General features: G+C 66.7%; 40 protein-coding genes. 13 read left to right on the forward strand and 27 right to left on the reverse strand.

The annotated features are described in order from the left end of the window. Positions 1-932: UDP-glucose 4-epimerase GalE (galE, locus tag AR323_RS14035; protein ID WP_057884621.1), on the reverse strand; the 932-nt coding region annotated here is incomplete at its 3' end. A gap of 126 nt (positions 933-1058) precedes the next feature. Here galE and AR323_RS14040 point away from each other — a divergent pair. From AR323_RS14040 to AR323_RS14050, 3 genes are all read left to right on the forward strand, one after another. Continuing rightward, positions 1059-1661 (forward strand): hypothetical protein, encoded by a 603-nt coding sequence (locus tag AR323_RS14040; RefSeq protein WP_057884622.1) that lies wholly within the window; start codon positions 1059-1061, stop codon positions 1659-1661. After that, positions 1658-2818: a M14 family metallopeptidase gene (locus AR323_RS14045; protein ID WP_057884623.1), complete on the forward strand. Its 1161-nt coding sequence runs from the start codon at positions 1658-1660 to the stop codon at positions 2816-2818. The genes AR323_RS14040 and AR323_RS14045 overlap by 4 nt, the downstream gene beginning before the upstream one ends. Before the next feature lie 108 nt (positions 2819-2926). Next, the gene (locus tag AR323_RS14050) at positions 2927-3862 is read left to right on the forward strand and encodes a HupA family protein (protein WP_152980374.1); all 936 of its coding nucleotides are present in this window, start codon (positions 2927-2929) and stop codon (positions 3860-3862) included. 4 nt (positions 3863-3866) lie between these two features. On the opposite strand, the gene AR323_RS14055 is transcribed toward AR323_RS14050, so the two are convergent. The 4 genes from AR323_RS14055 to AR323_RS14070 form a co-directional block, all read right to left on the reverse strand. Beyond that, positions 3867-4883: a S66 peptidase family protein gene (locus AR323_RS14055; protein WP_057884625.1), complete on the reverse strand. Its 1017-nt coding sequence runs from the start codon at positions 4881-4883 to the stop codon at positions 3867-3869. Then, positions 4880-5296 (reverse strand): cytidine deaminase, encoded by a 417-nt coding sequence (locus tag AR323_RS14060; RefSeq protein ID WP_057884656.1) that lies wholly within the window; start codon positions 5294-5296, stop codon positions 4880-4882. Before AR323_RS14060 ends, AR323_RS14055 begins: the two co-directional genes overlap by 4 nt. An 89-nt stretch (positions 5297-5385) precedes the next feature. Further along, complete coding sequence (locus tag AR323_RS14065) at positions 5386-6084, reverse strand: glycoside hydrolase family 25 protein (protein WP_235510657.1); 699 nt, start codon at positions 6082-6084, stop codon at positions 5386-5388. Positions 6085-6115: 31 nt separating this feature from the next. Continuing rightward, a complete protein-coding gene (locus AR323_RS14070) occupies positions 6116-6610 on the reverse strand; it encodes a UPF0262 family protein (RefSeq protein ID WP_057884627.1) in 495 nt (164 codons plus the stop codon). A 117-nt stretch (positions 6611-6727) separates the two neighbouring features. On the opposite strand from AR323_RS14070, the gene AR323_RS14075 reads away from it, so the two are divergent. After that, positions 6728-8248 carry a replicative DNA helicase gene (locus tag AR323_RS14075; protein WP_057884628.1) on the forward strand — a complete coding sequence of 507 codons (1521 nt, stop codon included), beginning with the start codon at positions 6728-6730 and terminating at the stop codon, positions 8246-8248. Position 8249: 1 nt separating this feature from the next. On the opposite strand, the gene AR323_RS14080 is transcribed toward AR323_RS14075, so the two are convergent. Beyond that, entirely contained in the window at positions 8250-9401 is a 1152-nt protein-coding gene (locus tag AR323_RS14080; RefSeq protein ID WP_057884629.1) for a phospholipase D-like domain-containing protein, read from the reverse strand. Between the two features lie 92 nt (positions 9402-9493). On the opposite strand from AR323_RS14080, the gene rpoZ reads away from it, so the two are divergent. From rpoZ to AR323_RS14100, 4 genes are all read left to right on the forward strand, one after another. Continuing rightward, complete coding sequence (gene rpoZ, locus AR323_RS14085) at positions 9494-9838, forward strand: DNA-directed RNA polymerase subunit omega (RefSeq protein ID WP_057884630.1); 345 nt, start codon at positions 9494-9496, stop codon at positions 9836-9838. Positions 9839-9991: 153 nt separating this feature from the next. Then, positions 9992-10723, forward strand: a complete 732-nt coding sequence (locus tag AR323_RS14090) for a ParA family protein (protein WP_057884631.1) — start codon at positions 9992-9994, stop codon at positions 10721-10723. Continuing rightward, positions 10687-11826, forward strand: a complete 1140-nt coding sequence (locus AR323_RS14095; RefSeq protein WP_123321923.1) for a DUF3667 domain-containing protein — start codon at positions 10687-10689, stop codon at positions 11824-11826. The genes AR323_RS14090 and AR323_RS14095 overlap by 37 nt, the downstream gene beginning before the upstream one ends. Positions 11827-11952: 126 nt before the next feature. Further along, entirely contained in the window at positions 11953-12837 is an 885-nt protein-coding gene (locus tag AR323_RS14100) for a tetratricopeptide repeat protein (RefSeq protein WP_083495473.1), read from the forward strand. A 15-nt stretch (positions 12838-12852) separates the two neighbouring features. On the opposite strand, the gene ftsH is transcribed toward AR323_RS14100, so the two are convergent. The 10 genes from ftsH to AR323_RS14150 all read right to left on the reverse strand — a co-directional run bounded on the left by ftsH (position 12853) and on the right by AR323_RS14150 (position 27377). After that, positions 12853-14802, reverse strand: coding sequence for an ATP-dependent zinc metalloprotease FtsH (gene ftsH, locus AR323_RS14105; protein WP_057884632.1), 1950 nt, complete (start codon positions 14800-14802; stop codon positions 12853-12855). Positions 14803-14872: 70 nt separating this feature from the next. Further along, complete coding sequence (locus AR323_RS14110; protein ID WP_057884633.1) at positions 14873-15856, reverse strand: HupE/UreJ family protein; 984 nt, start codon at positions 15854-15856, stop codon at positions 14873-14875. Continuing rightward, complete coding sequence (locus AR323_RS14115) at positions 15853-16668, reverse strand: peptidyl-prolyl cis-trans isomerase (RefSeq protein WP_057884634.1); 816 nt, start codon at positions 16666-16668, stop codon at positions 15853-15855. The genes AR323_RS14110 and AR323_RS14115 overlap by 4 nt, the downstream gene beginning before the upstream one ends. Beyond that, positions 16665-18587 (reverse strand): DUF3604 domain-containing protein, encoded by a 1923-nt coding sequence (locus AR323_RS14120; RefSeq protein ID WP_057884635.1) that lies wholly within the window; start codon positions 18585-18587, stop codon positions 16665-16667. The genes AR323_RS14115 and AR323_RS14120 overlap by 4 nt, the downstream gene beginning before the upstream one ends. Before the next feature lie 92 nt (positions 18588-18679). Beyond that, entirely contained in the window at positions 18680-19486 is an 807-nt protein-coding gene (locus AR323_RS14125; RefSeq protein WP_057884636.1) for a class I mannose-6-phosphate isomerase, read from the reverse strand. Then, on the reverse strand, positions 19483-20514 hold the full coding sequence (locus tag AR323_RS14130) for a mannose-1-phosphate guanylyltransferase (RefSeq protein ID WP_057884637.1): 1032 nt from the start codon (positions 20512-20514) through the stop codon (positions 19483-19485). Before AR323_RS14130 ends, AR323_RS14125 begins: the two co-directional genes overlap by 4 nt. A 46-nt stretch (positions 20515-20560) precedes the next feature. Then, the gene (locus tag AR323_RS14135) at positions 20561-21295 is read right to left on the reverse strand and encodes an energy transducer TonB (RefSeq protein WP_057884638.1); all 735 of its coding nucleotides are present in this window, start codon (positions 21293-21295) and stop codon (positions 20561-20563) included. 107 nt (positions 21296-21402) lie between these two features. Further along, positions 21403-24870, reverse strand: coding sequence for a TonB-dependent receptor (locus AR323_RS14140; RefSeq protein ID WP_057884639.1), 3468 nt, complete (start codon positions 24868-24870; stop codon positions 21403-21405). A 246-nt stretch (positions 24871-25116) separates the two neighbouring features. Continuing rightward, entirely contained in the window at positions 25117-26046 is a 930-nt protein-coding gene (locus tag AR323_RS14145) for an isopenicillin N synthase family dioxygenase (protein ID WP_057884640.1), read from the reverse strand. Between the two features lie 11 nt (positions 26047-26057). Further along, a complete protein-coding gene (locus AR323_RS14150; RefSeq protein ID WP_057884641.1) occupies positions 26058-27377 on the reverse strand; it encodes a NupC/NupG family nucleoside CNT transporter in 1320 nt (439 codons plus the stop codon). A gap of 149 nt (positions 27378-27526) precedes the next feature. On the opposite strand from AR323_RS14150, the gene AR323_RS14155 reads away from it, so the two are divergent. Beyond that, positions 27527-28219 carry a queuosine precursor transporter gene (locus tag AR323_RS14155; RefSeq protein ID WP_057884642.1) on the forward strand — a complete coding sequence of 231 codons (693 nt, stop codon included), beginning with the start codon at positions 27527-27529 and terminating at the stop codon, positions 28217-28219. Here AR323_RS14155 and AR323_RS14160 read toward each other — a convergent pair. Genes AR323_RS14160 through AR323_RS14190 form a run of 7 tightly spaced genes read right to left on the reverse strand, consistent with a single transcriptional unit; the run spans position 28216 to position 35930 of the window. Then, positions 28216-28806, reverse strand: coding sequence for a 3,4-dihydroxy-2-butanone-4-phosphate synthase (locus AR323_RS14160; RefSeq protein WP_057884643.1), 591 nt, complete (start codon positions 28804-28806; stop codon positions 28216-28218). The two genes, AR323_RS14155 and AR323_RS14160, sit on opposite strands and share 4 nt — an antisense overlap. Further along, on the reverse strand, positions 28803-29378 hold the full coding sequence (locus AR323_RS14165) for an NADPH-dependent FMN reductase (RefSeq protein WP_057884644.1): 576 nt from the start codon (positions 29376-29378) through the stop codon (positions 28803-28805). Before AR323_RS14165 ends, AR323_RS14160 begins: the two co-directional genes overlap by 4 nt. Beyond that, positions 29375-30859 (reverse strand): glycerol-3-phosphate dehydrogenase, encoded by a 1485-nt coding sequence (locus AR323_RS14170; protein WP_235510658.1) that lies wholly within the window; start codon positions 30857-30859, stop codon positions 29375-29377. The genes AR323_RS14165 and AR323_RS14170 overlap by 4 nt, the downstream gene beginning before the upstream one ends. 4 nt (positions 30860-30863) lie before the next feature. Then, positions 30864-31958, reverse strand: coding sequence for an LLM class flavin-dependent oxidoreductase (locus AR323_RS14175; protein ID WP_057884646.1), 1095 nt, complete (start codon positions 31956-31958; stop codon positions 30864-30866). Then, positions 31955-32869: an aldo/keto reductase gene (locus AR323_RS14180; protein ID WP_057884647.1), complete on the reverse strand. Its 915-nt coding sequence runs from the start codon at positions 32867-32869 to the stop codon at positions 31955-31957. The genes AR323_RS14175 and AR323_RS14180 overlap by 4 nt, the downstream gene beginning before the upstream one ends. Next, the gene (locus AR323_RS14185; protein ID WP_057884648.1) at positions 32866-33876 is read right to left on the reverse strand and encodes a LacI family DNA-binding transcriptional regulator; all 1011 of its coding nucleotides are present in this window, start codon (positions 33874-33876) and stop codon (positions 32866-32868) included. Before AR323_RS14185 ends, AR323_RS14180 begins: the two co-directional genes overlap by 4 nt. Beyond that, positions 33873-35930 carry an alpha-glucosidase gene (locus AR323_RS14190; protein WP_200956721.1) on the reverse strand — a complete coding sequence of 686 codons (2058 nt, stop codon included), beginning with the start codon at positions 35928-35930 and terminating at the stop codon, positions 33873-33875. Before AR323_RS14190 ends, AR323_RS14185 begins: the two co-directional genes overlap by 4 nt. Before the next feature lie 75 nt (positions 35931-36005). On the opposite strand from AR323_RS14190, the gene AR323_RS14195 reads away from it, so the two are divergent. Continuing rightward, complete coding sequence (locus tag AR323_RS14195) at positions 36006-38342, forward strand: TonB-dependent receptor (RefSeq protein ID WP_057884649.1); 2337 nt, start codon at positions 36006-36008, stop codon at positions 38340-38342. Between the two features lie 65 nt (positions 38343-38407). Here the strand turns inward: AR323_RS14195 and AR323_RS14200 are convergent, their stop codons facing one another. Together AR323_RS14200 and AR323_RS14205 are read right to left on the reverse strand one after the other, a co-directional pair. Further along, complete coding sequence (locus tag AR323_RS14200; protein ID WP_057884650.1) at positions 38408-38779, reverse strand: tRNA-binding protein; 372 nt, start codon at positions 38777-38779, stop codon at positions 38408-38410. A gap of 51 nt (positions 38780-38830) precedes the next feature. Then, positions 38831-40123, reverse strand: coding sequence for an MFS transporter (locus AR323_RS14205; protein ID WP_083495474.1), 1293 nt, complete (start codon positions 40121-40123; stop codon positions 38831-38833). Positions 40124-40199: 76 nt separating this feature from the next. On the opposite strand from AR323_RS14205, the gene AR323_RS14210 reads away from it, so the two are divergent. From AR323_RS14210 to AR323_RS14220, 3 genes are all read left to right on the forward strand, one after another. Then, the gene (locus AR323_RS14210) at positions 40200-41312 is read left to right on the forward strand and encodes a YeiH family protein (protein WP_057884651.1); all 1113 of its coding nucleotides are present in this window, start codon (positions 40200-40202) and stop codon (positions 41310-41312) included. Positions 41313-41407: 95 nt separating this feature from the next. Next, positions 41408-43267, forward strand: a complete 1860-nt coding sequence (locus tag AR323_RS14215) for an ABC-F family ATP-binding cassette domain-containing protein (protein WP_057884652.1) — start codon at positions 41408-41410, stop codon at positions 43265-43267. Between the two features lie 189 nt (positions 43268-43456). Then, entirely contained in the window at positions 43457-44020 is a 564-nt protein-coding gene (locus AR323_RS14220) for a pseudouridine synthase (RefSeq protein WP_057884653.1), read from the forward strand. A gap of 7 nt (positions 44021-44027) precedes the next feature. Here the strand turns inward: AR323_RS14220 and AR323_RS14225 are convergent, their stop codons facing one another. Both AR323_RS14225 and AR323_RS14230 read right to left on the reverse strand, forming a co-directional pair. Next, on the reverse strand, positions 44028-45182 hold the full coding sequence (locus tag AR323_RS14225) for a cupin domain-containing protein (RefSeq protein WP_057884654.1): 1155 nt from the start codon (positions 45180-45182) through the stop codon (positions 44028-44030). Further along, positions 45182-45451 (reverse strand): hypothetical protein, encoded by a 270-nt coding sequence (locus AR323_RS14230; RefSeq protein WP_057884655.1) that lies wholly within the window; start codon positions 45449-45451, stop codon positions 45182-45184. Before AR323_RS14230 ends, AR323_RS14225 begins: the two co-directional genes overlap by 1 nt. Between the last annotated feature and the right edge of the window lie 244 nt (positions 45452-45695).

The raw sequence follows: 45695 nt of genomic DNA on the forward strand, positions 1-45695 counted from the left end.
GGCAGGGCATTCAATATCCTGGCGTTGTCCGCGACGAGGCAACCGGGATCGCCGGCGCGGCGCGGCTCGATCACGCGCGAGATATTGCCGCCGCTCACCCGGTCGACCGCATCGAGAACCTCCAGCACCGAGAAGCCCCGCCCGTATCCGCAATTCATCTGTAGAGAATGGGACGGCTGCGCGACCAGCGCCTCGAGCGCGTGAACGTGGGCTGCGGCAAGGTCCGACACATGGATGTAGTCGCGCACGCCCGTGCCGTCGGGTGTTTCGTAATCGGTGCCGAACACCGCCACGCCGTCTCGCTTGCCGAGCGCGGCCTCGACCGCGACCTTGATCAGATGCGTCGCCCCAGCGGTCGACTGTCCGCTGCGACCCAGCGGATCGGCTCCGGCGACGTTGAAATAGCGCAGCGCGCAATAGTTCATCGCGTGCGCCGCTGCCGTATCGGCGAGCATCCGCTCGGTCATCAGCTTGGACCAGCCATAGGGGTTGATCGGCACCTGAGGACAGTCTTCCGGAACGCGTTCGATACCGGGCACGCCATAGGTTGCGGCCGTGCTCGAGAAGATGAAGTGGGGCACGCCTGCCTCCACCGTCGCCTCGATCAGGGCGCGGCTCTTTGAGGTGTTGTTGTGATAATAGCTCAGCGGCTTCGCCACCGATTCCGGCACGACGACCGAACCGGCGAAGTGCATGACCGCGCGCGTGCCTTGCGACTTGAATATCCGCGCAAGCAGTTCCGCGTCCTCGATGTCGCCGTGAAAGAAAGGAACGTCGTCAGGCACGGCGAAACGGAATCCCGTCGCCAGGTTGTCGATCACCGCGACCGGATATCCTGCATCCCGCAGGGCCAGCACCGCGTGACTGCCGATGTAACCGGCGCCCCCGGTCACGAGCACGGGATAGGCGAGCTTGCTTTGGGTCGGGACCATCCGCCCGGACTAGGCGCGGCATGGTAAACAAAGCGTAAGCTCTCCGCCTCCGCTCCATTCATCGACCGGCCATGCGCCCTGCGCTATGGCTTGGAAATTATTGGGGCAATTTCGAAGAGACACGCGATGATGAAGGCAATTCTACCGCTGGCCGTGCTCGCGCTGGCCGTTCCGGCTGCCGCGACCAACGTGGCCGTTACGCGCTTCCACACGGCTGAATCCCTCGGTTCCGCAGCGCCCGGACCGATCGCGGTGCGCGCCGGCGCGGGGCTGGAAGCGGGCACGTTGCAATCGCAGATCTGGCTCGATGCGGTCGCCGCGGCGCTGGTGCGCCAGGGCTTCACGATCGTGCCCGATGCCGCGCGCGTCGCCGAAGTCACCCTGGACCAGGAAGTCATCCGCAGCGAAGCCGCGCGCTCGCGCAGCGGCGTCAACATCGGCGTCGGTGCGGGCTCGGGCGGCGGGTGGTACGGCAGGAGCAGCGGGATCGGCCTGGGGGTCGGCGTTGGCTTCAACCTGGGCGGCAAGCGCTCGGGCGAGGTCCTCGACAGTCGCCTCGCCGTGACGATCGTCGGTCCCGACGGCAAGCACGCATGGGAAGGCCGCGCCGATGCGAGCCCCCGCGCCACCTCCAAGGACGCGGAAAGCCGGCCACTCGCGACGGAAATGGCCGACAAGCTTTTCTCCGGCTTCCCAGGCGAATCGGGAGCGACTATCGGGGCGCGATGATTGCACCCGAAACCGGTTCCGCCTCCATCCGCATCGACGCGCAGTTCGACAGCGGGAACATCGAAGTCCTGGAGATAGACAGCGCCTCCGCGTGCCTTGCCATCCCGGCGGACCACAAGTCCGAATTCCGACAGTGGTTTCACTTCCGCGTGACCGGTGCGGCGGGCCGCGAACTCGTACTGCGGATCGTGGGCCTGGAAACCTCGGCTTATCCGCAGGGCTGGCCGGGCTACAACGCCTGCGTCAGCGAGGACCGCGATTTTTGGGGCCGCGCTGATTCGTTCTACGACAGGAATGCCGACGGCGGCACGCTGACCATTCGCTACACGCCGATGAGCGACATCGCGTGGTTCGCCTATTTCGCACCCTATTCGATGGAGCGGCATCACGACCTCGTGAGCGAGGCTGCGGCGAGCGAGGGCGTGACCTATCGGCACCTCGGTCACACGCTTGACGGGCAGCCGATCGACTGCCTGGAAATGGGTGAAGGCGAAACGCAGGTATGGCTCTACGCGCGCCAGCATCCCGGCGAATCGATGGCCGAATGGTGGGCCGAAGGCGCGCTCGAATGCCTGACCGATCCCGCCGATCCGGTCGCCCGCGCGCTGCGACAGAAGTGCCGGTTCCACGTCGTGCCCAACATGAACCCCGACGGCAGCCGCCGGGGCCACCTGCGCACCAACGCCGCCGGCGTGAACCTCAACCGCGAATGGCACGAACCCAGCCCCGACAAATCGCCCGAAGTCCTCGCGGTCCGCAATGCGATGGACGAAACCGGCGTCGATTTCGCGATGGACGTGCACGGCGACGAGGCGATCGCCGCGGTGTTCCTGGCCGGGTTCGAAGGCATCCCGTCGTGGACCGACACGCTGGGCGACAAGTACTATCGCTTCCAGCGCATCCTCGCGCGGCGCACGCCCGATTTCCAGACGGCGAAGGGCTATGCCGTGTCGAAGCCCGGCACCGCCAACCTGTCGATGAGCACCAACCAGCTCGCCGAGCGGTTCGGCGCCTGCGCGATGACGCTGGAAATGCCGTTCAAGGACAACGACGACCTGCCCGATGCCGCGCAGGGCTGGAGTCCGGAACGCTGCAAGCTGCTCGCCCGCGATTGCCTGGCGAGCCTGCTCGAATGGCTGGATGAGGAAGCCGAATAGCTTCGACGATTCGTCGTCCATGAATGATCGGCAAACCATCAGGTCGTCATCATGGTCAAGCATCGCCACAGATGAGATCGCACCCTCTGTTGACTGACGGAGGGTGCGATGAAATCTGCGCGGATGATCACATGGAAGGCCGGTGCTGCGGCCGCCGGACTTGCGCTGTTGCTGGCATCCTGCGGCGGCGAGGATTCGACCGGCTCGCCCCCTGCGGCAAGTGCCCCGACCCCCGCCCCCAGTCCCACGCCGTCTCCAACACCAAGCGCGCCGGCCACACCGGTGCCCCCGCCCGCCACCTCCGAACTGCCGCCCGGACCCTTCGGGATAACGGGCGACACCACCTTCGCTCTTCTGGGTTGGCAGAATCGCTCGAACGGAGCGGACGCCCCGCCGACTTTCAACCTGGCTGAAGAGAAAGGCTCGCTAGCCTGGTCGGCGAGCCTCAAGACCTATCGGATCGACCTGGCGGATCTCGCCAGCGGCAGGCTGGTCTATACGTTCGGATCGTCGCGCAACAACCTTGCCTTCTCGATCGTGCGTCCTGACGGATCGGTGGCGCTGGCCTATGTCAGCCTCATCGTAAGATCGGCCAATATGGGCGAGATATACTGGCAGACCGCCGACCTGGTGCAGCCGTTCATCTCCGCCCGGGCACTGTTCGGCATACCCGTACCCGCGGGCACTCTGCCGACCTCCGGCACAAGAAACTTCGTCACCGACCCCGTCGTCAAAAGCGAGATCGAGGTCGATTTCGCAGCCCGCAAGATCGGCGGCACCCTCACCACGTTTTTTCAGGACGCCTGGAGCGAAGGGCCGGTGGAGACCGCGACCCTGACGCCCGCGGACATCCAGCCCGACGGCACGTTCGTTGCCGAGATCGCCATCGCCGGCTCGGATCGGAAAGGCGAATTGCGCGGACGATTGTTCGGGGCTTCAGCCAGCGAGCTTGGGCTGTTCTTCAGCGCATCCCTGCGCGACGGCTATGGCGGTCGAACCGAATACCAGACCGTGTTGCGCTACGATGCCTGCACCACCTGCTGAGCGGTCAGCCGACGATCGGCGCCAGCAGCCTGATCGTCCGCGCGTCGGCGTCGATTTCCACCTCGGCGCCCGAGGGCAGGCTGAGCTGGTTCGCCACATGGCCCACGTTCGCCCCGGTGAATGCGGGCACGCCGAGCGGCGCGAGATACTGGTCGACGACCTGGTCCACCGTGAACCCGCCATAGTCGGGTTCGGTCGATGCGCAGCGGGTACACTGGCCGAATATCACGCCCGAAAGCCGGTCGAGCACGCCGGCGAGCCGTAGCTGCTGGAACATGCGGTCGACGCGGTATTCCGCCTCGTTCACGTCTTCGAGGAACAGCACCGCGCCGTTCATGTCGGGCACCCACGGCGTCCCCATCAGGGTCGAGAGGATCGTGAAGTTTCCGCCGAGCAGCCGCCCGCGCGCCCTGCCGCCGGTGATCGTCCGCCCCGCGCGGCCCGATTGCGCCTCCGCCTCGCCGCCGCCCAGCACCGCGGCCTCGCCCCCGAAGGCCAGCCGCCACAGGCTTTCCCAGCTCTGCCGGTACCACCCGCTAGTGGCATTCCCGCCGTGGATCGTCGCGTATCCCGCGCGCACCGCGAACGCGAGGTGGAGCGCGGTGACGTCGCTGTAACCGATCAGCAGCTTGGGGTTCGCGCGGATCACGTCCCAGTCGAGCAGGGGAAGGATGCGCGCCGCGCCCCAGCCGCCGCGGGTCGCGAAGACCGCCTTGACCTGCGGATCGGCATAAGCGGCGTTGAGGTCGGCTGCGCGGGCCTCGTCGGTCCCCGCCAGATAGCCGTGCCGGTCGCCGGCGTGCGGGCCGAACTTCGGCACCAGGCCCATTCCCTTGAGCCACCATTCGGCCCGGTCGAGGCCGTCGTCCGATCCCACCGCGCTGGCGGGTGAGACGACCGCGACGGTATCGCCCGGATTGAGGAAGGGCGGCTTGCCGGCGGGGCGCTCAGCGGCGCCCGCCGCATATGGGGCGGCGGCGAGCGCGCCGATCCCGCCGATCGCTCCCCTGCGATCGATCACGAAAGGCTGGCCGGACCGAACGCGTCGGGCAGCAGCGCGGACATGGTGGTTCGGCGCACCTCATTGGGTCCGACGCAGAGTATTTCGGGGTCCGTCCCGCCGAGCTGGGCCAGTTCGTTGAGCACCTGGCGGCACCGCCCGCACGGCGTGATCGGGTCGCCGCCCCCTCGATCGTCGGGGCCGGTCACGGCGACCTTGACGAGGCCGCCGCGCACCCCGTCGGCCATCGCCTTCGATACCGCGACAGTCTCCGCACAGAGCGCCAGGCCATAGCTTGCGTTCTCGATATTGGTGCCGGTCACCACCGATCCGTCGGCGAACAGCAGCGCGGCGCCGACCGGAAACTGCGAATAGGGCGAATAGGACTGCGCTGCGGCGGAACGGGCAGCGGCGATCAGGTCGTCGTCGGTCATCATTCCGGCCCTCTATCCCGCCCCGCCCCGTCTTGTCGAACGGCCATCGTTGCCCGCGTCATGCCTCGGGCGAATGGGCCATGGGCAGCCTACTTGCGGACGACCACCCAGCGCAGCGGTTCCTCGGCCGCGTCGGTCCACAAGGCTTCGTTCGCGGTCCACATGAGCCATGGCCGCGCGGCGTATGTCGGCTGGCGCCAGGTCCCAACCACCCACAAGTGCCGTTCGAGGCGCGAGGCGAGGCCGTAACGGTCCTCGAACGCCTGCGACACCTGCAGGATCGCGGGCTTGCCGGAGTGCGCCTCGATCTGGTTGATCAGCGTCATCAGTTCGCTCTCGACCTCGGCCTCGCCGACCGGTGCGGGGCATTCGTCGGCAATCCTGTCGAGCGCGATCGTGGGCGGCAGCAGGTCGCCGCCCCGCGGAACGATGACCACGAACCGCGCGCTCTGCCCGTCGGCCATGATGCACGGATCGAAGCGGTGGACCGCCCCCACCTTCAAGCCCGCCTCGCGCGCCGCCGAGAGATTGGCTGCGAACGCAGGGTCCCGGCGGTCGCCTTGGCTTGCCTCGAGGTACACGAACTGCGCGCCGAGCGCCTTCAGGGTCTTGAAATGGACTGCGCCGTCGCCGGTCGAAACCTCGGCCCCCTGGTCCGGATAGGACGCGAGATCGGGCGTCCAGTGGCGCAATTGCCACCAGCCCCACGCGCCGCCGAGCATCGCAGCGAGCGCCAGCACGCCGAGCGCACGCGCGCGCCAGCCGATGGTTTTCCGCTTCCTGCCCACGAATCGCGACCCCCGAAAATTCCAGCCCTGCCTAGCCCTTGATATGGAGCACGCAGATCAGGGTGAACAAGCGCCGTGCGGTGGGATGATCGGTTTCGACCTTTCCCTCGAGCCGTTCGAGCAAGAGGTCGGCCGCATCGTTGTGGATGGCCCGCCGGGCCATGTCGATTGTCTCGATCTCCGCCGGGGTCGCCTTGCGGATGGCCTGGTAATAGCTGTCGCAGATCGCGAAATAGTCGCGGATCGGGCGGCGGAAGCGGGCGAGGCCCAACACCAGCGTTTCCAGTTCGGTCCCATCGAGCGTGGCGATCGCCAGCGCCAGCCGCCCGTCCTGCACCGCAAGCCGCAGGTCGTACGGCCCGTCGTGCCCGGCCGCGACCGCGCGGACCGGCTTGAACACGTTCTCCTCGATCAGGTCGTAGATCGCGACCCGGCGTTCCTGTTCGACATCGGCGTTGCGCCAGAGGATCGTATCCTCGTCGAGCGCGATCTTCGCGATCCGCCAACTGTCTTTGTACGCGGTCATGGCCCGGCTGCCTTCGCAGATGCGGCAGGGGCGCGGCAAGGGGTATCCACAGCCTGTCCGCGTGACTTTTGCGCCAAGCTGCTTTCACCGCATCGCCGCTTCGCCCATGAGTGCGCCATGGCCGACACCAACCTTCTCCTCCGCCCGGAGGCCGCTTCCGATTCGCCCGTCATCCGCACGCTGCCCGCCAATATCGAGGCCGAGGCCGCGTTCCTCGGCGCCGTGCTGATCGACAATCGCGTGCTGGAGGACATGGCGACGCCGCTGCGCGCCCAGCACTTCTTCGAGCCGGTGCACCAGCGCGTGTTCGACCGGATCGTGACGCTGCTGGATCGCAACGCGCACGTCTCGCCCGTCACGCTGAAGCCCTATTTCGAGGCGGACGAGGCGCTGAAGGAGCTGGGGGGCATCACCTACCTTGCGCGGCTGACCGCCGACGGACAGGGCCTGCTCGCCCCGCGCGAGCTGGCCGAGCAGATCTACGATCTTGCCCTGCTGCGCGAACTCGTCAGCGTGGGCCGCACCCTGGTCGAGAACGCGCTCGACACCTCCGAATCGGTCGCCCCGATGGAGCAGATCGAAGCGGCCGAGGCCGCGTTGTTCGAAGTGGCCGAGGGCGCCGCGAGCAATTCGGAAGCCTCCACGTTCGGGATGGCGACCACCAAGGCGCTGCGGCAGATCGAAAAGGCGATCGGATCGGGCGGCCACATCGCGGGCACCACGACCGGGTTCGTATCGATCAACGACAAGATCGGCGGCCTGCACGATTCCGACCTCGTGATCCTTGCCGGGCGTCCCGGCATGGGCAAGACTTCGCTCGCCACCAACATCGCGTTCAACTGCGCCGAGCGGTTGCTGCGCGACACCCGCGACGGGATCGCTGACAAGGATTCGGTCGGCGCAGGCGTCGCGTTCTTCAGCCTGGAAATGAGCGCCGACCAGCTCGCCACACGCATCCTAGCGGAAACGGCAGGCATCTCGTCTTCCGCGCTGCGCATGGGCAAACTCTCGCGCGAGGAGTTCCAGCAGCTCTCGTTTGCCAGCCAGAAGCTCGCCGAACTGCCGCTCTACATCGACGACACCCCGGCGCTCACGATCGCGGCGCTGCGCACCCGCGCACGGCGCCTCAAGCGCAAGCACGACATCGGGCTGATCGTAGTCGATTACCTCCAGCTGCTTCAGGGGTCGGGGCGCGCGAACGACAACCGGGTGAACGAGATTTCCGAGATCAGCCGCGGTCTCAAGACCCTCGCCAAGGAACTCGAGCTTCCGGTTATCGCGCTGTCCCAGCTCAGCCGTGCGGTCGAACAGCGCGAGGACAAGCGACCGATGCTGTCCGACCTGCGCGAATCGGGATCGATCGAGCAGGACGCCGACATGGTCTGGTTCGTCTATCGCGAGGATTATTACGTCGCCGCGCGCGAACCCAAGGTGCCGCAGGCGGACGACGACCCCAAGACGCACGATGCGCACAGCGCCTGGGCGGCCGAGATGGAGCGGGTCCACGGCCTGGCCGAACTGATCATCGCCAAGCAGCGCCACGGCTCGACCGGCAAGGTGCGGCTGAAGTTCGAGCCCAAGATCACCCGCTTCTCCGACCTGGCCGACGACGGGCGCGGGTACGGCGGGTACGACTGAGTCAGAGCCCGAGGTTGAGCCTGCGGCTGACCGTGTAATCGACCACCGCGACGAGGAACCACGAGGCGTTCCAGCGGATGCGGTTGAGCAGTCCGGCGCGTTTCTTGTGCAGCGCCGGGGTGATGTGGGTCGATCCGGCCAGATGATCGTCGATGTGGCGGGACAGCCGCTCGGCGAGCGCGGCGTCCTCGATCCGGAGCATGACTTCGAGATTGAGGAACAGGCTCCGCATGTCGAAGTTGGCGCTGCCGATGTAGCTTTTGTCGTCTATGACGATCAGCTTGGTATGCAGCTTGGTCGCGGCGAATTCCCAGATCTTCGCACGCCGCTTGAGCAGGTAGTCATAGAGCGATCGGGTCGCGCCGATCGTCGCCCCGTTGTCGCTTTTGCCCGCGAGCACGAGCCGCACCCCGCCGCGCCGCGCCACGGTGCCGATCGCGCGCAGCGAGCGATTAGCTGGCGAGAAATAGGCCATGATCATGTCGAGCTTCTTCGCACCCGTCAGGTCGGTCCGGACGCATCGTGCCCAGCTTGACAGGCCGCGCGTCGGCCCGCCGATCAGCACCCGCACCGGGCCGCTGCCCGGGTCCCACTCGCGCACCATCCGGCGAACTTCGCGCCAGCTGTGCCGCTTGCCGTGTACCCAGGCGTCCAGCCGGTCGTACCAGCGCGACAGATCGCTCACCGCAGATCCTTCGAGCACCACGCCAAGGTCGACCCAGCCGTTCTCCTTCGGCGAGGCGAAATAGCTGTCCTCGACATTGAAACCGCCGATCATCGCCACGCGGTCGTCGACCACCACGATTTTCTGGTGGTTGCGGATGAGGTAGCGCTGGCTCCACTTGGCCGAAAAGCACGAGTAGCGGCCCCCGGCCTCGCACATCGGGGCGAAGAAATCCTCGCCCGCATCGGCGCCGAACCCGTCGAGCAGCAAGTCCACTGCCACGCCGCGCCGGGCCGCATCCGAAAGGGCATCGCGCACGGCGGCCCCGCTGACGTCCTTGGCGAAAATATAGAAGCACATCCGGATCGAGGTCTTCGCCGAGGCGATCAGGCCGAGCAGGGCCGCCAGCCGGTCGCGACCGGCCGGGTAGAACGTCAACGTATGGCCCTGTGCCTCGACGGTGAACGGCGGCGGTTCGGTGAATTCCATCGTGTCGGGCCTAGTGGCATTTTCTTGACTTGGCGACAGCCTGCCCCTAGTTGCCACGCTTTCCCGACACCCACGAATTACCGGAGTGCCACATGGCGCGCGTTACCGTCGAAGATTGCGTCGACAAGGTTCCCAACCGTTTCGACCTCGTCCTGCTTGCCGCGCAGCGCGCGCGCGAGATCTCGGGCGGCGCCGAGCTGACCATCGATCGCGACCGCGACAAGAACCCGGTCGTCGCCCTGCGCGAGATCGCCGAGCAGACCGTGGTTCCCAAGGAACTGCACGAATCGGTCGTGGTCGGCCTCCAGAAGATCCTGCCCGACGACGAGGACGAGGCGGACGAAATCGGCAGCCTCAGCCAGTCGGCCGAAGCGCTGCGGATCACCGCTGCGGCGCCCGCCCGCCAGACCTCCGTCGGCGGCGACTACGAAGGCTGATCGCTTTCCTCTTCAGCGCAAGCAATCGAGGCCGCCCCACGGGGCGGCCTTTTTTGTTCGTGACGTGACCGGAACGCGACCCTGCGGCGACACCCCTTCCCGCTTCGGCATCGAGATGCGACATACCGTCCTGCGGAATGTCGCGGGAGCGAAATGGCGGTCATTGCAATCTACAGCGTGAAAGGCGGTGTCGGGAAGACGACGCTGGCGGCCAACCTTGCGTGGTGTTCGGCGACGATCAGTTGCCGCCGCACCCTGCTGTGGGACCTCGACGCCGCGGGGGGAGCCGGCTTCCTCCTCGGCATCGAGCCGCACGCCAGGCGCTCTGCCGGCGCTGTGATCGCCAAGGCGACCGATCCGGCCCGACTCATCCGCAAGACCGGCTTCGCCAATCTCGACCTCCTGCCGACCGACGAATCCATCCGGGCGATCGAGGCCCAGCTCACCACGCTGGGCAAGCGCAAGCGAATCGCCAAGCTCGCCGCGCAGCTCGGCAAGGATTACGAGCGAATCGTCATCGATTGCCCGCCGGTGCTCGGCGAGACGAGTGCGCAGGTCATGCGCGCGGCCGATGTCGTCATTGTGCCGCTGCCGCCCTCGCCGCTGTCGGCACGCGCTTTCGACCTGGTGGCCAGGGAGGTGAAGGCAAACGCCGATCCACACCCTCCGATCCTGCCGGTGCTTTCGATGCTCGACCTGCGCCGATCACTGCACAAGGCCGCGCGCGATGCCAATCCCGACTGGCCGGTGATCCCCTACAGTAGCGCGGCAGAGCAGTGCGCGGTGCAACGTCAGCCGGTGGGGGCGTTCGCTCCCGGAACCCCGGCCGCCCAGGCCTTTGCCCGGCTGTGGACGGCGATCGAGCGCAAGCTCGCGAAGCGGTAGTCCGCGCCGCGCGGTGGCGCTATGATCCGGCGATGGCAGGGGAACTGACGGACTTCGCAGAGGGCGCGGGCGACGCCGGCACCGGCGCGGTCGTTGCGGGGGCGATCGAGCACGAGCGCGCAGGCACCGACGCCGGCGGGCATACGGCCGAAGGCGCTTGCCTCAACTGCTCGACCACACTGGTCGGCCCGCATTGCCACGTATGCGGACAGCGCGCGCACGTGCACCGGACGCTGGGTGCGTTCTTTCACGACCTGCTCCACGGCGTGCTGCATTTCGAGGGCAAGACCTGGCGCACGGTCCCGCTGCTCGTCTGGCAGCCGGGCAAGCTCACCCGCGAATACATCGACGGCAGGCGCGCACGCTACGTCAGTCCGATCGCGCTGTTCCTGTTCGTCGTTTTCCTCAGCTTTGCGCTGTTCAACGCCCTGGGCGGATCGCTCGGTCGCAACGTGCGGGGCCTCGATGAAGCGAAGGCCGCTTATGCCGAGAACGAGGCGCGCATCGGGGATCTGAAGGAAGAGCAGGCGAACGCGCCGCCGGGTCGCAAAGAAGGTATCGAGGCGGAGATCGCCGCGCTCGAGGACGATCAGGAGAAGCTGAGTGCGGTGATCGGCGTCGTCCAGGCCGATGTCGAGGATGGCCTGGAGCAAGGCTTCAGCGAAAACCCGATCCCCAGGGAAAGCGCGCTGGGAAGGGTCGTCGAGCAAGTGCGGGACAACCCCCAACTGGCGATCTACAAGGCGCAGACCAGCGCCTACAAGTACAGCTGGATGCTGATCCCGCTCAGCGTGCCGTTCGTGTGGCTGCTGTTTCCGTTCAGCCGACGGTTTCGCGGATATGACCACACCGTGTTCGTCACTTACTCGATCGCGTTCATGATCGCGCTGGCGGCAGTGGCCAGCGTCCTGTTCTGGGCCAACGCGCCGTCGGCGGGCGGACTGGTGCTGCTTTACGCACCGTTTCATATGTATCGACAGCTTCGCGGGACCTATTCCCTCACCCGGTTCGGAGCGATCTGGCGGACGCTGATCCTCGGCACGCTCGCGTGGGTCGCGATAGGCCTGTTCGCCGCGATCATCAGCTGGATGGCGGGCTCATGATCCGCCGCCACGGTATGCCCGATTGTTAGCCGATCGCGCGCCTGCGACCTTCCCGAACCGCCCGAGCGCAATTGCGGGATCGCTGCGGGACTGTAAGGTAGCGCGAGAGGACGGGAGGACTGGCAATTGGCGATCGGCAAGGGCGGGATCATCGCGGCGGGCGCACTTGTGCTCGCCAGCGGGGCAATTGGCTATCGCCTGACGACCGGAGACGGAGCACCTGCGGAAAGTGCGGTTGCCGCCGATCCGTTTGCGATACTCGAGCAGGCGACCCGGGACAGCCCCTACGATGCCGGCGCATGGCAGCGCCTGGGCGTCGCCTACTACGATGCCGGCCGCTTCGCCGATGCCGCGCATGCCTATGGCCGAGCAAGCGAGGCGGACCCGAAAAACGCCGCCTTGTGGTCGAGCCTGGGTGAAGCGCTGGTCATGGGCAGCGAGCGCGAATCGATGCCGGACCCCGCGCGCGCGGCCTTTGCCAAGGCGATCGCGCTCGACCCCCTGGATCCGCGCGCGCGATATTTCTCGGCCATGGGCAAGGACCTCGATGGCGATCACGAGGGCGCGCTCGACGACTGGATCGCCTTGCTGGCCGACACGCCCCAAGGCGCGCCGTGGGAAACCGACCTTGTCCGAACGATCGACCAGGTCGGCAAGATCAACGGCATCGAAGTCGCATCGCGTATGGCCGCGACAATGGGCAAACGTCCCGCCCCGGCATCCGCCGGGTCGGTGGCCATACCCGGCCCTTCCAACGAGCAACTCGCTGCGGCTGGCAGCATCCCGCCGGGCGAGCAGCGCGCGATGGCCGAAGGAATGGTCGCCAAACTCGAAGCGCGGCTGGAAACCGATCCCTCCAACATCGACGGCTGGATGATGCTGATCCGCAGCCGCAAGACGCTGGGCCAAGATGCGGCCGCGGCCAGCGCGCTGACCGCCGCGATCGCCGCCAATCCTTCCCGCAAGTCCGAGCTGGAGGCCGCGGGCCGCCAGCTCGGGATCAGTCGCTAGCCAAGCACAAGTCGCTCAGGAAGCGGCGGGCGCTTCTCCGCCGAAACGACGTCCGGCCTTGGGAATGGCCGATCCGCGCACGGGCTTGGTCGTAGGCGCGCTCGGCGCATTCGGGCGGTCGATCTTGCCGCTGTCGAGGAGCTCGCGGATTTCGTCGCCGGTCAGCGTCTCGTATTCCAGGAGAGCCTGGGCGAGCAGGTGAAGCTTGTCCTCTTCACCCTTGAGCACCTCGGTCGCACGGTTGTGGGCGCTCTCGACGAGAGTCTTGATTTCCGCATCGATCAGCTTGTTGGTCTCGTCCGAGCCCATCGTGCGCTGGCTGCCGCCGTAGCCAAGATAGCCTTCCTGCGTCGCTTCGTACTGAAGCGGACCGAGCTTGTCGCTCATGCCCCAGCGGGTCACCATGTTGCGGGCCAGCGAGGTGGCGTACTGGATGTCGCTCGACGCACCGCTCGATACCTTGTCGTGGCCGAAGATGATTTCCTCGGCGACGCGACCGCCCATGCTGACCGCAAGGTCGGCGTGCATCTTGTCGCGGTGGTACGAGTAGTTGTCGCGCTCCGGCAGGCGCATGACCATGCCCAGCGCGCGGCCGCGCGGAATGATCGTCGCCTTGTGGATCGGATCCGAAGCCTTCTCGCGCATCGAAACGAGCGCGTGGCCCGCCTCGTGATATGCGGTCATCTTCTTCTCGTCGTCGGTCATGACCATGCTGCGGCGCTCGGCGCCCATCATGACCTTGTCCTTGGCGTCCTCGAACTCCTGCATCGCGACCAGCCGCTTGTTGCGGCGCGCGGCGAGCAGGGCGGCTTCGTTGACGAGATTGGCGAGGTCGGCGCCCGAGAACCCGGGCGTGCCGCGCGCGATCGTGCGGGCGTTGACGTCGGGCGCCAGCGGCACCTTCTTCATGTGCACCGACAGGATCTTCTCGCGGCCTTCGATGTCGGGGATCGGCACTACGACCTGGCGGTCGAACCGGCCCGGACGCAGAAGCGCGGGGTCGAGCACGTCGGGGCGGTTGGTCGCCGCGATGATGATGATACCCTCGTTCGCCTCGAACCCGTCCATCTCGACGAGGAGCTGGTTCAGCGTCTGCTCGCGCTCGTCGTTGGAGTTGCCGAGGCCGTGACCGCGATGGCGGCCCACCGCGTCGATTTCGTCGATGAACACGATGCACGGCGCGTTCTTCTTGGCCTGTTCGAACATGTCGCGCACGCGGCTGGCGCCGACGCCGACGAACATCTCGACGAAGTCGGAGCCCGAGATGGTGAAGAAAGGCACGCCGGCCTCACCCGCGATCGCGCGGGCGAGCAGCGTCTTGCCGGTGCCGGGCGAGCCGACCAGCAGCGCGCCCTTGGGAATCTGGCCGCCGAGCTTCGAGAAGCGGCTGGGATCGCGGAGGAATTCGACGATCTCCTCAAGCTCCTCGCGCGCTTCGTCGATGCCGGCGACGTCCGCGAACGTCACCCGTCCCTGCTTTTCGGTAAGCAGCTTGGCCTTCGACTTGCCGAAGCCCATCGCGCCGCCCGCGCCGCCGCCCTTCTGCACCTGGCGCAGCGCGAAGAACGCGATGCCGAGGATCAGGATGAACGGGAGCGACTGGATCAGGAGATAGAGGAATACGTTGGGCTGCTCGGCTTCCTTGCCCGAATAGGACACGCCCGCGTCGTCGAGCATCTTGGGCAGGCTGGTGTCGCCCGCAACCGGCGTGGTGGAGAACGTGTCGCCGTTCGTCATCGTGCCGGTAATCTGGTTCGGCGCGATCTGGACGTCCTTGACGCTGCCGGCCACGACTCGCTCGCGGAATTCGGAATAGCCGATCGCCGAGCCGGGGGCTTGCCCCGCCTGGCCGAACATCGAGACGACGAGCAGAAGGGCGAGGAATATCCCGCCCCAGACCATCAGGCTCTTGACCCACGGATTGCCCCCGGGGCCGGGTCCTTGCGGATTGTTGTCGTCGTTCATGTCGATGAACCGTCCTTTCCTCCATGCAAATGTAGGCGCACGGGGGTGAATGGCAAGATAACCGACCGCGCTAAACGACGATCCGGTCGATCAGCCAGTACGATGCGGTTATCCCGATGGCATAGGCGGCGACCCGGACGGCCGGTTCGACCATCCGCGCGGCAATGCGGGATGCCAGCGCGAGAACCGCGATCACGACTGCCACGACGAAGAGCTGGCCCGCCTCCACCCCAAGGTTGAAGGCGAGCAGCGCGGCAGGCACTTCGCCGTCCGGCAGGCCGATCTCGGCCAGCGCACCGGCAAAGCCGAACCCGTGGAACAGGCCGAACGCGAAGGCGATCGCCCACGGAAATCGCAGCGTCAGGCTTGGCCGATCGCGACCGCGGACGAGTTCGACCGCGAGGAAGACGATCGAAAGTGCGATCACCGCTTCGACAGGGCGCGGCGGCAGGCCCACGAGACCCAGCGTCACCCCGGCGAGCGTCAGCGAATGCGCCACGGTGAACGCGGTCACCGCTCCCGCGACGGCCCAGCCCCTTCGCACGAGCAGGACGAGCGCGATCACGAACAGCAGGTGGTCCCAGCCCATCAGGATGTGTTCGACCCCGATCAGGCCGTAAGTCCGCCACACCTGACCCGGCGCGGCCTCGGCCTCAAGCTCCACGATGGATGCGGAAGGTGTGAGCCGGTAGCTTTGGACTCCGCCCGTAATGGGCGCCACGCGCAGCAGCACGTCGCCGCCGCCCACGATGTCCTCGAAGCCGGCGGTGCCGCCGGCAATCGGACCGTTACAGGCAAGCTCCGCATTGCCGACCAGCGCCAGCGCCGCGACCCGCCGGTGCGGCCCGTCGACGATGCGGCAGTTGTCCGGCACCTTCGGCATCACCAGCTGCGGTTCGCCCGCGCGGACTAGCGGCTGCTTCCATCCGAGAGTCCAGGTTACCGCGTCGCGCTGGCGCAGTTCGACGTATCCCGGGCGCAGTTCGTCGGCCGATGCTCGTCCGCCGCCCGCCGCCGCAAGCACCAGCACGAGCAGACAGACGAGCCACCTCACCTGGCGACCTTCACCGTGTAGGCATCACGCAGGACCTTGTAGGCCGCATCGGTGCGCGAGCGGGCGGTTTCGGCGCGCCAGTCGCCTTCTACGCGATTCCGGATGGCCGCGAGCGGCGGCAGCGTTCCGGCCTCGCGCGCGGTCAGCCGGACCAGGTGCCAGCCGAGCGCGCTTTCCACCGGCCCCTGCCACTGCGGCCCGACGGGCACCCGCCCGATCGCGCGTGCGAAATCGTCGCCAAACTCCCCTGCTACCACCGCTTGCGAGGCGGTGCGAAAATTCGCCGGAAGCGAAACGGGATCGCCCACGCGCGTCCAGTCCGCGCCTCCGCCCAGCAGCGTCTTGCCGACCACGGCGCGGCTGCGATCGGTGAAGTAGATATGCTCGAACGTCAGCGTCATGTCCTGCGCGAAGCGTTCGGGATGGTCCTGCAGCCATTTCTGCAGCGCCGCGTCATCGGGGCTTTCCGCGTCGGCGGCGCTCGCGGCCAGCGTATCCATCTTCTGCGCGAGCCGCTTGCGGATCACCGCATCGCCGTCGTCGAGCCCGAGTTTCAGCGCCTCGCGGTATAACACTTCTTCCCGCACCCAGTTGGCGATTACCCCGTCGAGTTCGGCATCGGTCGGCGGGCGCCCCATCACGTCGGCGAAACCCGAAGCGAGGCGCGCTTGGTCCTCGCGGGTGAGCGATATCGTCCGGCTCGACGGATCGTCGGCCGCCCCTTGCCAGCCGAGCACCACGAAGATCGCCGCGCCGGCCAGCAGGAAATGGACGAGCGGCTCTCGCGCCCAGCGCTTCCAGTCGAATTTCAAGTTCGGTTCTTCCCCACCAGCCAGATGGGCGAGCTGTAAGCGCGTTCCTGCGAAACCGAGTTGTTCATAATTTCCTTGGGGAGGGTGAGCTTATAGCGCAGCGCATCGAACAGCACCCAGCGCGGCGTGGGAATTTCGATCACGCGCACATAATAGAACGCGTTCTGCCCGGCCCGGTACTCCGGGTCGGTCCACCGCACGCGCAATTGCCGGACGCCGATCGTGTTGGTGTAGGTCGCCTTCGCCCGGTCGACGGTATCGCCGACCGGCGGCACACGACCGCCCGCAAGGCGCCGGGTGGCCGGATCGGACCAGGCCACCTCGAACACCTTTTCCTGCGTGGTGCCGCTGGCATCGATCCAGCCCTTGACCACCTGCACCCGGTCGAGGTTGGCGCCCTTGGGGTCCTTGAGCGCCTCGATCATGAACACCGGCGGTTTGCCCTCGTCGACCAACTCGCCGCCCATCGGCACGCCGCGACGATAACCGTTCGCGACCCAGCCGCGCGCATCGAAGTCCTCCTCGCTGAAGTCGAAGCCGCCGAACATCCGTACCGTCATCCGCGGGCCGGTCGTGGCATAGACCTCGCGCCGCATCATCGCGTCGAAAATTTCGGCACGGGTGTTTGCCCGCGCCCAGACGCCGGCATATCCGCTCGCAAGGTATTGCCATCCGAACCGGCCTTCGCGCGTGCCCAGGTTCTGCGCCTCCGCCGCCCGGCCCGCGCGCGGTTCGTTGCCGGTATGCTTGCCGTAGAAGTTGTCCTCGTCCCCGGTGGCGAGCGCGGTATGGCTGTCGGTCGATCCGATCAGGCCGAAGCGATAGGGGTTGGCGCCGGTCTGCGCCTCGATCGTCAGTCCGCGCTTCAGCGCCTCGCGCACATAATTGCCGCCGAACATGTCGGGGGTCGCCCGGCGCGTGAGGGGGAGGTTGCCCAGCTCCCAGCCCGCCACGCCGTAGCTGGCGAACTCGTCGTTGGGAGACAGCAATCGGTGCGCTTCGCTGTCGCCCTTGATCTGGGTCACCTCGACCACCGGCTCCCACCGCGCGCGCTTGCGGGCGTACTCCGCGGTCATCGGACCGCCGCCCGGCATCGTCAGTTCGAACATCAGTCCGTTCGACACGTTCGAGTTGTGGGGGATCGCCAGCGCCCGCCCCCCGGTCTTCTTCTCGTATGCCGCCATGTAGTCCCACAGACCGTCTACCCCGCCGCTCAGGCCGGGATAGGGGCGGACCTGCTTGGTCCGGGCGCTGCCGTCGCGAAACATGACGACGCGGTGCAGGTTGTTGCCGTCGGGCATCAGCGTGTATTCGAACCCTGCGAGCGCGGTGAACTTGCCCGGCTCGTTGAAGCGATCGATCGTATCGAGGTGGCGGGTCCAGATTTCCTCGGTCGCCTTCGCCTGGTTCTCCGGATCGCGCATCGCCTCGGGGAGCTCACCGTTAGAGGCGGCGGTGATCAGTTCGGCGATCGCCCGCTGCGACTGGCGCGGCCCCTCGTGCATCATGTCGTGCCAGCGGCGCAGCGTCGCGTCGCGGATCAGCAGCCGCGGTGCGTCGTAGAGGCGCCTGGTCGAGCCGAGCCCGTCGGAGTGATCGGCGATCAGCAGGAAATCGAGTGGCCGGTCGAGCTGGGCCGGCACCCCCGTCGTCGCGGTGATCTTTTCCCCGCGCGCGAAACGCAGCGCCTGCTCGGGCCCGAGGCGAACGCCGAAGCCGAACGCGTCGATCGAATTGTCCGTGTGCAGGTGGGTGTCGCCCCAGAACACGCGCTCGGGATATTCGGCGAGCGGCACCGTTCCCGTCCCGTCACCCCTCGCCGCTTCGCTCGCGCTCCCGGCACCGGTCACGGTCATGTCGCAGGCCGACAGCGACAGAAGCAGTCCTGCCGCCGACAGCGTCCGTATCGATCCCCCCATGACTATCCCCCAATTCCCGCACCCGGTTGCAAGGTGCCACGGAATGGTTGGGGGTCAAGTGTTGGCCGGCACAGGCACCGAATAGCCCGAGGTCAGACCGGCTGCGCGATCAAGGCCTTGGCGCCCGGGGCCAGCCGCACGTCGCCGAGAGAGGGTAGAATCGCGCACGTCCCTGCGGCGAAAGTGTGACCCTCGGCGATCACCGCACCGTCCAATGGAACGACCAGCAACGGCCCTCCGGAATAGCGTTCGGCGATGTCGGAATCCGGTTGTCCATCCAGTCGGTCGAGCCTGAAATGCGGACCTTCGACCAATCGAACGTGCCCGGTCGCGGGCAGCGACCGGCGCAGAGCGGGTTCATGTGGAGCACCGCAGGCCACGGCAATCGCCGCGCCCAGGTGCAGCTCCCTTGGGCGCCCATAATCGTACAACCGGTAAGTCACATCCGAATTTTGCTGGATTTCGACCAGGGACACACCCGCGCCGATCGCGTGCACCGTACCGGCGGGCAGATAGACGAAATCACCCGGTGAGACGGTCCGCCACGCAAGCAGGCTCTCGATCGTACCGTCCGAGGCGGCCGAACGGATCGCTTCGGGCGAGACATCGCGCGCAAACCCGACCGCCAGTTGCGCATTCGGCTCTGCCGCCATCACCAGCCAGCATTCGTCCTTGCCGCGGCATCCTTCGGGCGCATCGCTGTCGGAAGGGTGCACCTGCACCGAAAGCTTTTCGTTCGTGAAAAGGTATTTCACCAGCAGTTCGGGCAGTTCGGGCGGCGGCTCGAACCAGACTTCGCCTATGCGCTTGCCTGCGGGAGCCACGAACGGCGGCGGTAGGGTGTCGCGCCCCCAGACTTTTTCGACGACGCGCGTTTCAAGCGTCCTGACCACCGTCATTGGTTCGCCGCTCCGGGAAGCTTGCCCACGAGCTGCGCTCCGTGCGCGCTGGTCACCAGTATTTCATCCCCGTCGACCACGACGATCACGTCGTCGAGGCCCACGACCGAGACGCGCGGGCCGTCCGTATCGATGAGCACGTTGCGGCAATCGAGCACATCGGCACGCCCGCGCACCCGGTTGCCATTCGAATCACCCGTCCGCGCATCGCGCAGCGCTTCCCAGTTGCCGACATCGGACCATCCCATGTCCACCGGCACCACAGCTGCGCGCGCGGCATTCTCCATGACCGCGTAATCGACCGATTCGCCTGCGATCGCACCGAATGCGTCGGCACCGGGGTGGAAGTGCGCTCCGTCGCGCATGCCCTCGTCGACGGCGCGGAGGATCAGGGCCGCCATTTCGGGCCGGTGCGTGCGCAGTTCGTCGAGAAACGCCCCAGCTCGAAACGCGAAGATGCCCCCGTTCCAGGCATATCCGCCTTCCGTCAGGAATCGTTCGGCGAGCGACCGATCGGGCTTCTCGACGAAACGATCGATCCGGTATCCCTCCGCAAGAGGTTCTCCGATGCGGATGTACCCGAAACCGGTTTCCGGACGGTTGGGCGCGATTCCGAAGGCGACCATCCAGTCGTCCACCGCAAGTCCCGCGGCGGCCACGGCAGCTGCAGCGAAAGCGGCACTATCGGCGATGTGGTGATCGCTGGGACAGACCAGCATGATCGCATCTGCCGGCAAGAGCCCCGCAGCGAGTGCGATCGCTGGTGCGGTGTTTTTGGCCGAAGGTTCGACGACGATCTGCACGTTTTTGCCGGCCTGCGCGACGATGGCGGGGACATGCGCGGCCCCCGCGACGATGATCGGTTGGCCGAACGGATGCCCCCCGACCCGGTCCAGCGTGGCCTCGAACAAGGTGCGTTCCCCCACCAGCGGCAGGAACGGCTTGGGCATGGCTTTGCGGCTGCGCGGCCACAGGCGCGTGCCGCTACCGCCGCAAAGAACCACCGGAATGATCGGATTATCGTGCATCAGGCGCAGGCACTTAGCATGCAAATGCTACCGGCGAGCAAAAACCTCAGAACCAGCGCTGCCGCCAGTAAAACGGCGCGGCGACCGGGTTTCCGGCACTGTCGGTCGCAGGCCGGAAACGCAGCCGTTCGACGACGAGGCGGCAAGTGATGCGGTCGGCTTCCGCGTCGGGGCTTGGCCGGAACACGCTACAGTTGCTGGCACGGCCGTCCGTTCCGACGGTCACATGAACGATCACTTCGGTCCCGACCCGCGCCTGGCGCCCGCCCGGCGGCGTGGGGTAGTCGCGGGCGTTGTTGATCCCGCCGCCGACGTGAACCGGCTGGGTGGCGATACCGCCGCCCTGCCCGCTTCCTTCGTTGCCGCTGCCCGTCCCGGTGCCCGTGCCGCCCGCACCGGTCCCGGTTCCGGCATCGCTGGCGCCCGACGTGTCTGCGGTTCCAGTGGAACTGGCCTTGGGCGCAGGGGGATTCGGCCGGATCGCAATCTTTGGCTCCGGCGCGGAAGTCGGCTTGGGGACCGCTTCGACCCCCTCCTCTCCCGAAGCCCCCGCGTCGGGCTCAGGTTCCGGGGGCGGGACATACTGCTTCGTTTCGACCGTCACGGTGAAGGTCGAGAGCACCGCCCTCTCCACCGATGCGGTCGCGTTCGGCGCGAATGCCTTGGCGAGGCCGTAGAGCGCGGCGACGTGCAGGAGGAGGATGAGCACCAGCGTGCCCGGCTTGGGGCGGCGGCGCGCGCTCGCAAAGTTGTCGTTCGTCGCAGATCGAAGGTCCGCCATGGCGGGATCAACGCTGCCCCCGCAAGCCGCGTTCCGCAAGCCCCCCAAACGAACGGCGGCGCCCCCGCGAAGGAGCGCCGCCGCCGTTTGTCAGTGCGATCGTGCGATCAGAAGTCGTAGCTGACGCCGACCTTCAGACGCCACACCGACGACGACAGGTTGATACCGTTGTCGTCGGCAATGCTCTGCGCTCCGTTGAAGCCGGTGATGATGTACCGGCCCTGCGAATCGACCCCGCTAGTGGTGGCGACATCCTGCAGACCCGCGAAGTTGCGGCGGCGCTGGACGTTCCAGTCGTTGTCGAGGAAGTTGAGGAAGTTATCCATCGTGGCATAGAGCTTGATGCGGTCGTCGCGACCGAAGAAGCGGCCCGGTCCCGGAAGCTCCTGCGAGAACGACAGGTCCATGTCGTAGTACCAGTCGTTCGAGCAGGTGTTGCGCAAGATAGAGCTGCCGGCGAAGTCCTTTGCACAACCGATGCTCGACGCCCAGGCAGCGAGGTCGGCCACCGCAGTCTGGTTCGAGAGCGGCGACACGTTGGGATCGCTCACGCCCGTCGGGATATACGCCAGCGCGTTATCGCGCCCCGAAGCGGTGTCGTTGAACACGCCGTCACCGCCGAAGGTCAGGCTGTAAGGCCGGCCCGACCGGGCGACGAACGTCATCGCGAAGCGCGTGGACAGATCCTCGAAGAACTCCTCACGGAAAGCGAGGCGCGTCGAGATATTGTGCTTGCTCGAATAGAACCCGCGCGATGCGGCGGGGTTCTGACGGTCGAACGCGGCCGTGAGGTCGTAGTTCGAGCCGGCGGTGGAGTTGTACAGGTTCCGGCGGTCCTGGGCGTCGGTGTAGGCATAGCCGAGGTTGAAATCGACGTTGCCGCCTTCGGTGAACAACCCGCCGTCGAAGGTCTTCGACAGGATGATCGACGCGTTGTGGCTTTCGAAGCCCGCCGAGTTGGTCAGCTGCAGCTCGTCGTCACGACCCGTGTTGAAGCAGACCGCGTTAACATTGGTATAGACCGGACCGGGGTTGGCGTCGACCAGACGAGCCGTACAACCGGCCACGGTGGGATCGATGGCGCGATAGATCGGGCGACCGTCGATCGCGAAGCCGTTGAGACCAAGGGCCGGGTTCACCGTCTGGGCGAGGTCGACCAGCGTGAGCGGATTGCGGTACTTGCTGTAGATGTAGTCGAGCGTCAGGCTCCATCTGCTGAAGAACCCGGTCGGCGCGAAGTCCATGCCGGCCGTAAAGCCGACATTGGCGCGCAGCACCGACGGCTGCTTGATGTCCGGAGCGATCGACTGGGTGTCGCCCAGGCCACGAGCAGCCGATGCCGATGCCGACTGCTGAAAGCAGGTGGGAACACCGGTGAACTGGCCGCCCGTGACCACGTCGATCCGTGCGGTACCGCATGCGGCGTCCTGCGTGGTGCCCTGCGCGAAACCCCGACCATCGTTCTGAAACGCGTTGCCGAACCACACCAGCGGGTCACCGCCCGAGAACACGCCGACGCCGACCCGCAGCGACGGACGCGTGAAGACCGCGAAGTCGTTCATGTCGTAGGTCAATCCGAGGCGCGGCATGATCAGCGGCTCGAGATTGCTGAAGCCAGTGGTGTTCGAGTAGCCGTAGCGGCGGACGAACTCCGAGTTCAGCGCCGGCTGGCCGCCATCGTACCAGTCGACGCGGACGCCCGCGACCGCGGTAAGCTGGTCGCTGACGCTCCATTCGTCCTGCGCGAAGACGGAGTAGATCGTCCGGGTGAACGCGGCTGCCGCATCGGCCACATCGCCGGTAGCCGAGAAATTGCCGAACGCGCCGAACGTACAGCCATTAACGACATTGAGTGGCGTTGTGGAGGTTGTGGGCGTGCAGATATTCGCTGTGTTCGCCGCGTTACGCACGGTGCGGCCCCTAGAGAGCAAGCCCTCCCGCAGATCGTTGATGTTCTCGAAAACCAGCGTGCCGGTGGCGTTCTGGACGAACAGGTTGAACAGATCGGCGTGGTTCATTTCCGCGCCGATCTTGATCCGGTGCGCGCCCGCCTCGAGGTTGGCGGCGATCCGGTACTGATCGATGTTGGTGCGCAGGTCGTTCGCCGAACGCGAGTTGCCCGGACCGGCAAGCACGGCGCCTTCATCGCCTGGAGTCGGGCTGTTCGCAATGCCGACGATAATGCGTGGGATCGGATTGTCCGACTGTGCCTCGCCGCCGCCGAGCGGGTCCTGCCGGTCGCGCACTTCGGCGCGCGAGTAGCGCAGTTCGGTCGAGAAGTTGCCGCTCCACTGCGAGTAGAGGCGACCCGAGTAGTAGTTCGACTTGGTGCCGCTGGCGTAGAACGTGTTCTGGCCGATCGCCTGGGGCGACGTACCGGTGAACAGGTCGTCGGCGCGGGTCGATGCTTCCTCGAGCCGCTGGTAGGTGGCTTCGAGACGGTGGTTGTCGGTGATCTGGAGATCGCCGCGCACGAAGTAGCGGTCGTTCGAGAACGGACGGCTGGTGACCAGCGGACCGGTTTCGATGCCGTAGACCGAGCTCAGGACGTCGCTGATCTCGTTGAACTGGGCGACAGAAATATTGGCCTGCTCGTTCGGGTAACCGGCGCCGGTCGGGCCTTCGTCCTGCGACTGGCCGGCTTCCTGGTGCTCGTAGGCGCCGAAGATGAACAGGCGATCCTTGATGATCGGGCCGCTGAGATAGGCGCCCCAGCGCTTTTCGGGCTCGATCGGGGCGACGTTGATGCCGTCGGCGATCGTCTTGCCGCGCAGGCCGTTGTCCGAATACTCGAAGAACCCGCCGAACTTGATCTCGTTCGAACCCGACTTCGTCACGATGTTGATCGCGCAGCCGGTGAAGTTGCCGTAATCGACGTCGAACGGTGCGAACTGGACCTGGGTCTCGCGCGTTGCGTCATAGGGCAGCGGGGTCGACGAACGCGACGAAAAGCCGGTGTCGTTCAGGCCGTACACGTCGCCCTGGCTGATGCCGTCGACCGTGAAGGCGTTGCCGCGATCGTTGCCGCCAAGGCAGCTGATGCGGTCCTGACCCGAGCCACCATCGTCGCGGTCGAGGCTGACGCGCGGGTCGAGGCGGATGATGTCGCGAACGTCGCGGTTGAAGCTGGGCGCGCTTTCCAGGACTTCGGTGGTGAAGCTGGTGCCCGGACCGACCGCGAGCTGGGTGACCTGCACCCGCGAACCGGTGACGACGATCTCGCCGCCGCCTGCCGAAAGGGCGAAGGTGAGCGAGGTGTTGCCCTGCAGGGTCGTCTGGATACCCTCGACCGTCTGGCCTTCGAAGCCATCGGCATTGGCGGCGACCGTGTAGGGTCCGCCCGTCACGAGGCCGGTTGCCGCGAACGAACCGCCGGTGCCGGTCGTGATCGTGCGGGTCGCGCCGGTGCGGGTGTCGGTGATGGTAACAGTCGCGCCGGCAACCGGGTTGCCGTCAGCGTCGTTGACCGTCCCCTCGATGCCCGAGGTGATCTGCTGCGCCATCACGGGCGCGGGCAGGATGGCGGCGGCGGAAAGGCTTACGACGCTCGCAGCCAACAGATACTTGAGCTTCATGGAATGACGGTCCCTATGCATTCGATGAGGAGATTCGGGTGACGATGGAGCCAGCGGTTAGGCGGCTTGCACGGCTGCAAGAAGTAACTTCTGTTACGGCTCCATGACAATCGCCGCGGGAGTTATCCACACGCGCCCAGTCTGCATATAAGCTTTTGAAATAACGCAACAATCGGATGTTGCCGCAATGCAACATCCAGATAAAAAAGTCACCGGTCGCGTGCCATGCACGCCTTGCGGCGCGAATCAGGCCAGATTTATCTCGCGCAGGCGCTGCTGAAGGAACGCGTGGCTCGAAATCGGCTCGGGGTGATCGTCCGGTCGTTCGGGATCGATGCAGCTGTCCAAAGTGACGATGTCGAAATCGGGACGGAAGTGCAGGAAGAAGGGCATCGAATAGCGGCTGCGGTAGGCGGCCGCGCCCTTTGGATTGACGACCCGGTGCTGCGTCGACTTGAGCCGGTGGTTGGTCAATCGGTCGAGCATGTCGCCGATGTTGACCACCAGCGCGCCATCGGGCGTGTCGATCGCCTTCCACTCGCCCTGCGCAGTCAGCAGTTCGAGGCCGGCTTCTTCGGCGCCAAGAAGCAGGGTGATCGTGTTGATGTCGCCGTGCGCGGCGGCGCGGATTGCGCCCTCGGCGTGCGGCCCGTCGAGCGGCGGGTAGTGCAGCAGACGCATGACCGAATTGCCGTCCTCGACCGTGGCGGCGAACCAATCGCGCGGGAGGCCCAGGTGAAGCGCGATCGCCTCGAGCACGCGGCCACCGGCCTTCTCGAAAGCAGCATACAGCTCGCCGAAGGTTTCGCGGAAGCCATCGACTTCGCTCGGCCAGACGTTCGGTGCCATGTATTCGGCCAGCGGATGGCCGGCCGGCAGTTCACGGCCGACGTGCCAGAATTCCTTGAGGTCGTGGACCTCGGCGTCCTTGGCCCGCTCGACGCCGAAGGGGGTGTACCCGCGCGCGCCGCCGCCGCCTTCGATTTTGTAGGCCTTCTTCACCTCGTCTGGCAGCGCGAAGAACGCCTTCGACATGGCCTCGGCCCGCGCGATCAGGTCGGCGGGGATGCCGTGGTCGCGAATGACCGCGAAGCCGTATTCACGGAACGAACGGCCGAGTTCGTCGGCGACTTCGTCAAGCGGGCGGGCGATCGATACGGAGGCTATTTCGGACATGGGCTACGACTCTAGTAGGGAAGGAAAAGGCCGGCCAGCGCGGCGCTCATGAGGTTGGACAGCGATCCGGCGGCGAGCGCCTTCAGCCCCAGCTTGGCGATCACCGGGCGCTGGTTCGGGGCAAGGCCACCGGTCACGGCCATCTGGATCGCGATCGACGAGAAATTGGCGAAACCGCACAGCGCGAACGTCACGATCGCGCGGCTGCGTTCGGACAGGACCGAGGCTTCCATCTGGCCCAGATCGATGAACGCCACGAATTCGTTGAGGACCACCTTGGTGCCGAACAGGCCGCCGGCGACAGGCGCCTGGTCCCACGGCACGCCGATGAGGAACATGACAGGTGCGAACAAGGCCCCGAGCGCTGCCTGGAAACTCCAGCCGGTGAAACCGAGCATGTTGCCGATTCCGCCGAGAATGCCGTTGGCGAGCGCCACCAGCGCGACGAACGCCAGCACCATCGCACCCACGGCGACCGCGAGTTTGACCCCGGTCTGCGCGCCCTGGGCGGCCGCCTCGATCACGTTGGCGGGCTTCTGCCCTTCCTCGAAAGTCTCGGCCAATTCGACCTCGTGCGCCTTGCCGCCCTCGACCAGGGCCGCAGGCCCTTCGGCGCTGATGCGCGCTTCGGGGAGCAAGATCTTGCCTTCGGCGGCGATCGCGGCGCCGTCGCCTTCGTCGTCCGGCATGATGATCTTGGCCATCAGGATGCCGCCGGGCGCCGACATGAAGGCGGCGGCAAGAAGGTAGGGCAGGTATTCCTCGCCCAGCAGGCCCGCATAGGCAGCGAGAATCGTTCCGGCGACACCGGCCATGCCGACGGTCATCAGGGTGAACAGCCGGCTGGGGCTGAGCGCCGCCAGGTAGGGCCGCACCACGAGCGGGCTTTCGGACTGGCCGACGAAGATGTTCGCCGCCGATCCCAGCGCTTCCACCCGGCTGACTCCGGTGACCCAGCCGATCGCCCCACCCAGCCAGCGCACCAGCTTCTGCATGATGCCCAGGTGATAGAGGATGGATACGAGGGCGGCGAAGAACACGATCACCGGCAGCGCGCCGAGAGCAAACGTGTTGGCAAGCGGATTGTCCTGCCCGAACAGGAATGCGGTCCCTTCGTTGGCGTAGCTCAGCAGCGCGGCCACGCCATCGGACATGCGCTGGATGCCGGCGACGCCCCACGGCGTCCGCAGCACGAGGAACGCCAGCAGGGCCTGCAGAGCAAAAGATGAGCCGACGATCCGGAGGCTGATCCGACGCTTTCCGTTGGACAGGACGAAAGCGATGGCAAGGATCGCGACGATCCCCAATAGGCTGGCGACGATTGGCGGCATGGGTCCCCCGCATAGTGATCTCCGGTTGCGATTGAAACCGGATTTCCGCACTCCCTGCGCGGCAGGCCCTTTTGGGTCTCCACAGGCAATCGCGCAAGCACGAGAGGCGCGCGCTTTCCTTTTATGAACCGCGCTGGCAAATGCCCGCCATGAGTGAACCCGCCCCCGCTGCGACCCCGGCAGCCGCCACTTACACCATCCCCCGCGCGCTTTTCGTGTATCTGCTGCTATACGGCGGCATGACGGTGGTTGCGGGCGTCATGGCCTACAAGCAGGTCGCCTTGTGGCCGACGTCGCTCGCGGTCGAGTCCGGCATCTTCGCCTTCCTGATCCTGGTGGTCATCTCCAGCACCGTGGCCCAGCTTTATGGTGACGCGATAGCGCGCAAGATCGTGTGGTGGGGATTCCTCCCGTTGCTGGTGTCGTCGCTGCTGATGCAGCTCGTCCTCAACCTGCCCGCCTCGGTGGAAATGGTCGAGTTCCGCGCCGACGATCTTGCCGCTTTCGAACGGGTGCATTCACAGCTCTGGCGGGTGTGGATGGCCGGACCCGCCGCCTACATCGTCTCGCTGCTGCTCAACGTGTGGATATTTTCCAAGCTGCGGGGCAGCGGAGAAGGCACCACGCTTGGCATCATGGCGCGCGGCGCGATCGCCTCGGCCTTGAGCCAGGCGATCGACTCGGTGATCTTCATCACCCTGGCGTTTTACGGCGAATTCGCCATCGAGAGCCTGCTGATCGGGCAGGTCCTGGCCAAGGTAGCGCTGTCGATCGTCCTCGTGCCGCCGCTCATTGCGCTAGGCGTGGGCCTCGCGCGCAAGCTCGATTCCAAGCCGCTCTAGCCGAGCAGGTCGCCGATATCGGCGACGGGAATCGAATGGCGCGCCAGGAAGCCGGCCATGTCGTCGATCCGGGCCATCTCCCCGTCGTCGCGCATGATCGAGCAGATGACCGCCGCGTCGCCCGCGCCCGCGCGGCGGCACAGCTCGATCGCCGCCTCGGCGGCTGCGGGGCGTTCGGCAACGCCACCTTCGGCCGTGATCAGCGGAAACACGTGACCCGGCGAAACGATGTCGCTCGCGGTCGCGCCGTCCGCCACCGCGACCGCGATCGTGTGCGCCCTGTCCGCAGCCGAGATGCCGGTCGACACGCCGCTCGCCGCCTCGATAGATCGACCGTGCGGCCGGCCCGACTGGTTCTCACGCCCCGGATTGATCAGTTCGATGCCGAGTCGCACCGCGCGCGCCGGAGTCAGCGCGAGGCACACGAGGCCGCGCCCGTGCGTGGCGAGGAAGTTCACCGCGTCTGCGCTGACATGGCGCGCCGCCACGCAGAAATCGATGTCCCCGCCGCGCAGCCGGTCCCCGGTGATAACGATGATGCGTCCCTCGGCCAGGGCATCGAGAGCCGATTGCAGCGCCCCGCTCATTGATTGCACTCCCCCTGCGACAAGGCGCAGGCGCCGCGATAGGTCTGCTGGCCGACGAGCTCGATCTGCATCCGGGCACGGTCTTCCAGGCATTCGCCGTCGGGCGAGAACAACCCGTGATACACCCGCACGGTGGCGCCCATCGGGGTCGGCCAGCCGCGCAGCGCGTGAACGACGGAGCGCAGCGTCTGCAGCGTGCTCATCGTCGCCTGGTCGCCATAGGCGGTGGCGATCAGCCCGACCGCACGGCCGTCGAGATAGGGGCGCTCGTCCTTGGCCAGGTCCTCGAGGTAATCGAGTGCGTTCTTGACGAGGCCCGAGATGCTGCCGTGATATCCGGGCGCGGAGATGATGAGGCCGTCGGCCTGCCGCACCGCCTCGACGAATTCGGCGCCGTCCTGAATGCCGTAACCCTCGCCGCGATAGTGCGGCAGGCCGCGCAGGTAATCGCCGCCGAAGATCGTCACTTCGGCGCCGGCGGCTTCGGCCGCGGCGGCGGCGAGGCGCATGGCCTGTTCGGTCGAACTGCCGGTGTTCACGGTGCCGCCGATGCCGACGATACGGGTGGTCATTGGGGGCACTCCTGCTTGATGAATTCGTCGAGGCTGGCGGCTTCTTCGGGGCCGAAGCGAAGGCCGAGCTTGGTGCGGCGCCATAGCACGTCCTCGGCCGTGCGCGCCCATTCCCGTGTGATCAGGTGGCGCACCTCCTGCTCCGTCAGTCCGTGGCCGAAATCGCGTCCACAGTCGGCAAGGCACGAAGCGCCATCGAAAATGGGCAGCGCGGTCGTCCCGTAGGCGCGCACGATGCGGTGCGACGCGCCGGACAGGAAGGGGAATCGGTGCACGAACTCGGCCTCGAGCGCGGCCACGCCGTCGACGGCGAAATCGCCGCCGGGCAGCGGCTTCTCGCCGGTCCAGTCGTCGCCCCGCAGCACCGGCAGTCTTGCGCCGAGCGTTTCGACCGCCTCTGCCGCCAGATGGCGATAGGTCGTGATCTTGCCGCCATAGATCGACAGCAGCGGCGCGCCTTCGTCGGCATCGGACAGGTCGAGGTCGTAGCCCCGCGTCGCCGCCTCGGGCCGGCCCGATCCGTCGTCGATCAGCGGACGCACGCCGGAGTACGTCCACACGACATCGTCCGGTGTCACAGGCTGGCGGAAGAACCGGCTGGCGCCCTCGCAAAGATACGCGATTTCCTCGGCGCTGGCTTCGATCGGGCCGCTGTCGTGATCGACGTCGGTGGTGCCGATCAGGGTGAAATCCTGCTCGTAAGGAATCCCGAAGAAGATCCGTCCGTCGGGGAGCTGGAAGAAATACGAGAACGGATGATCGAACAGCTTGCGCACCACGATGTGCGAGCCGCGCACCAAACGCATCGCCTTGTCCGGCTGGAGCCCGCTTCCGGTCAGCAGGTCGATGACGCCCGGCCCCGCCGCATTGACCACGGCCCGCACGCGGAAGGTCTCGCCGCCGGCCTCGATCCGCCATCGCTCGCCATCGCGGCGCATCGCGGTCACCCGGCTCCGGGTTCGCACCTCCGCGCCGCGATCGGCCGCGTCGCGCGCGTTGAGCACGACGAGGCGCGCATCGTCGACCCAGCAATCGGAATAGACGAAGGCCGTGGTGAATTCCGGCTTGAGCGATGCGCCCGCCGGATGGCTGGCGAGCGATACCGTCTCGGTCGCCGGCAGGCGTTTGCGACCTCCGATATGGTCGTAGAGGAACAGCCCTGTCCGCACCAGCCAGCGAGGCCGCAGGCCGGGCACGTGCGGCAACACGAAGCGCATCGGCCAGGCGATGTGCGGCGCGATGCCCCACAGCCGCTCGCGCTCCGATAGGCTCTCGCGCACCAGTCCGAACTCGTAATGCTCGAGGTAGCGCAGGCCGCCGTGAATGAGCTTGGTCGACGCCGACGACGTTCCACAGGCCAGATCGTCCGCTTCGAGCAACAGCACCTTGGCGCCCCTGCCCGCGGCGTCGCGGGCGATCCCGCAGCCGTTCACCCCGCCGCCGATCACGGCAAGGTCGTAGAGGGTGTCCGCTTCGCTCACCGGATCAGTCGAACTTGAGCGGACCATGCTCGATATGCGGCAGCACGTAGCGTGCGAACATGTCGCACTCGTTCACGTGAGGATAGCCCGAGAGGATGAACGCCTCGATCCCTTCCGCCTGGTAGGCGCGCAGCTTCGCGAGCACCTGGTCGGGCGTGCCGACGATCGCGGCGCCGCAGCCAGAGCGGGCCCGGCCGATACCGGTCCACAGGTTTTCCTCGACGAAGCCGTCCCCGTCCGCCGCGCCGCGCAGTTCGGCCTGCCGCTGCACGCCGTAGTTCTTCGCGTCGAGCGAGGCTTCGCGGATCGCGCGGCCCTTCTCGTCGTCGAGCTTGGACAGAAGCCGGTCGGCATAGGCCCGCGCCTCGTCTTCGGTCTCGCGCACGATGACGTGCACGCGGTATCCGAACTTGAGCGTGCGGCCATACTTCGCGGCGCGCTGCGTCAGGTCGGCGATGTTCTCGCGCACCTTGTCCATCGTATCGGGCCACATGAGGTACACGTCGCACGCTTCGGCCGCGCACTCGCGCGCCTCGTGGGACAGGCCGCCGAAGTAGAACGGCGGGCACTTGCCGCTGATCGTCGTCACGCGCGGCGGGTCGAGCGTGAGCTGATAGTGCTCGCCTTGGTGGTCGATGCTCTCGCCGTTCAAAAGCGCACGGACGATCTTCATCACCTCGGTGGCGCGGCCATAGCGCGGACCGCCCGGCATCGACTGGCCCGGCATGTCGGACGAGATGATGTTCACGTTGAGGCGCCCGGCTGTGCCGGCGGCATTGGGGCCGAGAATCCGGTCGAGCGTCGCGATCCTGCGCGCAAGCTGCGGCGGCCAGTCCTCGCCGATGCGGGTCGCCCACAGCAGCTTCATGCGCTGGAGCATCGGCGCCATCGCTGCGGCGAACACGGTCGTATCGAGGCCGAGCTGATAGCCCGACGGCAGCAGGATATTGTCGAACCCGCCCTCTTCGGCGCGCAGCACGATGTTGCGGCAGTGCTCCCAGCTCGACTGGAGCTGCGGATCGGGGACACCGAGGAACTCGTAGTCGTCATCGCACAGCGCGGAAAACCACGCGATCTCGCATTGTTGGGCCTGGGTCATGGCAACCTCTCTCCTCGCGCGGCGACGAGCACCGCGTACCAATCCTGCCGCGTCCAGCGCATGGCGAGCGCCCGCGCCGCCTCGGCAATGCGGTCCGCGCTCTGCGATCCGACGATGGGAACGATCCCGGCGGGGTGCGCAATCAACCAGCCGTAGGCCGCGACGCTGCGGCCGACGCCCTGCTCCTGCGCCACACGGTCGAGCTCGGCCGCGACCGCCTTGTCGCGCGGGGTTTGGGGCGACAGCAGCCGACCTCCGCCAAGCGGAGACCATGCCAGCGGAGTCATGCCCATCCGCATCGCCTGGTCGAGTTCGCCGTTCTCGAACGGCTCGATCCGCAGCGGGCTGATCTCGGGCTGGGTCGTCGCGATCGGCTGGCCGAGGAAATGGCTCAGCGCTTCGGTCTGCGCTTGCGTGAAGTTGGACACGCCCAGCGCGCGAACCTTGCCGGTCGACACCGCGTTTTCGAGCGCGCGGGCCACTTCCTGGGGATGGGCGAGAATGTCGGGACGATGGACCTGCCACAGGTCGATCGTGTCCACCCGGAGGCGTCGCAACGAATCGTCGATCGCCTGCGCGATGTATTCGGGCGACTGGTCATATGGCAGCGGCGGACGGATGCCGCCCTTGGTCGCCAGGACCATGCGGCCGCGCAGTCCCGGTTCGGCCGCCAGGACCTCTCCCAGCAATGCCTCGGCATCGCCGAAGCCGGCTTGCCCGTCGAAGCCGTAGATGTCGGCGGTGTCGAGCAGGGTGATCCCGGCATCGAGCGCCGCATGGACGAGGCGCGCCGCTTCGCCCGCGCTGCGCCCGCCCTCGGCAAGCCGCCACATCCCCCAGGCGATCGGCGATATCCCGATCCCGCTCGACCCGAGCGAACGGGTGACAGGAGGGGCGGTCAAAAGGCTCATGCAGGTCTCCGGAAGGGCGGCGCGACCGATGCGCGCTCGATGAGTTGGTGCGGCAGGCGGCGGTGGCTGATCTCGCCGCCCGCGATGAGGATTTCCGCAGCCGTGTGCGCCAGTTCGGCCATCGGCTGGTGGATCGTGGTCAGCGGCGGCCAGACGGTCCGCGCCAGAGTGGTATCGTCGAACCCTGCGACCGAGAGCCTGGACGGCACGTCGATCCCCCGCGTGTGCGCTTCGGCCAGTACGCCGGCGGCCATGTCGTCGTTCGAGGCAAAGATCGCGGTGGGCGGTTCGGGCATGTCGAGCAGCGCTGCGGCCGCACGCACCCCGCTGTCAAAATCGAACTCGCCGTCGATCACCAGCGCCGGCTCGAAGCCGATGCCCACGCGGTCGAGCGCCTTGCGATAGCCGTAGAGCCGCTCCTCGCTCGCCATGTGGCTGGGGTGCCCTTTCACGAAGCCAATCCGGCGGTGGCCCTGGTTCACGAGGTGCGTCGTCATGTCGTCGCCCGCCTGGACGTCGTCCATGAACACCGAACTGGTCAGCGCGTGGTTGGTCCCCGGCGAAATGCGCACGAACGGAATGTCGAGCGTATCGAGCACCGCCAGCACGGCGGCGCAGTCGGTCACCGGGGATGACAAGATGATCCCGTCGACGTGGGTTTCCGAGATCAGCCCGCGCACTTCGGCCCCGACCGCCGGATCGTCGACGTCGACCGGCTGCGCGAGCAAGCGGATGCCCTTCGCGTGGCAATAGTCCCAGCAGCCCTTCTGGATCTGGAAGGTATAATAAGGGCTGTGGTTGTCGTAGATCAGCGCGACCTGGTTCGATTTCGCGCCCGACAGGATGCGCGCCGCGACGCTGGGTCGGAAATCGAGGTCGGCCATCGCAGCCTCGACCCGCTGACGCGTCGCCTCGCTGACGTAGGGATGACCGTTCAGCACCCGGCTGACAGTTTTGACCGCCACTCCGGCGCGCGCGGCCACATCGCGAATGTTCGATCGGCTCATCCTGCGAGCGCCCCCGGCAGCCGTGCGAAGACCGGCGCGAATGCGCTGCCTTCCCGATAGAACACCGGCGGAAAGCCGATCGGCGCGTCGACGGTGTGAGTGCCGGGCATATACCTTTCGCCCGACCATACATGGATCCACGGCCCGCTGCCGGGCAGGATCACCTTACGCTGGCTGGCACCTTCCTCGATCACGGGAGCGACGATCATGTCCGCCCCGTAAAGATACTGGTCCTGCACCGCAAACAGCGCGGGGTCGTCGGGATATTCGAGGAACAGGGGGCGCTGGAGCGGAAGGCCGGTCGCGGCGGCCTCGTCGCTCAACGCGCGGACATAAGGCGTCAGCGCGGCATGGACCCGGCTCCAGCGCGCGAAGCAGGCCAGCAGTTCGGGCGTGCTGTCGTATTGCAGGTTTTCGTCCGGCCGATTGCCTTCGTGGCTGCGCATGACCGGCGCGAATGCGGCGAGTTCGCACCACCGCTGCAGCAGCTCCTCGCTCCGCACGTTTCCTAGCAGCGAGGTGTAGCCGCCGCAGTCGGAATGGCTGTAGGCGTTGCCGACAAGACCCGCCGACAGCGCCCCGGTGACGACGGTGCCGATCCCGTCGTGGCGGGTGAAATCGACGCTCTGGTCGCCCGCCCACAGCAACGGGCAATGCGCCTGCACGCCCGAGAAACCGGCGCGCATGAAGAATACCGCATCGCCGGTCTTGCCGCGACTTTCGAGAGCCATCGCGTTGACCTCGGCCCAGAGCACGGGCCATCTGTTGTGCATCTCCATCGGGTCGCTGCCGTCGGCCAGGCGCAGATCGGTGGGGAGATACTCGCCGAAATCGGCCATCCAGCCCATGATCCCGCGATCGAGCATTTCGCGCCCCAGAATGCGCTCGGCGAACCAGACCTTGGTCTCTTCGCGGGTAAAATCGACCACGCCGCAATCGAACTCACCGAAATCGACAAGGTACGGTTCGTCGCTTTCGAGACCGAGGCAGAAGTGCCCCCCTTCGAGAGCCTCTGCATAGAGGTCCGCATCGACCGACAGGTACGGATTGGCATAGGCCATGAACCGTATGCCGCGGTCCGCCAACGCGGCGATCCGCGCCTCCAGATCGGGATACCGTGCGGCGCTGCGCGCGCCGACCTGCCAGTCCCAGAACAGGCGGCGGCCGAAGCTCGTTTCGCGGATACCCGCCCAGTCCTCGCACCAAAGGCCCGCGATCGCCGCGCCGGCATCGACGAAATTTTCCAGCCGGTCGAAGCTCGATGCACCGGACTTGAGGCCCACGATCGCCCCGCCGATCGCCCAGTCGGGCAGCGGAGGCTGGCGGCCGAAGCGGTCGGCAAGCTGGCCGACCAGCCCCTTCGGCCCATCGGCGGCAAACAGTTCAAACCGCGCCGTGCCGGACCACACTTCGACCGCGTGCGCTTTCGAGTCAGTGAAATCGAGGACGCTGTAGCACGTCTCGTCGAGGTGGACCGCGATCCAGCGCGAGGTCAGGAACGTCGGCTGCGGGTAGTTCGTGTGATAGTAATCGCCACCCGCCATTCCGGCTTCGTCCATCGCGCGGGTCAATTCGGTCGACTTGTCGCGCCCCACGCCCGGCTCGCTGGTCCACATCGGGAAACGGCGGCCATTGAGCGCGAAGTAGCTCATCTGCTCGCCGCCGCCCCAGACGGACTCTTCGAGCTCGGCGTGGAAGCGGAAGTACATGCGGTCGAACGATGGATCGTCGCACGTGACCGTCAGCGCAGGGCCGTCCCACTCGATGCGCGCGCCATCGAAGCGCACGCCGCCATCGAACGCGTCCCACGCCGCCAGTTCGCGACGGCCCTGCGGCGCATCGTCGATCCGGAAGTTGCCCCGCACCATCTCGATATCGGGCCTTCCGCGGGCAATGGCCAGCGCAGGACAATCCAGGGCATGGCGCAGCACGGTCCGGCCACCGAAAAGCAGCTCGAAACCGTCTTCCACGGCCTTGAACTCGATCGACTGCGCCAAATTCTCCCCCGTAGCGACCGTACGCCCACCTTCAAGCAGGCACCAGGCATGCGCCATATGACACCGCTTGACACATCGGGTCAATGGGCGCATTTCCCGGGCCAACGAAAGTGTTTCTCAGGGAGGGGTTTCATGTTCCGCACGGGTTTCCGTTCGCGCGCGCTTGCGCTGTCGGGCAGCATCATCGCAATCGCCGCGGCCAATCCGGCCTTTGCGCAGGACGCCGCCGAGCCCGTCGATGACGGCGGCATCGAAGAGATCATCGTCACCGCCAACAAGGTCGCCGAGAACGTCCAGGACGTGCCGATCGCGATTACCGCGCTGACCTCGGATCGCCTCGAAGCCGCGGGCACCACCAGCCTCGAAGGCATTACTCAACTCGTTCCCTCGGTCACCTTCCGCAAGGGTACAACGAGCGCGAACAGCGCGATCGTGATGCGCGGCGTGGGCACGATCACCTTCTCGATCGCTGCCGAGCCGAGCGTGTCGACCGTGGTCGACGGAATCGTCCTCAGCCGTTCGGGCCAGGCGTTCATGGACCTCGTCGATGCGGAGCGCCTCGAAGTCCTGCGCGGGCCGCAGGGTACCCTGTTCGGCAAGAACGCCAGCGCCGGCCTCGTGAACATCGTCTCCAAGGGTGGCACCGACAGCCTCGAGGTCGAAGCGCGCGCCGAATATTACGAAGGCGACGAATACCGCCTGCGCGCTTCGCTGTCCGGGCCCTTGGGCGATGATGTCAGCGCACGCGTTACCGGGTTCTACGGCAACTACGACGGCAACATTACCAATATCTTCGGCGGGACCGACAACCAGGTCAACGGATACGAGCACTACGGCGTCCGCGGCATTCTGGACTACAACGGCCCGGCGGCGCGCGTGCGCTTGATTGCCGACTATTTCCGCGCGAACGATGATTGCTGCGCCGACATAACCACCGTCAGCCGCGGCGCCGTGCTGGACGCGGAACTCGGGTTGCCGGGCGGTGTCGCTCAGGGCCTGGACCAGCGCTACGTGAACCACAATCTCGTCACACAGACGAAGGACACCCAGATCAGCTTCACCGCCAGCGCGGATGTCGACCTGACCGACACGCATACGTTGAGCGTTGTCACCGGGTATCGCAATTGGAAGAATCGCGAGCTTCGCGAGGGCGACTTCCTGCCACGCGCCATCGTCGGTACTAACGAGCTTCACGACGAAGGTCTGGTCACCACCGACCAGCTTTCATTCGAGGCGCGTATCGCGTCCGACACCGCGATGCCGTTCTCGTATCAGGTCGGAGCATTCGCATGGCATTCGGACAACACCCAAATCTTCACTCGTGAGGATATCGTCTGCGCCACCTCGACCTTGCCGGTCGCGCCGAGCGGCGCACGGCCATGCAACCTGCTCGATACGGTCAACACGCTGTTCCCCACGGCTACGTCGGAAAGCGACGTCAGTTCGTCCAACTTCGCGGTCTTCGGACAGGGAACGTTCCGCTTCAGTGATCTGCTCGCGCTCACCGGTGGCCTGCGATACACGTGGGACGATCTTTCGTTCATCCACATCCGCGCGCCGGGCGTAAACGCGACCACCGGGCTTCCCGCGACCGGACCAGGCATTTCGGGCGCCCCGGCAGGCGGAACAATCGCCAGCGGCGGGAACGGCACCAACATTTCGCGCGGCAGCAGCACCAACGGCAACCTGTCCGGCAAGGCCGTGCTGCAGATCACCCCGTCGGACGACGTGATGCTCTACGGCAGCTACACGCGCGGCTACAAGGGGCCCGCGTTCAACGTCTTCTTCAACCACACCGCGCCGACCAACGCGATCCCGATCGACGAAGAGACCTCCGACGCGTTCGAGATCGGCGCGAAGACGCAGTTCTTCGACAACCGGGTTCAGCTGAACGTCGCCGGCTTCATGGTCGAGTATGACGGCTTCCAGGCGAACAACTTCGTCCTGCTGAATGGAGCGGTGGTGAGCAACCTGACCAATGCCGGCACGGTCAAGTCGCAGGGCTTCGAGGTCGACCTGCAGGCCGTTCCGGTCGACGGACTGACGCTGCGCGCAAGCGCGGCCTATGCCGATGCCTTCGTCAAGGAATTCAACCCGAACCCGCAGACCAACGCCCCCGACGCGCGCAACGGCACGCAGCTTCCGCTGGCGCCGAAGTTCGTCTACACGCTGGGCGCGGGTTACGAGGGCGACCTCGGTGGGATGAAGCTCTACCTCGACACCGACTATCGCCACGTCAGCAAGCAGTTCTCCGACCTCGGCGAGAGCGGGCCGATCGATCCCTACGGCATCTGGAATGCCTCGATCGGGTTCTCGGACGCCGAGGACCGCTATCGCCTGACCCTGCACGCCCGCAACATCACCGACGAGAGCTACGCCCTGCTCAACGTCAGCAATGGCCAGCGCTTGCAGATTCCGCGCGACGCGGACCGCTATTTCGGCGTCAGCCTGCGTGCACGCATCCGGTAACGAGTAGGCTGACTGACGGCACTATCGACGGCCGCGGAGGGAAACTTCCGCGGCCGTTCGATTGCCTAGAACAGGCGCGAACCCAGCGGGACGTCGTGGTCGGGTTCGAACAACACGACCTCTCCGTCCCCATCCGCAAATCCGACCGTCAGCACTTCGGACATGAATTTGCCGATCTGACGCGGCGGAAAATTCACGACGGCAGCGACCAGGCGACCTGGCAGGTCCTCGATGCCGTAGCGCGCGCAGATCTGCGCCGAAGATTTGCAGATACCCACGCCCGGACCGAGATCGATCACGAGCTTGTAGGCAGGCTTGCGCGCCTCCGGAAACTCCTCTGCCGAAACGATCCGGCCCACGCGGATATCGACGCACAGGAAGTCGTCGAAGGCGATGGTCTCAGCGGGCGGATCGGCGGGGTCGTGGTTCACGTGCATCCACGATGCACTAGCGCATACGCGCGAGCCCGTGGAGACCTCGGGTGGCGCCTACTGTCCCTCGTCCTCGGCCACGATCTTGGGCACCAGCAGATGGATCCACGCCAGCGCCGTGAGGTAGGCGACCGCAGCCGCCCAGAACAGCGGGGCATAGCCGATCCCGGACGTCAGCAGCGCGCCGGTCGCCTCCTGGATGCCGAACCCGGCGACGTTGCCGGCGATAGCGCCGATCGCCATCACGGTCGCCACGCGGCGCGCCGGGATCGCATCGGCGGCAAAGCCGAAGATGTTGGTCGAGAAACCCTGGTGCGCGAACAGGCCCAGCCCGATGATCGCCGCCGCGGTCCACGCACTGTCGACCGTCAGCGCGAGCGGGATCGGCAGGATGATCAGGCCGTACAACAGCATGCTGGTCTTGCGCGCTGCGTTGACCGACCGGCCCTTGCCCAGCAGCACCCCGAACAGCTTGCCCGCCGTCAGGGCGCCCACGGCGGCCATCGAGAACGCAAGTGCAGTCGGACCCACGAGCTCGGTCTGCGACAGGTTGAACACCTTGTTGAACAGGTCGGGCAGCCAGAAGGTGAAGAACCACCAGAACATGTCGGTGATCGCCTTCGCGCCGGCGATGGCCCAGGTTTTCCGGTCGGCGAACGCTTCGCTGTAGGACGATCGCACCGGCGTGCCCTCGGGCCGGGCCGCGCGCGGCAGCGGCCGCAGGTCGCGGGTGCCCCAGATCCACGCCGCGAGCCACACGAAGCCCAACAGGCCGGTGACGATGAACGCCGCCTTCCAGCCATAGATCACCGCGAACGGCACCACCGTCAGCGGCGCGAGGATATTGCCGATGTTGGGCGCCGTGTTGACGATCCCCATGCCCATCGTGCGCTGGCGGATCGGCAGGTATTCCGCCGCCGCCTTGACCGCTGCAGGCGTGTTCACCGCCTCGAACGCCACGAGCGCAACGCGCGCAGTCACGAACTGCGATACGGTTGCCGCCACCGCGTGCGCCATTCCGGCGACCGACCACAGGGCGACCGCCGCGCCATAGGCGAGCTTCACCCCGAACCGGTCGATGATCCAGCCGACGAACAGCAGCGCGCCGGCCGCGGCGAGCTGGCTGGCGGATGCGAAGTGGGCGAACTCCGCGTCGCCCCAGCCGTATTCGGCCGAGATCGTCGGCTTGAGCAGCGAGAGGACCTGGCGGTCCACGTAGTTGATGATCGTCCCGAAAAAGAGCAATGCGATGAGCCAGTTGCGGGTCCGCGCGATGGCGCGTTCGTCCGCCTCGCTCGCCGCCTGGACGCCGCCCGCGAGCGCGCCGCTCGCGTTATCCCCGTCGGTCATCGTGCCTCTCCCGCCACGCCCTTGCGGCGCGTCCGGCTTGCACGATACCCATTCGCGAGCGTAAGGGAAGAATAATATGACACCGCCGGACAATCGCGGTCGCCAGGGGCCGATAGACTGGGACACGCTGCCCTATGGCGGCGATCTGTTCGGTGAAATCTATCTGGCGGAAACCGCGCCGGCCGAAGCCCCCCCGCGAAAGCCACTGTCGCGCTTCCTGCCGGGACTCGCGGTCGTCGGTGTGGCCGCCGGAACCTCTGCCTGGCTTGCCGAGCACTATGGCTTCCCGATCATCCTCCTGGGGTTGCTGATCGGTCTCGCACTCAATTTCGTCGCCCCCGAAGAGGCGACTCATCCAGGTCTCGACCTCGCCAGCCGGACCTGCTTGCGCTGGGGAATCGTAGCCCTCGGATTCCAGGTGACGATCGCGCAGGTGCTCGACCTTGGACCTTGGCCTTTCGCGGCGCTGGTCGCGATCATGCTCACCGCGTTCTTCGCCGGGGTCGGCGGTGCGGCGATATCCGGGCAGTCCCGCTATGCCGGCATCCTGGCGGGCGGCGCGACGGCAATCTGCGGCGCCAGCGCGGCGCTAGCGCTCTATGGCGTGATCGGGCGCGACCGCTTGAGCCAGGCGCAGTTCGCCCTCACGCTGGTCGGCGTCAGCCTTGCCAGTGCGCTGGCCATGTCGCTCTATCCCGTGATCGCCGCCGAGATGGGGCTCACTGACAGCCAAGCCGGATTCCTGATCGGCGCATCGATCCACGACGTCGCGCAGGCGATCGGCGGGGGCTTCACCTACTCCGACGCGGCCGGCGCGGAGGCGACGATCATCAAGCTCTCGCGCGTCGCCCTGCTCGGACCGGTCATGATCCTCGTCGCGCTGTGGATCGGCAATTCGGCGGCGGACTCGCGCCAGCCGCTCTGGCGCCGGATCACGCTGCCGTGGTTCATCCTGGGCTTCATCGCGTTGGTAGTGGTGAACAGCACGGGCGTCGTGCCTGCCGCCGCGCAGGACGCGATGATGACCGCATCCAAGGCGCTGCTCCTGTTCGCCGTGATCGCGACCGCGATGCGTTCGGACATGGCGCTGATCATGCGCCTGGGATGGCGCGCGGCCACTCCGGTCGCGTGCGCCACGCTCGCCAGTTTCCTTGCGGCAGCCGCCGCGATCTGGCTGGGCGCGGCGTGAGTTCCGCCTTTCTCCCGCACCTTCGGCTTGGTGCGATGCGGTCTTGCGGTTCTCAGGTTGGGATTATGCGCGTCGCCTGCTAGGGGCGCGCCGCAATGATTACCCTGAACAACATCACGGTGCGGCTTGGCGGCCGGACGATCATCGACGGCGCATCCGCCTCGATTCCCCCTGGCGGCCGGATCGGCTTGATCGGGCGCAACGGCGCGGGCAAGTCCACCTTGATGAAGGTGCTCGTGGGCCAGCTCGACCCAGACGACGGTTCGGTCGAGATGCCGCGCCGCGCCCGGCTGGGCTATATCGCGCAGGAAGCGCCGAGCGGCTCGATCTCGCCGTTCGATGCGGTCCTAGCGGGCGATGTCGAGCGGACCCTCCTGCTCGAGGAGGCGGAGACTTGCACCGACGCTGACCGGCTGGGCGACATTCACGACCGTCTTCTGGCGATCGACGCCTATTCGGCCCCGTCGCGCGCGGCGATCATCCTCACCGGGCTCGGTTTCGACGAGACGATGCAGGCGCAGCCGCTCGACAGCTTCTCGGGCGGGTGGAAGATGCGCGTCGCGCTGGGCGCGTTGCTGTTTTCCGCGCCCGACGTCCTGCTGCTCGACGAACCGTCGAACCACCTCGACCTCGAAGCGACGCTGTGGCTCGAGAGCTTTCTGAAGGGGTACGCCGGCACGCTGATCGTCATCAGCCACGAACGCGACCTGCTGAACAACGTGGTCAACGCGATCCTCCATCTCCAGGACGGCAAGCTGACGCTGTATCCGGGCGGCTACGACGCGTTCGAGGTCCAGCGCGCGGAGCGGGCGGCCCAGCTCGCCGCAGCGAAGGCCGCACAGGACGCGCAGCGGGCGCGGCTTCAGGACTATGTGGCCCGCAATAGCGCCCGCGCATCGACCGCCAAGCAGGCGCAATCGCGCGCCAAGATGCTCGCCAAGATGCAGCCGATCGCGGCGCTGATCGAGGATCCCAGCCTCAGCTTCGACTTCCCCAGCCCCGAGGAAATGCGCCCGCCGCTGATCACGCTCGACCTGGCGGCGGTGGGATACGGCGACACGCCCGTCCTGCAGCGGCTGAACCTGCGGATCGATCCGGACGATCGCATCGCGCTGCTCGGCCGCAACGGCAACGGCAAGACCACCCTCGCTCGCCTGCTGGCCGCGCAGTTGCCGCCGATGGACGGCGCGATGCAGGCGTCCGGCCGGATGAAGGTGGGCTATTTCACGCAGTACCAGGTGGAAGAGCTCGCGTCCGATGGAACCCCGCTGGAGCACATGACCCGCGCGATGGAGGGCAAGACCCCCGGCGCCGTGCGCGCGCAGCTTGGCCGCTTCGGCTTTTCCGGCCACCGCGCGACGACGAAGGTCGGCAAGCTCTCGGGCGGGGAACGCGCGCGGCTGGCCCTGGCGCTCATCACGCGCGATGCGCCGCATCTCCTCATCCTCGACGAGCCGACGAACCACCTCGACGTCGACGCCCGCGAGGCGCTGGTTCAGGCGCTCAACGACTATGACGGCGCGGTCATCCTGATCAGCCACGACCGCCACATGGTCGAGCTGACCGCCGACCGCCTCGTCCTCGTCGATGACGGGACGGCCACCGAGTACGCCGGCAGTATCGAGGATTACATCGACTTCGTGCTGGGCCGGAACCAGCCGAAGGAAGGTCGCGGCGCCAAGGCTGGCAAGGGCAAGGCGAGCGCCAAGGACCGCGAGGACGCGCGGCTGGCTCGCAGCGCGGTCACCGCGACGGAAAAGGCGATCGCGCGCCTTCAGGCCCAGATCGCCGCGATCGATGCGGCGCTGATCGATCCCGGTGCGGCCCCCGCCAATCTCGCCAGCAAGTCTGCCGGCGACCTGCTGCAACGGCGCGCTTCGCTCGCAACCGAATTGGAGCAGGCCGAGAGCGACTGGCTCGAGGCGACCGAAAGCCTCGAGCGCAAGGTCGCCTGACCTGCGCACCCGCCTCAGCATCTGTCGGCGCAAGGCCCGCTACGTTTCGCCGGACGACGCCATAGCGGCTGCGGGCCTTACGGGACTGACGCTTCGCCACTACCGCTGCGACCGCTGCGGCCAGTTTCACCTGACGAGCCGGACCAAGGGCAAACGCATCCCGCGACCCGTCCGGGCGGGCTAATCGGCGTGGCGCGGCTCATCCTCTTCAACAAGCCTTACGGCGTCCTGTCCCAGTTCACCGACGAGCGCACCGGCCCGCCGCGCCCGACACTGGCCCAGTTCATCGACCTTCCGGGCGTCTATCCGGCCGGCCGGCTCGACCACGACAGCGAAGGCCTGCTGGTCCTGTGCGACGACGGGCGATTGCAGGCGCGGATCGCCGACCCGCGCTTCAAGCTTGCCAAGACCTACCTGGTGCAGGTCGAGGGCGAGCCCGGCGAAGCCGCACTCGCCAGCCTGCGAACGGGCGTGAAGCTGAAGGACGGCGTCACCCGGCCGGCCGATGTCGAGCGCATAGCGCCGCCGACGCTGTGGCCACGCGACCCGCCGATCCGTGTCCGCAAGGCCATTCCCGACAGTTGGCTGCGGTTGACCATCCGCGAAGGCCGCAACCGGCAGGTCCGCCGGATGACCGCCGCGGTCGGCTATCCCACCCTGCGACTGGTGCGCTGGTCGATCGGCGGCTGGTCGCTCCACGGACTGCGGCCGGGCGAATGGCGGGAGGTCCCGCCCATCCTGCCGAGCCGCTGAGGCTGCGTCAGCCGTCGTCTTCGAACGCGACGCTGCCGGCATTGAGCAGGTCGAGAACCAGTCGCATCGCATCGTCCGAACCGAGCATCCCGTCATCGACAGGAACTCGATCGCCGCCGCACAACCGCTCCGCGAAGCCGACCGACGGCCCAAGGCAATCGTGGGCTATCCCGTCGACAAACAGCGTGAGGTCGCTCGGTCCGTTGCGGACGAACGAAAACCGGCTGGCGGGATTGCGAACGAGGAGAAGCCCGCGCCCGGCGGCGGCATGCACGTCCTGCGCCGAGAGCGGCTCTTCGGGCTGCCAGTCGAGTTCGTGGTTCTTCGGTTCGGTGGTGTATTCCCCGAACCACCGCGCAAAAGCCTCCCGATCGAGCAACGCATCCGACACCATTGCATGGAGCGTAGCCAGGGCGTGCGGCGCGATCTCGCCAGGGTTGTCCTGAAGGGCCAGCCCAATATCACCGTAGCGATCGTCGTCGTCGAGCGCTTCGAGCACATGCTCGGTCCAACCGGCGATCAGTTCGCTGCGCGACGGTGCGCGGAACCCGATAGAGTAGGTCATGCAGTCGTCGCCGACCGCAACCCCGTTGTGCCCGAAACCCGGCGGCACGTAGAGCATGTCGCCGGGTTCGAGGACCCACTCGTCGGTCGGCTCGAAATGCGCGAGCCGGCGCAGGTCGTCGCAGGGAAGCAGCGGCGTCGCATCGTCGCAGCGCGCGCCAACCTGCCACCGACGGCGGCCCAGTCCCTGGATCAGGAACACGTCGTACTGGTCGAAATGCGCACCCACGCCGCCGCCGTCAGCCGCGTAGCTCACCATGACGTCGTCGAGCCGCCAATTGGGAATGAACCGGAACGGCTCGAGCAGCTCGGCCACCTCGGGGACATGGTGGTCGACCGACTGGACCAGCAGCGTCCAGCCTGGTCGGTCGATCTCGGCAAAGCGCGTTTCCGGCAAGGGTCCGTGCTCGAGCTGCCAACGGTCGGGCGCCTGCGTGACCAGCCGCGATTCCACCCCCGGCTCGCACGCGAGGCCCGCCAGTTCGTCGGGCGCGATGGGGTTCGACCATTCGCGCCACGGATTGCGGATCAGCAAGGGGCGCTGCTGCCAGTAATCGCGCAGGAACGCGGCCGCATCGAAATCGAGCAGGGAGGGCATCAGCCGCCCTCGTCCGGCTCGTTCGCCGCAAGCAGGTCCATGAAATTGCGCGCGGCATCGCGGTCGGCAGGATCCGGGAACGCCACGTCGAGCGCCGGCGCCTCATCGAGCATGTAAAGCAGCGACCACAGCGCGAACCGCGCTCCCCGGTCGCGCTCCAGGCCCAGATCCACCAGCATCCGCTCCACCCCGGCAGCCCGCGCCTCCGCCGGAACCGAGGCAAGGTCATGGGCCGCGAAATAGCGCATCAGCAGATCGTCGAGGTGCATCCCCCGGCGCTAGCGCACGCAGGCGCCAAAGGCCAACGCCGGTCGATTACGAAGCGAGAATATGGTGAATGACGCAGTTGCGAGCGAACCGGTCTCTACGCTGTTTTCCCTGATTTACAGGGAATCTACTGGGAATTTGCAATTCTTTTGGCTGTCCCAGCCAACGTGGACGCCCTGAAACCCGCAGAATTCCGCCATTTCCTGATGCCAATTCCCTGCGCCCGGAACAGGGAATTCACCCACC

Origin of the sequence: Tsuneonella troitsensis (assembly GCF_001441535.1) — a bacterium.
GTDB classification, from domain to species: domain Bacteria; phylum Pseudomonadota; class Alphaproteobacteria; order Sphingomonadales; family Sphingomonadaceae; genus Tsuneonella; species Tsuneonella troitsensis.

Excerpts from the sequence above, each read along its gene's own strand:
- AR323_RS14165 (WP_057884644.1), bottom strand. The coding sequence starts at position 29,378 with ATGACCACCCGTATCGTCGGCATCGGCGGCACCGTGAACACCGGCAGT.
- AR323_RS14190 (WP_200956721.1), bottom strand. The coding sequence starts at position 35,930 with ATGGCGCATGCCTGGTGCCTGCTTGAAGGTGGGCGTACGGTCGCTACG.
- AR323_RS14195 (WP_057884649.1), top strand. The coding sequence starts at position 36,006 with ATGTTCCGCACGGGTTTCCGTTCGCGCGCGCTTGCGCTGTCGGGCAGC.
- AR323_RS14060 (WP_057884656.1), bottom strand. The coding sequence starts at position 5,296 with ATGACCGACGACGACCTGATCGCCGCTGCCCGTTCCGCCGCAGCGCAG.
- AR323_RS14200 (WP_057884650.1), bottom strand. The coding sequence starts at position 38,779 with ATGCACGTGAACCACGACCCCGCCGATCCGCCCGCTGAGACCATCGCC.
- AR323_RS14080 (WP_057884629.1), bottom strand. The coding sequence starts at position 9,401 with ATGGAATTCACCGAACCGCCGCCGTTCACCGTCGAGGCACAGGGCCAT.
- AR323_RS14135 (WP_057884638.1), bottom strand. The coding sequence starts at position 21,295 with ATGGCGGACCTTCGATCTGCGACGAACGACAACTTTGCGAGCGCGCGC.
- AR323_RS14090 (WP_057884631.1), top strand. The coding sequence starts at position 9,992 with ATGGCGGTCATTGCAATCTACAGCGTGAAAGGCGGTGTCGGGAAGACG.
- AR323_RS14185 (WP_057884648.1), bottom strand. The coding sequence starts at position 33,876 with ATGAGCCGATCGAACATTCGCGATGTGGCCGCGCGCGCCGGAGTGGCG.
- AR323_RS14180 (WP_057884647.1), bottom strand. The coding sequence starts at position 32,869 with ATGAGCCTTTTGACCGCCCCTCCTGTCACCCGTTCGCTCGGGTCGAGC.
- AR323_RS14215 (WP_057884652.1), top strand. The coding sequence starts at position 41,408 with ATGATTACCCTGAACAACATCACGGTGCGGCTTGGCGGCCGGACGATC.
- AR323_RS14210 (WP_057884651.1), top strand. The coding sequence starts at position 40,200 with ATGACACCGCCGGACAATCGCGGTCGCCAGGGGCCGATAGACTGGGAC.
- ftsH (WP_057884632.1), bottom strand. The coding sequence starts at position 14,802 with ATGAACGACGACAACAATCCGCAAGGACCCGGCCCCGGGGGCAATCCG.
- rpoZ (WP_057884630.1), top strand. The coding sequence starts at position 9,494 with ATGGCGCGCGTTACCGTCGAAGATTGCGTCGACAAGGTTCCCAACCGT.
- AR323_RS14225 (WP_057884654.1), bottom strand. The coding sequence starts at position 45,182 with ATGCCCTCCCTGCTCGATTTCGATGCGGCCGCGTTCCTGCGCGATTAC.
- AR323_RS14145 (WP_057884640.1), bottom strand. The coding sequence starts at position 26,046 with ATGTCCGAAATAGCCTCCGTATCGATCGCCCGCCCGCTTGACGAAGTC.
- AR323_RS14205 (WP_083495474.1), bottom strand. The coding sequence starts at position 40,123 with ATGACCGACGGGGATAACGCGAGCGGCGCGCTCGCGGGCGGCGTCCAG.
- AR323_RS14160 (WP_057884643.1), bottom strand. The coding sequence starts at position 28,806 with ATGAGCGGGGCGCTGCAATCGGCTCTCGATGCCCTGGCCGAGGGACGC.
- AR323_RS14140 (WP_057884639.1), bottom strand. The coding sequence starts at position 24,870 with ATGAAGCTCAAGTATCTGTTGGCTGCGAGCGTCGTAAGCCTTTCCGCC.
- AR323_RS14070 (WP_057884627.1), bottom strand. The coding sequence starts at position 6,610 with ATGACCGCGTACAAAGACAGTTGGCGGATCGCGAAGATCGCGCTCGAC.
- AR323_RS14120 (WP_057884635.1), bottom strand. The coding sequence starts at position 18,587 with ATGGGGGGATCGATACGGACGCTGTCGGCGGCAGGACTGCTTCTGTCG.
- AR323_RS14075 (WP_057884628.1), top strand. The coding sequence starts at position 6,728 with ATGGCCGACACCAACCTTCTCCTCCGCCCGGAGGCCGCTTCCGATTCG.
- AR323_RS14040 (WP_057884622.1), top strand. The coding sequence starts at position 1,059 with ATGATGAAGGCAATTCTACCGCTGGCCGTGCTCGCGCTGGCCGTTCCG.
- AR323_RS14175 (WP_057884646.1), bottom strand. The coding sequence starts at position 31,958 with ATGACCCAGGCCCAACAATGCGAGATCGCGTGGTTTTCCGCGCTGTGC.
- AR323_RS14125 (WP_057884636.1), bottom strand. The coding sequence starts at position 19,486 with ATGACGGTGGTCAGGACGCTTGAAACGCGCGTCGTCGAAAAAGTCTGG.
- AR323_RS14130 (WP_057884637.1), bottom strand. The coding sequence starts at position 20,514 with ATGCACGATAATCCGATCATTCCGGTGGTTCTTTGCGGCGGTAGCGGC.
- AR323_RS14150 (WP_057884641.1), bottom strand. The coding sequence starts at position 27,377 with ATGCCGCCAATCGTCGCCAGCCTATTGGGGATCGTCGCGATCCTTGCC.
- AR323_RS14230 (WP_057884655.1), bottom strand. The coding sequence starts at position 45,451 with ATGCACCTCGACGATCTGCTGATGCGCTATTTCGCGGCCCATGACCTT.
- AR323_RS14155 (WP_057884642.1), top strand. The coding sequence starts at position 27,527 with ATGAGTGAACCCGCCCCCGCTGCGACCCCGGCAGCCGCCACTTACACC.
- AR323_RS14050 (WP_152980374.1), top strand. The coding sequence starts at position 2,927 with ATGAAATCTGCGCGGATGATCACATGGAAGGCCGGTGCTGCGGCCGCC.
- AR323_RS14045 (WP_057884623.1), top strand. The coding sequence starts at position 1,658 with ATGATTGCACCCGAAACCGGTTCCGCCTCCATCCGCATCGACGCGCAG.